Origin of the sequence: Microbulbifer magnicolonia (assembly GCF_035117725.1) — a bacterium.
Classification (GTDB): domain Bacteria; phylum Pseudomonadota; class Gammaproteobacteria; order Pseudomonadales; family Cellvibrionaceae; genus Microbulbifer; species Microbulbifer magnicolonia.
On record NZ_JAYEFD010000004.1, the window covers coordinates 1 to 57671 of the forward strand.

Genomic DNA, 57671 nt, shown 5'->3' on the forward strand with positions numbered 1-57671 from the left:
TCAAGCTATGCGTGGCGACCAGAAGCATCGCCGGTCCAGGCACGATAGTTGCTACGGATGCAATTGCAGTAAATGCCAGCCAAGCTTCAATGTTCATTAATTTCTCTAAATAGCCTAACAGTTTATTAAAGAGCCATCGGCTCACTATCTCTTTGGCTACTATTTCCTGGCTGCTACACGGAACGCCATGAAAAAATCCTTCCATATCAGCCAGTTACAAGAAGTCGATCAATATTTAGCCAAAAATAGCAAGCCCACGGCTCAAGTCGCCTGTATCTACTCATGGCTCTTGAGCATATTTCAACCTCTCGCAAAGTCAATGACTTAGCGGTACTGGCAAGTAGATATGAGCCGTGGCTCATTATTTCGGAACTTGACACTTTGCCCGAACACGAAATACTGTATATGCAAACAGTTATCAGGAGATCGTCATGGATGATGTTCGCCACTCACTGCCACGGCATTCCGACAAGTTTATGCCAACACTTCGGCGCCATATACGGGAATCGGGTCTCGCATATCGTACTGAGCAAACGTATGTGCTATGGATAAAGCGCTTTATCCATTTTCACAAGTTACGGCATCCTCGTGAGATCGGAATTGCTGAAGTCGAAGCGTTCCTCAACCACTTGTCTGTAGACTGCCACTGTTCGGTCAACACCCAGAAAATTGCCTTGAATGCACTGGTTTACTTATACAAGCGCTTCCTTGGTGTTGATACGTCCAATATTGGTTTCACCCCTGCCAGGCAATATCGTCGCCTTCCCGTGGTTTACAGCCGGACGGAAATACAGGCAATCGTCTCCAACCTGAAAGGCGTACATCGGTTACTAGTCGAACTGATGTACGGCTCTGGCCTCCGATGTGCGGAGCTCCTGTCGCTGAGGGTCAAGGATATTGACTTCGGCAGCAACAACGTTTTCGTGCGTGGCGGCAAAGGTAACAAGGATCGCACGACGATTCTTCCTCTGGCCCTCATTCCCGCGTTACAGGCACAGATCCGGCAAGTAGAACTCCTACACGCGCAGGATATTGAGAATGGGTACGGGGATGTTTATATGCCGGACGCACTCGAGCGGAAGTATCCAAGCGCCGCCCGCTCAACGGCCTGGCAGTACCTGTTTCCGGCATCACGGCTTGGGCCATGCCCGCGCAGCGGTGTTATTCGCAGGCATCACTTGCACCATTCCGCGCTCGGAAAGCAGATACGTCGTGCGGTGCACGCTGCCGGCGTAAATAAACCGGCCCGCGCGCACGCCTTCCGGCACAGTTTCGCTACTCACCTGCTGGAGGTCGGCTACGATCTTCGGACAATTCAGGAATTGCTGGGCCATGCGGATATCTCCACAACCGAGATTTACACCCATGTGGTCAATCGCGGCGGTAAAGGGGTATTAAGCCCGGTGGATCGGTTATTACCCGGTGGCAGCGTACAGGAGAGCGCTCCCGGGAACCGGTCAGCGGTCTGAAATCGGGAATGGACAAAAAAAGCCCCGCAATTGCGGGGCTCTTCTTGGGCAGGCTGGAAAGGCCGGCTTACATCATGCCGCCCATACCGCCCATGCCACCCATGCCACCCATATCCGGGGCGGCCTTGTCTTCCGGCAGCTCGGCTACCATGGCTTCGGTGGTGATCATCAGGCCGGCGATGGAGGCAGCCGCCTGCAGCGCAGAGCGGGTTACCTTGGCCGGGTCCAGGATACCCATTTCCAGCATGTCGCCGTACTGGCCGGTGGCGGCGTTGTAACCGAAGTTGCCTTCGCCCTGCTTCACCTTGTCGACGACTACGGAAGCCTCGTCGCCGGCGTTGGCAACGATCTGGCGCATCGGCATTTCCATCGCGCGCAGCGCGGCGGCGATGCCGTGGTTCTGGTCTTCGTTGTCACCTTTGACGGAGATCGCCTGGGTGGCGCGAACCAGTGCGGTGCCACCGCCCGGTACTACGCCCTCTTCCACTGCAGCGCGGGTGGCGTGCAGGGCGTCTTCCACGCGGGCCTTCTTCTCTTTCATCTCGACTTCGGTGGCAGCGCCGACCTTGATCACGGCAACACCGCCGGCCAGCTTGGCCACGCGCTCTTGCAGCTTCTCTTTGTCGTAGTCGGAAGAGGACTCTTCGATCTGGGCGCGGATCTGCTTGACGCGCGCTTCGATGTCTTTCACATCGCCGGCGCCATCCACGATCACGGTGTTTTCCTTGGACAGGGTTACGCGCTTGGCGCCGCCCAGGTGCTCCAGGGTGGCAGCCTCCAGTTCCAGGCCGACTTCTTCGGAAATTACGGTACCGCCGGTCAGGATGGCGATGTCCTGCAGCATGGCCTTGCGACGGTCGCCGAAGCCCGGCGCCTTGACGGCAGCCACTTTGACGATGCCGCGCATGCTGTTGACCACCAGGGTGGCCAGCGCTTCGCCTTCCACGTCTTCGGCGACGATCAGCAGCGGCTTGGAGGCCTTCGCTACCTGCTCCAGCAGCGGCAGCAGATCGCGGATGTTGGAGATCTTCTTGTCCACCAGCAGGATGTAGGGGCTCTCCAGCTCGGCAGTCATGTTTTCCTGGTTGGTGATGAAGTACGGGGACAGGTAGCCGCGGTCGAACTGCATACCTTCCACCACGTCCAGCTCGTTCTCGAGGCCGGAACCTTCCTCAACGGTGATCACACCTTCCTTGCCAACTTTCTCCATGGCCTCGGCGATGATGGTGCCGACGCTCTCGTCGCTGTTGGCGGAGATGGTGCCTACCTGGGCGATAGACTTGCTGTCTTCACAGGGGGTGGCCAGGCTGGCGATGTGTGCGACGGCTGCGGCTACCGCCTTGTCGATGCCGCGCTTCAGGTCCATCGGGTTGAAGCCGGCGGCGACGGACTTGAGGCCTTCGGTAACGATGGCCTGGGCCAGTACGGTCGCGGTGGTGGTGCCGTCACCGGCTACGTCGGAAGCTTTGGAAGCCACTTCCTTCACCATCTGCGCGCCCATGTTCTCGAACTTGTCTTTCAGTTCGATTTCCTTGGCTACGGAAACACCGTCTTTGGTCACGGTCGGGGCGCCGAAGGATTTGTCCAGTACCACGTTGCGGCCTTTCGGGCCCAGGGTGGTCTTAACGGCATCAGCCAGGATGTTTACACCGGCCAGCATCTTCTGGCGGGCGTCATCACCGAATTTTACGTCTTTAGCTGCCATGATTCATGTTCCTCAAATTCTTTGTGCGAGTGAAGTAATGCGGGACGCGCAGTCCGGGGCGTGCAGCCCGGGCTCAGCCTTCCAGCACGCCGTAGATGTCGCCTTCGCTCATGATGATCAGCTCTTCGCCGTCCACCTTGAGGGTGTTGCTGTCCGCGTAGCGGCCGAACACCACGGTGTCACCCACTTTGACAGACAGGGCGCGAACGTCGCCGTTGTCCAGCAGTTTGCCCTCACCCACGGCTACCACTTCGCCCTGGTTCGGCTTTTCTTTGGCAGCGCCCGGCAGCACGATACCGCCGGCTGACATGGCTTCTTCTTCCTTACGGCGCACTACGACGCGGTCGTGTAAAGGACGAATTTTCATGGATAAGCTCTCCATTGAGTCGTTTTTAAGGTTTTCCAAATGGATGGCCCCGGCCTCGCCGGCCGGTGACCGATTGCCCCACTCTGGCCGGCAGAACCGGGGCAAAATTCAGGGGTGCTCCCTATCTAAGGGCGCACAGGTGGATTTCAACAGCGGCAGATAAAAAATCTGTGAATTCGCGGGGAAATCGACGGGCCCGATTAAAAATTAACCATTTCGATCGCTGTCTTTCTTGTGGCTTTCGCCAGGTTGACCATTCTCTCGAGAATAGTCCCCTTCTATGACGTCGCGATCGCCGCTCGGGCGGTGCGGCGAGCCGTCGCGAGGGTCAAATCCCGGGCGGACCACGGTCACATGCCGCAGGATGCGCCCCAGCAGCAGCTGGCGCAGCCCGGGGATCAGGCAGGCGAAGCCGAGGGCGTCGGTAATGAACCCCGGTGTCAGCAGCAGGGCGCCACCCACGGCGAGGAAGATCCCCTCCACCATCTCCCGCGCCGGCAGCTCCCCGGCCTGCATCTTCTGCTGGGCCCGCATCACGGTGGAAAGCCCCTGCCGGCGCAGCAATGCCAGGCCGACCACGGCCGTCAGCAGCACCAGGCCGATGGTGGGCAGCGCGCCGATCTCGCGCCCCACGGTGATAAGCAGCCACATCTCGAGAATGGGCATGAGGATAAAAAGCAGGAGCAGAGGGCGCATGCGGCGTATTCCTTAGCAGACAATCACTTGGCGAAACGGGCGAATCTGGGTATTTTCGATATGCTGTAGTAAATGAGGGGTAGTGGCAAATACTTCAAGGCGCCGCATTCGACTCAGCGCCATCCAGGCTAGGGAGGCTTCAATGGCAAGCGAGCAGCAGGACACCATGGAGGTACCGACAATTGGCCGCGGCCGTCATCTGGTCGACGAGCTACTGGCGGAAGCGGATATCCGTATCAACGGCGACAGACCCTGGGATCTGCGCCTGCACCGCGAGGCGGCGCTGGACGAGATCATTGCGCGGCCCAGTCTGGGCCTCGGTGAGTCCTATATGCGCGGCGACTGGGATGTACCGGCCCTCGACCAGTTTTTCTGCCGTATTCTGCGCGCCGACCTGCCGCGCCACATCAAGCCCTGGCGCAACGCCTGGCGCATATTGCGCAGCTACCTCGTCAACCTGCAGAGCCGCGGCCGCGCCTTCGAGGTGGGCGAGCGCCACTACGACCTGGGCAATGAGTTCTATCGGGCCATGCTCGACAGCCGCCTGACCTACAGCTGTGGCTACTGGCGCGAGGCGGAGACGTTGGAAGATGCGCAGACCGCCAAGCTGGACCTGATCTGCCGCAAGCTGGGACTGCAGCCGGGCATGCGGCTGCTGGATATCGGCTGCGGCTGGGGCAGCCTGGTGAGTTATGCGGCGCAGAATTACGGCGTGGAATGCGTGGGGGTCACGGTGTCCCGCGAGCAGAGCGCCTATATCGCCGAGCACTATGGCCACCTGCCGATCACCGTGCACCTGCAGGATTACCGCTCCCTTTACCATAACCACACCCCGGACGAGCCTTTTGACCGCATCGCCAGCGTGGGCATGTTCGAGCATGTGGGCCGCAAGAACCACCGCACTTTTATGCAGGTAGCCAGGCGCTGCCTGAAGAAGAACGGGCTGCTGCTGCTGCACACCATCGGCAAGAACCAGCGCCGCTCCACCACCGATCCCTGGATCGACAAGTACATCTTCCCCAACGGCGACCTGCCCTCTGCCGGCCAGATCGGCGACGCCGCGGACAATCTGCTGACCTGCGAGGACCTGCACAATTTCGGCAGCGATTACGACAAGACGCTGATGGCCTGGCACGAGAATTTTGAGCGCAACTGGCCGCGCTTTGCCGACCAGTACGGCCAGCGCTTTTACCGTATGTGGCGCTACTACCTGCTGTCATGCGCCGGCGCCTTCCGCGCGCGCCATATCCAGCTGTGGCAGTGGATGTTCAGCGACAGGTTGCCGGGCGGCGTGCAAAGAGTTTCCTGAGCCCTGTTGAACCTATAAACAAACCACCTGTAGGAGCGGCGGGGCGGCCATCCGCCGATGGCCGCGAACGGGCTATAGGGGAATCCCCGAGCATCGATCGCGGCCATGGGCCGCTCCTACAGACGTGAAAAAAAAGGGCGAACTCGCAGTTCGCCCTTTCTCGTTCATCAGCCAGTGCGCAATCAGATGCGCGCGCCGCCATCGATATCGAACACGCGGCCGGAGACAAAGTCGTTCTCGAGGATAAACGCCACGGTGGATGCGATTTCTTCCTGCTCGCCCAAACGGCGCAGGGGCACCTGCTTGACCAGGCTCTCGAGAATCTCCGGGCGCATCTGCGCGACCATGTCGGTGTTGATAAAGCCCGGGGCGATAGCGGCCGCGCGCACGCCGTAGCGGGCCAGTTCCCGCGCCCAGGTAACCGTCATGGCGGCGACGCCGGCCTTGCTCGCGGAGTAGTTGGTCTGGCCCATATTGCCGGCGCGGGACAGGCTGGAGATATTGACGATAACGCCCCCGCGCCCGCCTTCCGCCATGATTCCCGCAGCGGCGCGGCCACACAGGAAAACCCCGGTCAGATTGACGTCGATCACCGACTGCCACTGGGACAGGGACATACGGTCGGTCACCTTGCCGTCTTTGACTTTCAGCAGCATGCCGTCGCGCATGATGCCGGCGTTGTTCACCAGCACCTGCAGGCCACCGAAGTCCCGGGCGATCTGCGCGAATCCGCTGTCCACTTCGTCTTCGCTGGCCACGTTGATCACATAGCTGCGCGCCTCGGCGCCGTGCTTCTCGCAGGCCGCGACACTCGCCCGCAGGTCGTCCTCGTTCAGGTCGATCAGCGCCAGGCGCGCGCCGCGCGCGGCCAGGTACTCGGCCATCGCGCGGCCGAGGCCGCGGCCGGCGCCGGTGATGGCTACGATGCTGTCGGCGATCTGCATGTTGAATTCCTCGTCTGAATCTTCTTTGTTCTTTGTTCTATTCCCTCTCCCCGCCGGGGAGAGCGGGCGCTAAGGATTTACCACTGGTAACCAACCCCGACCGTCACCTTGGTATCCTCTTTTTCCAGCTCCAGCGACGGCGTATTGTCGTAGAGCCAGTGGTAGGCCATCTCCATCAGCACCCCCTCCACCAGCGGCGTGCGCACGCCAAACTTGGCGTTCGCCTGATAGTCTTCGCTGCGATCGAGGGACTGCAGGGTCTCCTGATCAAAATAGATCTCGGGGCCGAGGGCGAACTTGTAGCGGTAGTTCAGCGCCAGGCGGCCCGCGTTGTAGCTTTCATCCTGATCCTCGCTCAGTGCCGCGTCGATAAAGTCCTCTTGCAGGCTGCTGACACCGCCTTCCAGTGAGAAGGCCGTCTTCTCTGTGTCGTAGAACAGGTAACCGAGGCCGAGACCCAGGGTAGTGCCCAGATCCAGGTTGCGCGCCTCTTCCCGCTGCGCCTCGCTGTTGGCCGCGGCAAACCACTTTTCGGCGAAGATCCAGCGCAGGTTGTAGGCCAGCAGATATTTCTCCAGGCCCTCCACCTCGGCGTTGCTCTGACTCTGGTAGAGCGCATTGACCAGGTGGTGGAAATCGCCGCTGCGGACATCCAGTTTGACGTTGACATCCAGGTCTTCGCGCTCGCGGTTACCGTTCTCGAAGACCCCACCGGCACTGACGTTGCCGTGGAACACCACCGGGTTGCCGACGAAGTTGTTGTAGGGCTCGGCGCGGTCGATGGCGGGGAAGTCCATCAGCCAGCCGGAGCCCTCGTCACAGTAGAGCTCCCACTGCTCGCGCCGGTGTCCCGCCAGGGCACAGGGCCCCTCGCGGCCGGCGATCTTCAGGTCGACGTCCACATCCATGGACACGATCTTTGATTTCTCGATCTTGATCTCGCCGAACGTCTCGGATTTCCACACGACGTGCTCCCGCTCGACCAGAACCAGCTCACCGTTCACCCGGTCGCCGTTGCTCAGGGTCAACACACCGGCAGCGGCCCGGAGGGAGACAGCGGCAAGGAAAAACAGCAAGATGGTCGTCAAATGTCTTACAGCAGGAACCACGGGTACAACCTTGGAGTTATCTTGATGAGCGGAAATTGGGGTTATCGGTGAGGAAGCACACAAACACTGGCGGCTATGATGCCACAACCAGGATCTGCAGTGTACTCGCGGCGGTGCCCCGGGGGCGGGTGATCACCTACGGCGACCTCGCGGAGATGGCCGGCTTCCCGCGCGCCGCGCGGCTTGCGGGGCAGACGCTGCGCAAGCTGCCGCACGACACCACGCTGCCCTGGCACCGGGTGATCAACGCCCAGGGACGCATTTCCCTGCCGGAGCCCGGGGCCGGGCGCCAGCGCGAGAGGCTGGAGAAGGAGGGCGTCACGCTGCTGAACGGGCGCGTGGATATGGGCAAATACCGCTGGCGGCCCTAATGCCGGCCACCAGCCGGGTGGGAGCCTGCCCTGCAGGCGACTTCCATAGGCTCGGGATTTCGCCTGCAGGGCAGGCTCCCACAGTAGATCCTTAGGGCCTGTTCACACTAAATTCGATAGCCGCGTTGCCGCCCCAAAACGGGCCTGGCAAGGCGCGAGGGCCGAAGGCGCCGCGAATGCGTGGAGCGGCTGGGGCCGTGGTTTAGCGTGCTAAATGAGCGACGAGCAACGCGGCATGGCCCGTTTTGGGGCGCAACCCAAAGGGACGGGGCCGTTTTCCCGCAATGCTGCGTTGCAGCTCGCTTATGTGGCGGGCCACACGGCGCTCCCTGCGCCTTGCCTTGCGAAAAAACGGCCTCCGCCGCGGCCATCGAATTTAGTGTGAACAGGCCCTAGGTAACTTTCGGTTCCGGCTCCCCCAAGCGCCTTTCGCGCCACCACAGGAAGATCGCCAGCAGCACCGCCGGCGTGCCGAGTATCGCCACATAGATAAAGAACTGCGCGTAGCCCTGGGCGTCGACCACTATGCCAGAAAAGCCGCTGATAAATTTGCCCGGCAGGGTCATCAGCGAGCTGAACAGCGCGTACTGGGTGGCCGTGTAGGCCTGGTTGGTCAGGCTCGAGAGATAGGCGATAAACACCGCATTGGAGATACCGCCGCTGATATTGTCCGCACTGATCACGATCGCGAGCCAAGTGCGATCCGGCCCTACCTGCGCCAGATGGGCAAACAGCAGGTTGGTCGCCGCAACCATCGCGGCGCCGAGGATCAGCGGGCGCATGATGCCGTAGCGCACCACCAAGAGCCCCCCGAGGAAGGAGCCGATGATGGTGCAGAAGAAACCGAACACCTTGCCGATTTCCGCGATATCGGTCTTGCTGAAACCCAGATCCAGGTAGAAGGGGTTGGCCATCACCCCCATGGCGATATCGCTCAGGCGGAAAATGCCGATAAACAGCAGCAGCACGAGCGCGAAGCGGCCGTTGCGCTGAAAGAACTCGATAAAAGGACAGGCCACCGCGCGCACAAACCACTCTTTCATCGGGGAGTGCTCGCCGCTCCCCAATACCCGGTCGACCCACTCGTGCTGGAACGGCTCGGCCCTGTCCTTGATGTAGGCGTGGTCCGGTTCGGCCACCAGCAATGTGGTGACAACGCCCACGCTCATCAGTCCGGCCATGGTGGCATAGGACACCGACCAGTTGGCCAGTTCGGCGATATACAGGGCCCCGGCACCGGCGACGAGCAGCGCCACCCGATAGCCGAACACATAGTTGGCGGCCATGGCGCCCTGCAAGTCTTTGTCCACTGCCTCGATGCGGTAGGCGTCGATCACCACATCCTGCGACGCGGAACAGAAGGCCACCCACACCGCCAGCACGGCCACCTGCGTCAGCGCCAGCTGTGGATTCAGGTAGGCCATGCCCAACAGGCCGAGGGACACCCCCAACTGGGAGACCAGCATCCAGCTGCGGCGCTTGCCGAGCCAGCGGGTCATAAACGGCAGGCGCAGGTAGTCGATGACCGGTGCCCAGAGCACCTTGATGGAGAAGGTGATACCCACCCAGGCGAAGAAGCCGATCGCCGTCCGGCTGACGCCGTAATCCCGCAGCCAGGCGGTGAGCGTGGAAAACACCAGCAGCAGTGGCAGTCCGGCGGAAAAGCCCAGGAAAAACATGGTGAGCACGCGGGGCTTCAGGTAAACCCGCAGCGCCTGCCCCCAAGTGAGTTTCTGCTCCTGCATGCTGCTTTATGACATCCCTTTGTTGGTCGGGGCCGGCTTTGTTATGGCGCGCATCCGCGGCGCCCGCGGATGCTGTGTGGCCCGTGGTCGCTGGCCAGAGATCAGTGGGTCAGTGAATCAGTGGCCCCAGACCACCTCGAGCTCCGCCTCGGCCAGTTTGTTCGCGTTCACGTTGAAGCCGACCTTGGCCGGCGAGGCGTTCTCGTCCAGCGGCAGCTGCTCCACCTTCAGGGCGATCACCCGGAACTGGTAGCGGTGGTCGCCGTGGCCCTGCGGCGGGCAGGCGCCGCCGTAACCGGGGCTGCCGTAGTCGTTGCGCGCCTGTACCGCCTCGGGGATCAGGCCGTTCTTGGGGTCGCCGGCGCCCTCGGGCAGACTGGTCACATCCGCGGGAATATTGAACAGCACCCAGTGCCACCAGCCACTGCCGGTGGGCGCATCCGGGTCGTGCACCATCACCGCGAAGCTCTTGGTGCCCTCCGGCGCGCCGCTCCAGCTGAGCTCGGGGGAAATATTCTCCCCGCCACAGCCGCTGTAGACGTGGGCCATCGGCATGCGCGCGCCGGGTTGCAGGGTTTTCGATGTGACAGTGAATTCCGCGGCATTGGACATAGCGGCAATAACCGATAGCGTAGTGGCAGCCACCAGTTTAGCAGTCCACCCGGCGGTGAATCTGCGCATATTTGCGCTCAACAGGGCAATGTTCACTGTATCTCCTCTTCGTCGACGAACAGGTCGGCAATCCGGTTCAGATCCATATTGCCACCGGTGAGCACTATCGCGACATTCTTGTTGCGAAAGCGCGCGCCGTGTTCCAGCACCGCCGCCAGCCCGACCGCTGCGGAGGGTTCCACCAGCTGCTTGGTGCGCGTCCACAACAGCTGCATGGCTTCGACGATGCCGCGCTCGCTGACGGTCAGGATATCGCGCACCGTGCGTTTGATGACGGCGTAGTTGCGCCGCCCGAGGGTGGTGCGCAGGCCGTCGGCGATGGTATCCGGTGCCTGCGGCGTGGTGATATGCACGCCGCCACGCAGGGAGCGCTGGGCGTCGTCGGCGCCCGCCGGTTCGGCGCCCATCACCACCACATCCGGCGCCAGCGCCGCCACCGCCAGGCCGATACCGGCCAGCAAGCCACCGCCGCCCACCGGGGCTATCACGATGTCCGGCGTGAAACCCTGCTCGCGGCACTGCTGCATGATCTCGAGCGCCACCGTGCCCTGCCCGGCGATAATCCGGCGGTCATCGAAAGGCGGTACTACATGGGCGCCGGTCTGCTGCACCACTTTCTGCAGCGTCGCTTCGCGGTCGGCCTGGGAGGGGCCGCAGATCACGATTTCCGCACCGTAACCGGCCACCGCGGCGCGCTTGGCCAGTGGCGCCGTTTCCGGCATCACGACGGTGCAGGCCAGCCCCAGCTCGGCCGCGGCCCAGGCGAGCGCGGCGCCGTGATTGCCGGACGAGTGGGTGGCGACCATCTGTGTCTCCGCTGGCAGCTGTGCCAGCGCATTGCTGGCGCCGCGGGCCTTGAAGGCGCCGACCTTCTGCAGGTGTTCGCATTTGTACCAGAGGTTGGCGCCGCAGAGTTCGTCGATCTGGCGGCTGCGAATTAACGGCGTGCGGTGAATACGACCGGCGATATTCTGCGCGGCGGTGAACACATCGGCACTGGTGGGCAGATCGGTTTGGTCGCTTGGCATAGAGCAGTGATTCTTCCGTTCAACTGTAGAAGGGGCCGCTGGCCGCGATTGCAGGAGCGGCCGGCGGCCGCGATCAAAGTATGCAGAGACAGGGGAAATCCGCGCGCGGTCAGCGGCCGCGCCTCTGCATCCTGCCGGTAGCGCGCCAACGAGCCCGAGCGGAGCCGGCGCTCCGCCGCCCCGGATTCAGATCCGCTTAGCGCAACAGGCGCAACAGCCTGAACTTCCGCGCATTAAAAGGAGCGTAACGCAAATCCAGATCAAAGATGTTCTTGCGCTTCATCACCGCCTTGAAATGGCTGAAGGTGCGGAAGCCGTGCTCGCCGTGATAGGCGCCCATGCCGCTGGAGCCGACGCCGCCGAATGGCAGGTCGTGGGCGGTCATGAACATCATGCAGTCATTGACGCAGGCATTGCCCGAGCTGCAGCGGGCGAGAATGCGGTCGGCGGTGGCGTCGTCCTGGGTGAAGACGTAAAGCGCCAGCGGCTTTTCGCGACCGTTGACGAATTCCTCGACCTTGCTGAAATCGTCCAGCTCCACAACCGGCAGCAGTGGTCCGAAAATCTCCTCCTGCATCAGCGCGGCGTCGGCGCTGACATTGCGCAGCAGGGTCGGCGCCACATAGCGCTGCTCGACGTCCACCTGTCCGCCGAAAACGACATCGCCGTCGGCGAGGAGATCGGCCAGGCGTTGCGCGTGATGGCTGTTGACGATGCGGCCGTAATCCTTGGACCGACTCGGATCTTCGCCAAACATCTCCGTTGCCGCCTTCGCGATCGCCGGCAGCAAGCGCTCCGCGGTGGCGCTGGTGCACAGCAGATAATCCGGCGCTATGCACGTCTGACCGGCGTTGGTGAACTTGCCCCAGGCGATCCGCCGCGCGGTCACGTCGATATTGGCGTCGTCGGCGACGATACAGGGGCTCTTGCCCCCCAGTTCCAGGGTCACGGGCGTCAGGTGTTTGGCCGCGGCGGTCATGACTATCCGGCCCACTCTGCCGCCACCGGTGTACAGGATATGATCCCAGCGCTGTTCCAGCAGCGCCGTGGTCTCCGGTACCGCGCCCTCGACACAGGCAAAAGCATCGTTGTCGAGATAGCGCGGCAGCAATTCCGCCACCAGAGCGGCGGTGGCCGGCGCCAGCTCCGAGGGTTTCAGCACGGCGCAGTTACCGGCGGCGATGGCCGGCACCAGGGGCGACAGCAGCAGCTGCAGGGGGTAGTTCCAGGCGCCGATGATCAGTACCACGCCCAGGGGTTCGGGCAACAGGTAGCTCTTCGCCGGCTGGGCGACGATGGGGGTCGACGCACGCCGCGGCCGGGCCCACTTCTTCAGGTGCTTGAGCGCGTGATCGATGTCCCCGAACAGCGCGGCGACCTCCGTCATAAAGCCTTCCTGCGGCGCCTTGTGCAGGTCTCGCTGCAACGCCTGCAGGAAGCGGGGCTCGTTTTCGGACAGCATGCGGCGCAACTGCCGCAGTTGCTGGCGCCGCCAGCTCAGGTCGGCGGTGGTGCCGCTGCGAAAGTAGGTGCGCAGGCCGGCCACCAGCGCCGCGGCGTTGAATTCATTTGCTGCGCCCAGATCCGGCGCAATTTGCGGTTCCAACGAAGAGACTTCCAACCCCGTTACCTCCCTCGAATGGTTTTCGCCACAATTTATTGTTGATATATAGCGGCGCTGTCAGGGCGCTTCCGCGCCCTGGTTCCGACGCAATATCTTGAGAAGCTATCGGCAAGTCAAGCAGGCAACTGGGACAATGTTCCAAATTCGGCGCCAGTTCACGAATGCTGTGCTGGCGCCGCGCGATTGCTTAAAAATCGAACAGCACCGCCAGCGCCAGTACCGTAATCCACAGCAGCAGCGCCCGGGACAGCAGCGCCTGCAGACCCTCCAGCTGGGCGCCGCAGGCCCTCTGGCCCTCGGAGACTTCGAAGCCCGCGTTGCACGCACTGGCGTCGATACCGCCGAGCGCGCCCTCCAGATAGGCTTCCAGCACTTCCGCCGTATTCCGCTCGCGGCACGTCAGGCACTGGCGCCAGGCGCGGTAACAGCCGGCGAAGTTGCCGACGATCGCGAAGCTGAAGCCCATAAGACGCACCGGCAGCCACTCCAGCAGCCACAACCAGCGCTCCGCAGTGGCATCGCCCTCGCCGTCGCGGCACTGTTCCGCGTAGAGCGCGCTCAGGCGAAACAGCAGTGCCCCCGGAATGCCCAACAGCGCAAACCAGAACAGCACCGCAAACAGCCGCTCAAACGCGCAATAGGCGGCGCCGCGAAACACCTGTTCGTGCAGTTGCTGGCCGCTGGCCGGCTCTTCGTGCAACTCGCGCAACAGCGGCGCAGCCGACTGCTGCGCGGCTGTCAGGTCGCCCCGGTACCAGTCGCGCAGGTAATTGGACAGAATCTCGTTAAAATTGCCCCGCCCGAGGCAGTACAGCAGCAGCGGCACGCCCAGCAGCAGAGTGCCGAGGCCCCCCAGCAGCACCTCGGCCAGCACCATCAGAATCGCCGCACCCAGCGCCGGTGGCAGAATCGTGGCGCCCAGCAACAGGCCCGGGTCCCTGCGCAGCCGCTCGATGCCGGAGAGGCGGTTTCTCCACCACTGAAACCAGTCGTCCCGGTGCACAGGGGCACCGGAACCCCATAGCTGCACAAGCCCCAGTGCCAGCAATACGATCAACAGTGCCATAGTTATTCTCGATATGGTCTGATTAGGTAGAGAAGAATAACGCCAGTGGCGCTGACGGAAAAGTCAGATACCCGCGGTGGCGGCCGCTGACCTGCACACGCCGCTGGTACAGGCCCCCTGCCGTTGCACAGGAGCTAGGCGGTCACCGCATCCAGCTCGCGGAAGTAACGCTGCCAGTCGAAGCCCGGACCGGGGTCCCGTTTGCGGCCCGGCGCGATATCCGAGTGACCGGTGATCCTGTCCCTGTCGATAGCGGGAAAGGCGGCCATGATCGCCGCGGTCACTTCGGCGAGCGAGCGGTACTGGGCATCGGTATAGGTGTCGGTATCCAGGCCTTCCAGCTCGATACCAATAGAGAAATCGTTGCAGTTGCAGCGCCCGTCAAACTCCGATTGGCCGGCGTGCCAGGCGCGCCGGTCCAGAGGCACATACTGGGTTACCCGGCCATCCCGATCGATCAGAATATGTGCAGAGACCTGCAGCGCGGCAATCTCGGAAAAATACGGGTGGGCATCTATGTCCAGCTGCCCGAGGAAGAAGGCATCAATGTAGGGGCCGCCGTACTGTCCCGGTGGCAGACTGATACTGTGTATCACCAGCAGGTCGACCGGGCAGTTTTCCGGCCGGCTATTGCAGTGAGGACTCGGCACCTGGCGCGCCCCGGACAACCAGCCGGATTCCAGTTGGTATTTCACTCGGTGATCTCCGCTCCGACAGACTGCGAGCCCGGAGGAAATTCCGCGCCCTGGCGAATGACCATTTTATGGAAGCGTCGATCGATCTGCCAATCGCCGCGGAGGCCCCGCACGCCGGGGGATATTGTTCGGCCGATCGGCGGACGCTATCTGCGCCAGCCGCGCAGATAGCGGAAATCCCCGGCGGGAATGCAAAAGGCCAGGTGCTGCGCCCGATTCAGCGCAGGCGCAGGGGAGAATCCCGGGCGCCGCACGCGCAATTAATCCGCTATGGCCTCCTCGGCGACCTTTACGGCGATTTTGGGCGCGCCAATCGTGCCCACCACGTAACTGAGCGCGCGCTCGAACAGCGGCCCGTTATCCAGCGGCACAATGACCTCGTCACGCAGTGCGTGCGCCAGCTCCAGCCGCGAGTAGACCGCGACCTTGACGCCGGCCCGATTGACGAACATGAACTGGTCGAGATCCTTGATGATCGCCGCCAGGCGGCAGCGCATCCCGGCGCCTTCCCGACCCTGCAGCATGAACCAGCTGTCTTTGAGGTGGTAGGTCTGCCGCCAGTGCGCGTCACTGCTTTCCAGTTGCGCCAGCCCTTCGGGGCGGGCTGCCGGCGCCGCTTCGGCAACCTGCTGCAGCTCTTCCACCGCCGGCAGGTCGGTCTCCTCATCCACTATTTCCGGGGTGTCGGCGTCGGGTTCTGCGGGCGCTTCAGCCTGCGCCGCCGGCGCAGGTTCGCTCTCGGCCGGCACCACCGCGAAGGCGGGCTCGGCTTCAGTGACACCCGGAATTGCGGGGATCTCCATGACGCTGTCGGCCTCGCGGAGCAGCTCCTGCACCAATCGCTCGCGGGTGCGGCGTTCGCGCTCCGATTCAACCCGCTGACCGAGTGCGTGGCGCTCCCGGTACAGGGTATCCAGGCCGTGCATCAGGCGCTGCCGGTCACCGACGCTCAGGGAGAGGGATCTCGCCCCCTCGTCCAGGCGCTTGCGCAGGCCGGGCAACAACTGTTGCATCTTGAAGCGACTCTCGGGCATAGGTGCAACGACACTCCACACCAGGTCGCGGGCGGTCAGCACGTTGCGGCGCCAGCCGGTACTGTCCGTGCCCTCCTTGAGGCACGTGCGGAACAGCACAATGTTCCAGACCCGGTTCAGCCACTCGTGCGCAACCTTGGGCAACTTGCGCTCGGCGGTCAATGCGTCAAACACCGCTGCGACCCGCGCCTTGGCCGCCTCTACCCGGGCACTGCCCAGAGCCTCATCCACCGTGCGCCGCTCCATGACCTCGGCGCGACGGCGCTCGCGGGCGACAAACTCTTCAAAGGACTGCAGCAGCCGCGTGAAGATACTTTCGTCGGTATCGAAATCCTTCAACACCCGTTCGACCACCCGGCAGATTTCGCGGTAGAGCGGTTCTTTCTCGTAGTTCTCTCCCGGCTGCCAGCCGATAGCCGCATCCGCCAGCGCATTGAACAGGCGGCGTGCCGGGTGTCCGCCCTTGCTGAAGAAGGCCTTGTCCGCGATTGCGATCTTCAGCAGGGGCAACTGCAGCCGGATCAGCTGCACTTTGACCTGCTCGGCCAGATTGCGGTCTTCCAGCATGAAGGAGAACAACAGGTCCACCATGCGGATGACTTCATTGTCCAGCTCGTGCAGCGACGCCCCCCGCTTCGCCTCCAGCAGGCGCTGCTGCAACAGGTTGTTGACATTCAGTACCTGGCCGAGCGCGCTCGTCTGCAGCGGTACTGACTGCAAGGCTCCCAGATGCTGGATCAGGTCGGGCGTGGCCAAGGGCACTATGCCGGGCGCCGCCGGCAGCAGGCCATAGCCGCCTGCACCGCCGCCGACATCGCCGCCACCGACATCGCCGCCACCGGCATGGCCGCCGACGGCGGGAACCTGGCCCGCCGCACCGCCACCGGATCCAAAATAGGATCCAGAGTAGGTTCCGGAGTAGGCCCCGGGTACCGCCGGGGAGGCCGACGGGGAAGCGCCGGCAAAGGCTGACGCCCCCGGCACAAAGCCTTGTGGGGCCGAGGGGGCGGGCGCACCGGGCTGCAAGGCGGCGCTATCTGCGGCACCGCCGGTGGCGCCGGGCGACATCCCCGGCGCACCCGGGCGGGATATCCGTCGGCGCTGCAGCAGCGGGTCCTTCAGGCCCGGCAGGACGCCTTTTTCGATCAGCAACTGGTTACAGTTCTGATACAGCGTGCCCAGTTTGGCCGCCAGGTGCTGCTCAAATTTTTTCAACACCGTGAGGCGCGCACGCAGATGGATGTTTAGTGGCTCGAGCGCATCCGCAAAGGCTCGGCAGAGGACTGCCGGCGACAGGGGCATGTTCTCGTCGTAGACCTTGACCGGCAGCAGGGTGTCCAGGCGCAGGGAAAGCTCGGCGATTGGGCTGGCACAGTCACGCTTGACGTCGGCGATGATGGATTTCAGTGCGACCTGCTGCTCCAGGTCGTCGTTCTGCAGAAGGGTCAACCCCCCTTCCGCCGGAGAATTCGTCTCTGGCAGCGCGTCCGCGCCCCGGCCGTCAATATCGACAAAACCCTGCTGGACGGCGGTAACAAAGCGATCGGTCAGGCGGTTGCGCTCGAGCCGCAGCATCCTCAGGGCCTGGAAGAGGCCGTCCTGCTCCTCCTGGTTGTGCACCTTTTCCGCCGTCGCAAACAGCGTGTCATCGACGCCGGCGAATACTTCTTTCATGCGCGCAAACAGCCAGCTACTCGCCGTGTCGCGCACACTGACGACTGCAGGGGGCAGCGAGGGGTTATCAGATCGCTTGGCCGCGCTGGATCTATTTTTGGAAAAAGCGATTACGCGCGGAAACTCATTGGTATCCATGTCAGCCTCTATGCGCCGCCCTGGCGCCGAGAAAATATATTTCTCCGGCGGTCAGCCCTGACCACATCGGAATCAGCTTACATCTGTACAAAATTGAGGAAAAAGAGAAATCAGGCGCCCGCCCCGAAACGGTAAGAGTAACTTCCGCCAGAATGAAAAATGCGACAAGGGTCGCACATTTACTGGCATTTCTGCGCCAAGAGAAATATCCGGCAATTGACACGGATGCGCAAGAGCGGCGCAGCCAGTTAGACGCCTTTTTATTCGAAATATTTTCAGGACTTGTCGGGGAGTCAGGAATGGCAGTCAAAAAGCCGTGACATTGGCGCCTGTTGACGCCGAATGTGCATTTGGTGACCGGCCGCGACTGCGCGCGGCCGGCACCCTCAGTGGCGGTTTTCCAGGGGGTGGTTAGCCCTGCTCGCTGCGCTTCCTGCGCACGTTGCCGATCACGGACTGCAAGGCGCGCTCGAACAGCATGCCGTCATCCAGCGGCATCAGCCGGGCCGCGCGCATTGCGTAGGCCAGGTCGAGGCGGGAAAATTCCGCCACTTTGGCACCATTGCGGTTAACAAAAATAAACTGATCGATATCTCTGATGACCGCCGCCAGGCGGCAGCGGAACTGTTCGTCTTCCGAGCGTTTGAGTTCAAACCAGCTGCCCTGCGCCAGACGGAAAGTCATCTGCCAGTGCGGGTCGCTCTCCGGCAGCGGTGCGAGTCCTTTTTGCTCGGGTTCCGCCGGAGCCAGCTCCGCCTGCGCCACCGCCTGCTCCAGTTCTTCCATCTGTGGCACGGCGATCTCTTCCGCAGATTCCTGCGCCGCCTGTACCATTTCCTCAACCGCCTCCGCAGCGGGTTCGACCGCCGCGGCTTCGCGCATTTCGCGCTCCACCTGCTCCTTGGCCAGGCGCTCCCGCTCCGCCGTCAGCTGCTGCGCCAACGCGAAGCGCTCCCGGTACACCTCTTTCAGGCCGGCAAATAGATTGCGGGCCTCGAAGGGATTCATGGAGATGGCCTCGATGCCCTCGCGCAGTCTCTCCTGCAGCGCGGGCAACAGGCCCAGCAGCTGCTGGCGGCTGTCCGGCATGGGCGCCTGTATGCTCCAGACCAGATCCCGCGCGGTGCGCACATCCCGGCTCCAGGACTCGCTGTCGGTCCCTTCCTTCACACAGGTCAGAAACAGTACATTGCTCCAAACCTTGTTGAGCCAATCCTGCACGACCTGCGGCAGGTCGCGCTCCGCCACCAGGGCATCCATCACAGCAGCCACCCGCGCGCGCGCCGCCTGCGTCTTGGCGCGGCCGTCCGCCTCGTCCACCACCCGGCGTTCGAGCATCTCCGCGCGCTTGCGTTCACGGGCGATAAACTCGCGGAAGGATTCCGACAGCAACGCAAAAATATTGACGTCCTGGTCGAACTCGCTGAGCACGCGGTCGACGACCTGGCTGACTTCCCGATACAGCGGGTCTGACGCGTAGTTGTCTCCGGCCTGCCAGCCAGTGGCGGCGTCCGCGAGTTCGTTGAGCAGTTTGCGCGCCGGGTGACCGCCTTTGCTGAAGAAAGACTTGTCGGCGATAGCCACTTTCAACAGCGGCAGCTGCAGCCGCCCCAGCTGCGACTTGAGCGGCGCGGCGAGATTGCGGTCCTCGAGTATGAAGGAGAACAGCATCTCCACCAGTTTGATAATGTCGCTGTCGACCTTGGCCAGCGAAGCGGACTGATTGGCCTGCACCAGGCGCTGCTGCAGCAGTTCGCCTACATTCAGCAACTGCACCTGCCCGGCGGACTGATACTGCGCACCGCTCTGCAGCTCGCCCAGGTGTGTCAACAGGTCGACCGACGGCATGGGCGCGAGGCCGGCCGTCGCCGGCAGCAGTCCGGGGGCAAATCCGCCACCGCTGACCATTCCTGCACCCGCTGTATGGCCTGCGCCCGTCATCCCCGCCTGACCGGCGCCCGTCGCTGCGCCGGCGCCGCCAGGACCGTTCGGGCGCTGGCCTGAGCGCTGCCTGGCAACGCGCCGCTGTTCGCGCAGCGACGGCAGGACGCCGTGCTCCACCAGCAGCTGATTACAGACATCGTAGAAATCTTGCAGCTGCAATATGACCACCTGCTCGAACTTCTTCAGCAGGGTGAGTCGCGCGCGGATATGGATATCCAGCGGGCGCACCGCGTCCACGAAGGCATCGCAGATGGCGTCGGGACCCAGAGGGTTGTTCTTGTCGTAGATCTTGACTGAGTAAAGGGTATCGAGGCGCAGACACAGCTCGGCGAGCGGCTCGGCGTAAGCCCGCTTGGCATTGGCCACCATGGTATCGGCGGCCACCAGCTGCTCCAGATCGTCGTTGTGCACCAGGGACAGGTTTTCGGAGGCGAAGGCGTGCTCCGCTTCCTGTTCCGGGGATTTGACCTGGAAGGCCTCGTTGAGGTTGTTGGCGAAGCGCTCGGCGATGTTGCGGCGTTCGACGCGCAGCAGGCGCAGCGCCTGGAAGAGGCCGTCCTGCTCCTCCTGGCCGTGGGCCCGCTCGGCCATGGAAAACAGCGAATCGTCGACCTTGGCGAACAGCTTCTTGGCCTGCTCCAGCAGCAGGTTGCGCGCCTTGTCCCGCAGGGCCGACACCGCCGCTGGCAGCGGCGCCGTCTTGCGGGCGGAAAAATCCAGACGCTTGACGCCTCTTTCCGCCAGAGACACTACCTTGTCGGACTCATTCATTTCTAAGAGTTCCTCTGGATGCCAGCCGGCACCCTGCGCAATTGATCGTGTTCGAGGGCGCCGTCGGCTGATCGAGGCGCCTTGTAACCGGTTGTTTTTATACGCGTCGGCACGCCGGGGCGCCGCGGGCAGATTGAACGGCAGAAGGCCATTCTACAGGCGAGCCGGGCTGGCTTGACAACTGGCGGCCGTTTCTTTGCGGCTTATTTGCGACACTGGTCACAGCTGCGCCCGAAATCAACGCTTATCCGGGCAGCTCGCCCCGAGTTTAATGACAGCGCTAGCAAATACAATCCAAAGCCGGCTGCTTTTGATAAACTGCGCCCGCTTCCGATCCGAGGTTTCCCGATGCAGCCACAAGACACCGCCATTCCCCACCTGATAGCCGACATGCGGCGCGCCGTGCGCGTGGCACTGGCCGAGGATATCGGCAGCGGTGATATCACCGCGCAGCTGATACCCGCGGATCGCGATGCCTGCGCCCGGGTAATCACCCGCGAGGACTGTACCGTCTGCGGGAGAGCCTGGGTGGAAGAGGTCTTCCGCCAGCTGGACCCGGAACTGCAACTGACCTGGCACTGCGAGGACGGCGATCGGGTCGCGGCGGACACAGTACTGTTCGAACTCAGGGGCAATGCCCGCGCCATTCTGACCGGCGAGCGCACCGCGTTGAATTTCCTGCAGACGCTGTCGGGCACCGCCACCACCGCGGCGCAGTTTGCCGCGCGCGCGGCCGGCACCCGGGTCAAGATACTGGACACGCGCAAGACCATTCCCGGCCTGCGCAGCGCGCAGAAATACGCGGTGCTCTGCGGCGGCTGCCACAATCACCGCATCGGCCTCTACGATGCCTTCCTGATCAAGGAAAACCATATCGCCGCGGCCGGCGGCATCGACCGGGCCATCGCCCAGGCGCGCGCCATCAAGCCGGAAGCCTTGGTGGAAGTGGAAGTGGAGAGCATCGATGAACTGAAGCTGGCCCTGGCCAGCGGCGCCGATGTCATCATGCTCGACGAATTCAGTGACGAGGACACACAGAGCGCGCTGGCGCTGGCGAAAGGCAAGGCCAAGATTGAGATTTCCGGCAGCGTCGACCGGGACAGACTACAGCAGCTGGCCGGCCTCGATGTGGACTACATCTCCTCGGGCAGCCTGACCAAACACCTGCGCGCCATCGACCTGTCCCTGCGGATCGATCTCTGACCCAGATGGCGCTCAGCCAAGGAACTCAGCTGCCAGTTTGCACGGAATTGTGCGGTGGGAGCCTGCCCAGCAGGGCCTAGCTGCGGGCGTACAAAGCACCGCTTTGTACGCAGCTTGGCGACCCGCCATGGATGGCGGGGCTGGGGCCGGAACAAAGGCGGCAATGTCGCGCCATGGATGGCGTGCCTGAAGCTTTTTACCGGCAATATTCGCCAGCCGTGCTGGCTCCCACAGGGTGACGCCCCTTAATTGAACGCCCTTCGACTGTGATCCCTCCCCCTGCAACCAGCAGACACAGCGCTTTTCGCGCACGCGGAAAGCTCGCCGCCAGCATCTCGCCTAAGGTTACTCATACCGGCAACGGACCACATCAGCCTCACCAATGGAGACAGGCGCAATGAACCGCTGTGAAACCTGTGGCAACGAATACGACAAGACGATGGAAATCACCATCAACAACCAGGCGCACACCTTCGACAGCTTTGAGTGCGCCATTCAGGCGCTGGCCCCCAAGTGCGAGCAGTGCAACTGCCGGATTCTCGGGCACGGCACCGAGGCCGAGGGCAAGTTCTACTGCTGCGCCCACTGCGCGGCGCGCGCGGGACACGACGAGTTCGTCGACCGGGTGTAACCCGCTTTCCGATAAAGCGAGACCGGATGGGCCAGCGCTATTCCGCGGCCAATCCGTTCAGCACCGGGCGCACCTCGCCCCGCTTTTCGGGCTGGCTGCCGACATTGAACAGACATCCGGCCCGGAATTTCAGCAGCGGAACCCAGCGGCCGACGCAGGCGAACAGGCCGCGCTGCTCGATATAGCGCGCATAGGCGACATAGTCCGGGTCCCAGGACAGGTGCCGCTCCTCGGTGCGCGCGCGCATGAAGTAAACGAAATTCACCAGCAGCAACAGCAGCGAGTGGCGCAGCGCCTCGTCTGCGCTCGAGCTGACCATAAAGGGCATCGAGATCATCCACCAGGACAGGTTCTTGCTGATATAGGCCGGGTGCTTGGTGAATCTGTAGGGGCCGTTGGTGAGGATGCCGCGATGGGTCAGGTTGGAAAACCGTATACCAAAAGGCACGCTCGCCCAGACGTAGATCGCAATCAACAGCAGAATCGCACTGCCCCACAGGCCGTAAGCCAGGGGGGTATCCCAGAGCCAGAATCCCCAGGCGGGCCCCTCATCGTATTTCAGATAGTTGCCGGAAAATGCGCTCCAGAAGGGCTGGTAGCTGAGCAGCGCCACGCCCCAGCCGAGGAAACTCGGTTCCGCGGTGCGGATATGGGAATCGAACAGGCGCAGCGTGCACACATAGCCGACCGTCACGAACAGCAGGTCGATGTAGTAGAGAAAATTGAAGGTGAAATCGAACACCGCCTGAAAACTGCCCGCCAGGCGCGCGAAATCAAAATTCAGCAGTGCGGTCAGGTTGTTGCCCAGATAGACAAACATCAGCGGCAGGAAAAACAGCTTCACCAGCCAGCCGAGTAGCAGCTGGCCAATACTGCGGCCGTCAATGTCACCGCGGCGCCCGAGCAGCCAGCTGCCCAGCTGCCAGTAGCCGTCGCGCGGCTTCAGCATGTAGCCGTCGAGCCAGTAAAAATAGGGAATTGCCAGCAGCAGCCACCAGGGCAATGCCGCTTTCACCAACCGGAAATAATTGTCGTAAAAGGAGCCGCGATACTCGGGAAACAGCCAGTAGACCCCGGCCACCAGACCGATACAGGCGTAAAAGCCCAGCAGCTTGACCGCCGTGCGGCGCGCACTTCCCCGCTTGCGCGGCCGGGAAAAATCCAGCCCCGCAGAGGCATTGCGGTAGGGTTTCAGGAACAGCCACTCGAGCAGAATAATCGGCAGTGCCAGCGCTGCGCAGACGACTACCAACCCCAGGGTGCGGGACGGCAGCTGCTGCCCGTACTCGCGCAGCCACACCACCGCCAGCAGGGAAATCGCCAGGGCGGTGAGATTGATGGCAACGCTGGTGGGGGCTTCGGGGCAGGCGGTAACCTCCGCCGCCTTCCGCTTATTATTCTTTTTCATTTCACGGCCAGGTAATCAGTAGGTTTTCCGGGACCCGATCCAGAAAAACCTCAGGGGCGGCCCTGCTACCGGTGGCCTTTTGCGGGACACGCTGTAAATACGTCCCTGTACGCTCTCTGCGGCCATCCATGGCCGCAGAAGGTTCCGCAAAAGGCCCCCTGCAGCAGGGCCTTCACTTCCCGTTTTCAGTTTCTTTCCCGGGTCCAGACCAAAGTTACTGATTACTGTGCATGGCTTCAATCAATTCGCCATTGCCGGTATCGCCGCTCAGTTCCCAGAAGAAGGACCCGCCCAGGTTCTGGTCGGCGATGTACTGCATCTTGCCGGCGATGGTGGACGGGGTGTCGTAGCTCCACCAGTTGTTGCCACAGTGTGCATAGGCAGTGCCGCCCACGGTGCCACTGGCCGGGCAGGCGCTCTTCAACACCTTGTAGTCCTCGATGCCGGCCTCATAGGTACCCGCCGCAGCGCCGGTGGCGGAACCACCGGGGGCCGACTGGCTAACCCCGGTCCAGCCGCGGCCGTAGAAACCGATCCCCAGGTTGATCTTGTCGGCGGCAACGCCCTTGTTCTTCAGTGCCTGGACGGCCTTGTCCGAATAGAAACCGGCGAGCGGGATGCCCGCATACTCGTGCAGTGCCGAGTGCGGTGCCGTGGGCCCATCCGCGTCGAAGGCGCCGAAGAAGTCATAGGTCATGACGTTGTAGAAATCGACATACTGGGAGGCGCCGGCGTAATCAGCCTGGTCCATCTTGCCACCGACATTGCCGTCCGCGGTGATCGCCGCGGTGACCAGCTCGCCGCCAAAGCGCGCGCGCATTGCGGCCATCATGTCGGCCAGGGCGGAGTAGCCGCTGGAATCGCAGCTCAGCCCGCAGGCGTTGGGATACTCCCAGTCCAGATCGATGCCGTCGAAAACACCGTCCCAGCGCGGATCGTGTACCAGGTTGTAGCAGGACTCCGCAAATGCCTGCGGATTCTGCACCGCCTGGCCAAAGCCGCCGGACCAGGTCCAGCCGCCGAAGGACCAGAGCACCTTGATGTGCGGGTACATCTGCTTCAGCTTGCGCAGCTGGTTGAAGGAACCGCGCAGAGCGCCGGTATCCCAGGTATCGGCCACACCGTCGACGCTCTCGGCGGCGCTGTAAAAGCGATCGTAATCCGCGTAGGAATCACCGATGGTGCACTGGCCGTTCTGCACGTTGCCGAACGCGTAGTAGATATGCGTCAGCTTCTCGGCCGAACCGCTGGTGACGATATTTTTCACATGGTAGTTGCGCTGGTAGACGCCCCACTGGACAAAATAACCACCCAGGCGCTCACCGCCGCTGGAAGAACCGCCGCTGCCGCCGGACGAGGAGCTGCTAGAGGAGGTACCGGAGGAACCGCCGGAGGAGCCGCCCGAAGAGGAACCGCCGGAAGAGCCGCCGTCACAGGCGCCTTCGTTGTTCCAGACCCCGTACTCGCCGGACTGGCTGGGATCTTCGCCCTGGGTCCACCACTTGGCGGAGTACTCGACGCTCTGATGCTGGACGCGATCTCCGCCGACATAGACGTCCGACGCGGACCAGACCGGCAGATCTCCGCAGTCGCCGCCACCGGAAGAGGAGCCGCCGGAGCCAGAGCCCCCGGAAGAGGAACTGCTGGACGAAGAGCCGCCCGAAGAGGAACCGCCGGAGGACGACCCACTGCCGCCGTCGCAGGCGCCCAGATCACTCCAGGCCTCGCTCCAGGCCCATCCCACACCCGGCTCGTAGGGGCCGCCGACGGTGCACCAGCCACCGACATCACAACTGTAGGCCACCGCATTGTTCTGGACGATATCGCCGCCGCTGTAGGAGGAGCCGTCCACGTACACCGGCACGCCGCCACAGTCATAGGCCGACACCTGCCCCGTAAAACAACCCACCAGCAGCAACGCGGCCAGCTTTATTGGCATCATTATTCTCATGTTTTTTCACCGTTATTTGTCGCTTGAATCCGAACAGGTCAACGGCGAATCCTTGCGCAAATACCCCCCGCGAGACCCGACGCCGCGACCTCACAACCGCTGTACTTCTCCGATACCGCTTCAGCGAGCCGTGTCGATACGAGAGTACAAATTGTTGCGCTGGCGGCCCTGGGACCGCTGCGGCGACTTCCCTCCGTGCATTGACGGAAATTCACGGCACCGAACTGCGTTTTACACGCGCAGACAACGCTGTCATTTCAAAATGATAACGCTGTCATTTGTACAAAACCGAAGATAACCCCGATTATCTTTTGGTGCCAGCCGATATCCGCGGGCAAATGCAAAGAGGCGCACATAAAAAGGGAAAGAACTGCGCCGATGCAGGACGGGCAGAAAAGCTGGCGGCGAATTGATTCATTTAATAAAAAATGTGCCGGCGGGCAGTCAGTGATGGTGGTGGTGCGGGGCTTCCGCAGACGGCACCGCGTCATGGGCGGCGTGTCCGCCGTGTCCGAGCGCGCCCCAGAGTGTCCAGCAACCGAACAGTAGTATCGCCCCGGCAAACAACAACCGCACCGCCGGCCGCTGTACGAAACCGCGCACCCGGGCGGCGGCGGCGCCAGTGGCGAACATCGCCGGCACAGTGCCGAGGCCGAAGGCCAGCATGGCCAGCGCGGCGCGCCCGCTGCTGCCCTGGGCCAGGGCAAAGGTCAGCGCGCTGTAAACCAGCCCGCAGGGCAGCCAGCCCCACAGAGATCCCAGCGCCAGCGCCTGCCCGGCGGTGCGCACCGGCAGGAGTTTCGCCGACAGCGGCTGCAGGTAGCGCCATAGGTAGGCACCGCCCTTCTCCAGCCACACCAGGCCGCGCCAGACGCCGCCGATATAGAGCGCCATGGCGATCAGCATCAGGCCGGCCGCGATGCGCAGCGGCGTCAGCGCCGGCAGCGCCGCCGCCCCCAGGGCTCCGGCGATCGCCCCCATCAGCGCATAGCTGCCGAGCCGCCCGGCGGAATAGGAAGTCAGCTGCAGCCAGGCGGTCTTCTGCCCCGGCACCGCCATACCCAGCGCGCCGGCGATGCCACCGCACATGCCGATACAGTGGCTGCTGCCGAAAAAGCCGATCGCCAGCGCCGCGGCGACAAAACCCCAGTCGCCCATCTAGCGCTCCCCTTCCCCATCGTCATCCGCATTGTCACTGAGGTCGGCCCGGCACCTGTCCTCGCGGGGCTCGTCATCGTCGAACAGGATGCGCCGCCCCTCGGTGTCCAGGTCGTCGTACTGGCCGTTGTTCACCGCCCAGAAGAACAGCTTGACGGCGGCGCCGACAAACAGAATGGCGATGGGTATCAGGAAATACAGGCTGTCCAAGGTCAACTCCGGCTTCTCGGTGTGCACGGCGCACCCTACGCAGGGGATGTAGCAGTAGGGTGCGCCGTGCGCACCATTACAGCGGTTCGGGAAAGGCGCAACGCGTTCAAGACCACGATCAGCGAGCTCGCCGACATGCCGATGGCCGCCGCCCAGGGCGGCACCAGCCCGCCGATCGCCAGCGGCAGTGCCAGCGCATTGTAACCCAGCGCCCAGGCGAGGTTCTGGCGCACTATGCGCCGGCACTTGCGCGCCAGGGCAATAGCACTCGGCAGCACGCCGAGGTCGCCGTTCAGCAGAATGGCATCGGCGCGGGACTGGGCCAGGTCGGCGGCGGACATCATCGCCACCGAGGCATCGGCCCCCGACAGCACGGGCACATCGTTGATACCGTCGCCGACCATCAGCACCCGCTCGCCTTGCCGCTGCAACTGCTGCAGGTGCACGAGCTTGTCTTCCGGCGAGCTGCCGGCACGGAAATGCGTGATACCGGCCGCGCCGGCAAGACGCGCCACCTCGGCGGACTGGTCACCGCTCAACAGCTCGACCTCGAGCCCGCGGCCGTGCAGCTCGGCCACCGCGGATTTGGCCGAGGGCCGCAACCGGTCGCCGAGCGCAATCCAGGCGATGGGCCCGGCGGTGTCCGCCAGCAGCAGCCACTGCCCTTCGCCCGCCGGCGAGGCCGGAGCTGCGCCCCAGGCAAAATCGGCGCGCCCGAGGCGATAGCGCTGCCCGTCGATGACACCCTCGAGGCCGCGCCCGGTGTGCACGCGCAACTCGCCGGCCTCGAGATTGCCACGCCAGGCGCGAAAGGCGCGCGCCAGCGGGTGGTTGGTCTGGCATTCCAGCGCCGCGGCCACGTCTTTTACCCGCTGTTCGCCCCAACCGTCGCGCAACCGCTCTATCTGCAGAATCCGCGGCTCGCCCCGGGTCAGGGTGCCGGTCTTGTCGAATATCACGCGGCTGATACGCGGCAGGGTTTCCAGCAGATTGCCGCCGGCCACCAGCAATCCCAATTGCTGCAGGCGCAGGGTCGCCGACGCCAGCGCCGCCGGTGTGGCCAGGGACAGCGCGCAGGGACAGGTCACCACCAGCACCGACAGCGCCACCCAGAAGGCGCGGCCCGAATCAATCTGCCACCAGGCGACGAAGGCCGCCAGCGCGGCCAGCAAGACCACGCCCACGAAGACGCCGGCGATGCGATCGGCCAGCGCCACCTGCTGCGGCTTTTCCAGCTGCGCCCGCTCCACCAGTCGCTCTATCGCGGACAGGCGGGTAGCCCGGCCGGCGGCGGTCACGCGTACCTGCAGGATAGAGTCGCCGTTGACGCTGCCGGCGAACACCTGGCTGCCGGCCGATTTCTGTTGCAGGGCCGCCTCGCCGCTGAGCAGGGATTCGTCCACGCCGCTCTCGCCGTCGATGACCTCGCCATCGGCGGCAATCGTATCGCCGGGGCGCAGCAATATGACATCCCCGCTCACCAGCGCCGCCACCGGCACATTCCTGATGGCATCGCCCTCGAGTTTCGCCGCAGTCAGCGGCAGCAATTGCGCCAGGCCGCCGCTGGCGAGCCCGGCCCGGTGGCGCGCGCGCATCTCGACGGTGCGGCCGAGCAGCAGGAAGAAGGTGAACATGGAGATGGATTCGAAATACACCTCGCCGGTGTCAAACACCGTGGCGTAAAAACTGGCGGCATAGGCGAGCCCGATGGCCAGGGATACAGGCACATCCATACTCAGGTGGCGGGCGCGCAGGCTGCGCAGGGCCGCGGCAAAGAACGGGCGCGCGGCGTAGAACACCACCGGCGTCGCCACCAGCAGTGACACCCAGCGCAGATAGCGCTCCAGCTCCGCCTCGATGCCGCTGCTGGCGCCGAAGTAGAGGGCGATGGCGAACATCATCACCTGCATGGTGCCCAGCCCGGCGACACCGAGCCGGCGCAATGCGGCGCGGTGCTCGCGCTGAATCATGCCCTCACTGTTGGCCGCGGTAGCCGGCGCCGGCCGGTAGCCGATGCGCGCCAGCGCGGCAAACAACTGGCTGGGTTGCACGGTCGCGGAATCGAAGCAGATCTGCGCGCGCTGGGTGCTGGCGTTCACCGAAACCTTGTCGACGCCATCCAGCCGCCCCAATTGTTTTTCGATCAACCAGACACAGGCGGCGCAGCTGATGCCGCCGATCAGCAGGCTGGCGACCCTGCGTTCCCCGCTCCAGTCGCGCACATACTGTTGTTGCACCTCCGGCAGGTCGTAGGCGGCCCAGCGATCCGCCTGGGGCAGCACCTCCTCGGGGCGCTCGCTGTTGCTGTCGCGGTAGCGGTAAAAGTTGTCCAGCCCACCGGCGACGATTGCCCCGGCTACCGCCTCGCAGCCGGGGCAGCACATGGGCCGCTCGGCGCCGTCAATCAGCACTGAGTGATTACCGCCCGCGGGCACGGGCAGGCCGCAGTGGAAACAGGAGGGACGCGTCATCGGCTGGCGGGGTTCAAGGGAGCGGCTTGGCCCAGATCAAAATTGATTTCGCCCTTGAGACGCCACTCGGCCTGCTGATGCTGTTGCGGGTTCAGTTCAGGCATCAGGCGCAGGTACCAGCGGTGTTGCAGATTTTCCGGGACCCTGCCCGTATAGCGACCAGCGGATACCTGTTCGAGCAGTATGTGGCGGTCCAGGTCCGCCTCTACCGGGTGACTCAGGGTCAACAACAACTGTTGCGGGTATTCGCCATTGCCGTTCCGGTTTAGACCGCTGAGTTCCAGGACCACGCTGCTGTCCTGGCGCTCAGGGCTGTTGTCCGCGGACTCAAACTGCACCATGCCTGCCAGACCCAGCACCAGAGCGCGCTGATCCTGGTCGGCGGTGAAGTGGTACATGCGGCTGTCTTTGTAATAGGTATCGCTGACGGTATCGTCGGCGTTGCGCACGGCGATGGATACCATCACGAAGCTGGCGACCAGCGTCAGGATCAGCGGTGACAGCACCAGCCAGGCCCAGAATTCGCGATACCAGGGTTTTGCGGTTTGTTCGTTCATCTCTCTACCAAAAATTGCGGGCGCCTTGCCAAATATGCTCGGTGACGGCCCTGCACAGACCTTTCGCCTCCAGCGCCGAGTCCCTAATTACTGTTTCGGCCCGATAAAAACCGTCTGGTGCCGGTCACTCAGCTCGGGCTTATCCACCGCCTGGACCACGATATAAATATCGTGCTTGGTCGCCTTCAACTGATCTCTTGGCACGCTGACGCGAATGGGCACCGGCAGTATCTCACCCGGCTGCAGATAAATTTCGCGGGGTTTGCGCACCGAGTAGTCGTAGCCGGCCACGCCCTCCACGCGGATATCGAAGGTGTGTGGCACCTGATCCATATTGTTGATCTTTACCGTGTACACGTTCTGAATCAGTCCCTGGGACTCCCGGTACATGCGCGCGCCGCGATCGCGCAGTACTTCCGCTTCGATCGGGCTGCGGGTCAGCAACTGCTGCGCAAACAGCCCCGTCATCGCCAGCAGCACGAAGGCGTAACCGAACAGGCGCGGACGCAGATAGTTGGTCTTGCCGGTTTCCAGTTCGTCCTCGGAGGTAAAGCGAATCAGGCCGCGGGGGTATTCCATCTTGTCCATCACGCTGTTGCAGGCGTCGACGCAGAGGCCGCAGTTGATGCACTCGTACTGCATACCGTCGCGGATATCGATATCCACCGGACAAACCTGCACGCACCAGTAGCAGTCGATGCAGTCCCCCATACCCTCGGCGCGGTAGTCGATGCCCTTCTTGCGCGGCCCGCGGGTTTCACCGCGCTTCGCATCGTAGTAGACCGCCAGGGTATCTTGGTCGTACATCACCGACTGGAAGCGCGCGTAGGGGCACATGTACTTGCACACCTGCTCGCGCATGAAACCCGCGTTGAAATAGGTCGCGAAGGTAAAGAAGGCCACCCAGAAAACGCCCTGCGGATGGGCGTCGAAGCTGGCCAGGTCCACCACCAGGTCGCGGATGCCGTAGAAGTAGCCGACGAAGGCCAGCGCCGTGGCGACGGAAATAAACAGCCAGATCGCGTGGGTGCCGCCCTTGCGCAGGATTTTCTCCGCGCTCCAGGGCGCGGCATCCAGTTTCATACGCTTGTTGCGGTCGCCCTCACAGATGCGCTCCGCCCAGATAAACATCATGGTCCACACGGTCTGCGGACAGGTGAAACCACACCAGACACGGCCGAGCCAGGTGGTCACGGCAAACAGGGCGAAGGCCGCGATGATCAGCAGCCAGGCGAGCAGGAAGCCGTCCTGGGGACCGAAGGTGGTCCACAGGATATGGAACTGGCGCGCCGGGAGGTCGAAGTGCACCGCCTGGCGCCCCTCGAGGTTGAGCCAGGGGATAAAGAAGAAGGCCAGCAGCAGCGGCAGGCCGGTATATTTGCGGATACGGGTATAGGTGCCGCGAATGTGGCGGATGTAGACCTTGTCTTCGGACTCATAGAGCATGCGGTAGCGCACTTCGCCACTGCCGTCCTGCTCTTCGCGGGTAGGAATCAAATCACTCACAAAAACCTCACTGATACACAGGCGCCGGTTGCGCACGGGTACATTCGTTTGGCCAAACTATGAGGCTTTTCTTCTTCGTCCCTGCAGCGCCCTGTCCCTGTTTGGCCCGGCAGCGCCGGGCCCCGCCATGCGGTGTTTACTGTTGTTCGTCTTCCTGACGGGACAGGCTGTAAACATAGGCCGCCACCAGGCGGATCTTGTCCTCCCGCAGTTTGTCCTTCTGCGCCGGCATCTGGTTCTGGCGGCCGCCGCGCACGGTGTGCTGGATCTGCTCGCGGCTGCTGCCGTAGAGCCAGATATTGTCGGTCAGGTTGGGCGCGCCCAGGGCCTGGTTGCCCTTGCCGTCCGCGCCGTGACAGGCCATACACACGGTGCCGAAAACCTTCTGCCCCGCCGCCGCCATCTCGGCGTTGTGCTCGAGACCGTTCAGCGCCAGCACATATTCGGTCACGTTCTTGACCCCCTCCTCGCCGATGATCGGCCCCTGCGGTGGCATCAAGCCCCCACGGCCATTGTGCAGCGTTTCGAGGATCTTCTCCGGCGTACCGCCGTAGAGCCAGTCATTGTCGGTCAGGTTGGGGAAACCGTAGTTGCCGCCGCCGTCGGCGCCGTGGCAGACGGCGCAGTTATTGGCAAAAATCCGCGCGCCCATTTTCAGCGCCTCGCGATTTTCCGCGATCTGCTCGATGGGCATGTTCACGAACTTGCCAAACGTCTCGTCAAACTTTTCCACGGCCTTGGATTGATCCTTCTCCAGTTCGCCCACCGAAGTCCAGCCGCCGAGCCCCTTGAAGTTGCCGAGCCCGGGGTAGATGGCCAGGTAGACGCCGGAAAATATCAGCGTGGCCACGAACAGCATGAACCACCACTTGGGCAGCGGGTTGTCGTACTCCTCGATGCCGTCGTAGACGTGACCGGTGGTCTTGTTCGCAGGCTCATCCTGGTCACTCACCGCCACCTTGCGATTGGCAAACAGTACCCAGATGATCAGTGCCAGGTTGGTCAGAGTGAGCACAGTAACCCACACACCCCAGAATGTACTCATTGTTCGTCCTGCCCCTTTCTTTTAGCCGCCGAAGGCCCGTCCGTCCGCTCGGCGACTCCGGTATCTTCTGTCGATGATTCGTCTTTTTTCCTGCCTGCCAGCCGGGCCGCGCGCTCGGATTTCTCCTCGTCGGCAAACGGCAGCATGGCGTCCTCTTCAAAGCGCTTCTTGCGCTTGGGCGAAAAGGCCCACCAGCAGACTCCGAGGAAAGCCAGCGCCCCGAGGACAACGGCAATTTCCCGCAATGTGTTGATATCCAAGTGCCGCTACTCCGTTAGCGTTTCTGCTGAACAAGTACGCCCAGCTGCTGCAGGTAAGCAACCAGCGCATCGACCTCTTTTACGCGGCCGCCAACGAAAGGCTCGCTCGCCTTGGCGATGTCCTCATCGGTGTAGGGCACGCCCGCCACGCGCAGGGCACGCATCTTGGCCGCGGTGTGCTCACCGGTTACGACATTGTCGAAAAGCCAGGGGAAAGACGGCATATTGGATTCCGGCACCACGTTGCGCGGGTTGTACAGGTGGGCGCGGTGCCACTCATCCGAGTAGCGGCCGCCCACGCGCGCCAGGTCCGGGCCGGTGCGCTTAGAGCCCCACAGGAAGGGATGCTCGTAGACGAATTCCTGGGACATGGAATAGTGGCCGTAGCGCTCCACTTCCGCGCGCAGCGGGCGCACCATCTGCGTGTGGCACACGTGGCAGCCCTCGCGAATGTAGATATCGCGCCCTTCCAGCACGACCGGATCCAGCGGTTTGAGTCCGGCGATCGGCTCGATATTGGCCTTGACGAAAAACTGCGGAACAATTTCCACCAGTGCGCCGAAGCTGATGGCCACACAGGTCAGGACGATCAAAATGCCGACGTTCTTTTCTACTATGTCATGATTTTTCACGGTTTGACCTCCTAAGCCGTCTGCGCCATCGGCACAGTGTTATCCCCGCGCGCGGCATTTTCCTTCTCGGTAATCGTGCGGAACACGTTGTACGCCATCAGCAGCATGCCGATCAGGAAGAAGCTGCCGCCGATCCAGCGCACGACATAGCCCGGGTGGCTGGCGATCACGCTCTCCACGAAGCTGTAAGTCAGGGTGCCGTCGGCATTGAAAGCGCGCCACATCAGGCCCTGGGTGATGCCGTTGACCCACATGGCGGCGATGTACAGCACGGTGCCCACAGTCGCCAGCCAGAAGTGCGCATTGACCAGCTTGACGCTGTACATTTCCTTGCGCTTCCACAGCACCGGCACCAGGTGGTACAGGGCACCGATGGAGATCATCGCCACCCAGCCCAGGGCACCGGAGTGCACGTGGCCCACGGTCCAGTCGGTGTTGTGCGACAGCGCGTTGACGGTCTTGATGGACATCATCGGGCCTTCGAAGGTGGACATGCCGTAGAAGGACAGGGAAACCACCAGGAAGCGCAGGGTCGGATCGGTGCGCAGTTTGTGCCAGGCACCGGACAGGGTCATGATGCCGTTGATCATGCCGCCCCAGGAGGGTGCCAGCAGGATCACGGACATGATCATCGCCAGGCTCTGGGTCCAGTCCGGCAGCGCGGAATAGTGCAGGTGGTGACCGCCGGCCCAGACGTAGATGGAGATCAGCGCCCAGAAGTGCACGATGGACAGCTGGTAGGAGTACACAGGGCGCCCGGCCTGCTTCGGCACGAAGTAGTACATGATGCCGAGGAAGGCCGCCGTCAGGAAGAAACCCACCGCGTTGTGGCCGTACCACCACTGGATCATCGCGTCGGTGGTGCCGGAGAACAGCGAATAGGCCATGAAGGGCGCATAGGGCACCGCCAGGTTGTTGACGATATGCAGCGCGGCGATGGTGATGATGTAGGCGCCGAAGAACCAGTTGGCGACGTAAATGTGCGACGTTCTGCGCTTGGCGATGGTGCCGAAGAACACCAGTGCGTAGGCGATCCAGATCAGCGCGATCAGGATATCGATCGGCCACTGCAGCTCCGCATATTCCTTGGTGGAGGTATATCCCATCGGCAGGGTAATCGCGGCGGCGACAATGACGACCTGCCAGCCCCAGAAGGTAAACGGCACCATCCAGCCGCCCCACAGCGGAGTCTGACAGGTGCGCTGCACCACATAGTAGGAGGTGGCGAAGAGCACGCTGCCACCGAAGGCGAAGATCACCGCGTTGGTGTGCAGCGGGCGCAGGCGGCCGAAGTGACTGAACGGCTGCCAGAAATTATTCAGTTCCGGCCAGGCCAGCTGCGCGGCGATCAGCACACCCATGCCCATGCCGAAAATACCCCAGACCACGGACATAATGGTGAACTGGCGCACGATGTTGTAGTCATAGTCCGGCACAGGGCCGGTCTTTGCCACCGTTGTCGTCATTGTGTTACTTCCGTTGCTTTTTAAAATTCATTTCCAGTGAACGCACGAAACCGCAATTAAAGTTGCGGCTCTATGCCTTCACGATAGCCGCCGCCAGCTGTCGGGCGACGATTTAAACGCATCATTCGCCCGCGGCGGCTGATCTATATCAATTTTCTGCCTTTGCCGGCGGCAATGCGCAGGCGCAGGGCGTTCAGCTTGATAAAGCCCTCGGCATCTTTCTGGTTATAGGCACCGGCATCCTCCTCGAAGGTGGCGATGCGCTCGTCGAACAGGCTGTCGGCAGAGCGGCGACCCACGGCGCTGACGCTGCCCTTGTACAGCTTCAGGCGGACTTCACCGTTCACCACCTGCTGGGACTCGTCGATCGCCGCCTGCAGCATGCGGCGCTCCGGCGACCACCAGTAGCCGTTGTAGATCAGCTTGGCGTAGCGCGGCATCAGCTCGTCCTTCAGGTGCGCCACTTCGCGATCCAGGGTGATGGACTCGATGGCGCGGTGCGCCTTCAGCAGGATGGTGCCGCCGGGCGTCTCGTAACAGCCGCGGGACTTCATACCCACGTAGCGGTTTTCGACGATGTCGAGGCGGCCGATACCGTTGGCGCCGCCGAGCTTGTTCAGCTGCTCCAGCAGGGTCGCCGGGCTCATACGATCGCCGTCGATCGCCACCGGGTCGCCGTTCTCGAAAGTCAGGGTGATGTAGGTGGGCTGGTCGGGCGCCGCCTCGGGGCTCACGCTCCAGCGCCACATATCCTCCTCGGCCTCCGCCCAGGGCTCCTCGAGCACACCGCCCTCGTAGGAGATATGCAGCAGGTTGGCGTCCATCGAATAGGGGGACTTCTTCTTGCCGGAGGAGAAGTCCACCGGGATCTTGTGCTGCTCGCAGTACTGCATCAGCTTCTCGCGGGAGGTCAGGTCCCACTCGCGCCAGGGGGCGATCACCTGGATGCCCGGCTTCAGCGCATAGGCACCCAGCTCGAACCGCACCTGGTCGTTGCCCTTGCCGGTGGCGCCGTGGGAAATGGCGTCGGCGCCGGTCTCGTTGGCGATCTCGATCAGGCGTTTGGCAATCAGCGGGCGGGCGATGGAAGTACCCAGCAGGTACTCGCCCTCATAGATGGTGTTGGCGCGGAACATGGGGAAGACGAAATCGCGCACGAACTCTTCGCGCAGATCGTCGATATAGATTTCCTTGACGCCCAGCGCCTCCGCCTTGGCGCGCGCCGGCGCCACCTCCTCGCCCTGGCCGATATCGGCGGTGAAGGTGACCACCTCACAGCCGTAGGTGTCCTGCAACCATCGCACAATCACCGAGGTATCCAGACCGCCGGAATATGCCAGTACCACCTTGTTGATGCTGCTCATTGCTGTCCTCTGCTGGGAGTAAAAGCCGCCCCAAAAACGCCATAGCGCGACGCGCTGCAACGCACAAAAATAGTGTCGGTCTGGGGGAGTTATTCTTGGAAGTGTGCCCAGGATTGGCAGCGGCGCTGCCTTTTTCGGGGCGCGATTGTAGCGCCTCGGGGCGCGAACGACTAGCGCCAGCGAATCCGCGCGCAGATATGACTATTTTATAAACAGTAGCCGCATCGCAATTTGCCCGAGCATCGGTTAGCATGCGCGCCGCACATCCACTCACCAGCGACTGCTAGAAGTACTATGACGGAGCAAATCACCCTTCGCGCCCCCGACGACTGGCACATTCACCTGCGCGACGGCGCCGCCCTCGAGCGCACCGTCGGCGACGCGGCGCGCCAGTTCCGCCGCGCCATCGTCATGCCGAACCTGGTGCCGCCGGTGGTGGATGCGGAAGACGCCCTCTTCTACCAGCTGCGCATCCGCGAACAGATTCCCGAGGGGAACCCCTTCGAGCCGCTGATGGTGATCTACCTCACCGACAAGACCGATGCCGAAGTGGTCCAACTGGCGCACAAGGCCGGCGTCATCGCCGCCAAGCTCTACCCCGCCGGCGCCACCACCAACTCCGACTCCGGCGTTACCGATATCGCCAATATCTACCCGGCGCTGGAAGCCATGCAGGCCTGCGGTATGAAACTGCTGCTGCACGGCGAGGTCACTCACTCGGATATCGATATCTTCGACCGCGAGCAGGTGTTTATCGAGCGGACCCTGTCGCGTCTGGTGGAGGACTTCCCGACCCTGAAAATCGTGCTGGAGCATATCACCACGGCCCACGCGGCCGAGTTCGTGCAGAATGCCCGCGACGGCGTCGGCGCCACCATCACCGCGCACCACCTGCTGTACAACCGCAATCACATGCTGGTCGGCGGCATCCGCCCGCACTACTACTGCCTGCCGATCCTGAAGCGCGGCTATCACCAGAGCGCGCTGGTCGAGGCGGCCACCAGTGGCAGCCCGAAATTCTTCCTCGGCACGGATTCCGCGCCCCACAGCCAGGGCAAGAAGGAAACCGCCTGCGGCTGCGCCGGCTGCTATACCGCCTTCGCCGCCATCGAGCTCTATACCGAAGCCTTCGACCGCGCCGGCAAGCTGGACAAACTCGAGGGCTTCGCCAGCGAATTCGGCCCGGACTTCTACGGCCTGCCGCGCAACGAGGGCACGATTACCCTGGTGAAGCAGCCCTGGGCCCTGCCCCAGAGCCTGGACATGGGCGGCGAACCGCTGATTCCGCTGGCCGCGGGCGAGACGCTGAACTGGAAACTGACTTAAAACAGAACAGTTCCGAAAGACAATTTAATCTGAGATGCGAAGGCCCCGATGCCGGGGGCCGTTTGTGAAAAGCGCCTGCGGCCGGTAAACCGACCGATGAGGCTGTTGAGCAAGCGGCCACCGGCATCGGGGCCGCCACAGGACTCCGCGTCTGCGCACAGTGGCGGCGCCGGTACCGAGGGCACTTTGTGAGACACGGGCTAGGCGCCCCCCCGTGGATCCATCCCTGGAGGCTTGTCGGCGAGGTCCCTCTCGCCGACAGTCTCACAAAGTGCCCCCGGTACCGGCACCTTCGCATTGCCGATACGACTGAAGAAGGATATCGAGTGACCCCCGCGGAAGAACCCACAGGACCGAAAAGCCTCCTCGCCCAGCGATTCCGCGGCTTTCTGCCGGTGGTGGTGGATCTGGAGAGCGGCGGTTTCAATGCGCGCACCGATGCCCTGCTGGAAATCTCCGCCGTTATCCTCGATATGGATGAGAGCGGCAACCTGTTTGCGCAGGAGACCCACAGCTTCCACCTGGAGCCCTTCGAGGGCGCCAACGTGGAGCAGTCGGCGCTGGACTTTATCGGCATCGATCTGGAATCTCCGGAGCGGGAAGCCTGGCCGGAGGAAATTGCACTGCCGGAACTCTTCCGCAAAGTCCGCAGCGCGGTGAAGAAACACAGCTGCACCCGCGCCATCGTCGTGGCCCACAACGCCCACTTCGACCTCGGCTTCATCAACGCAGCGGTCGACCGCTGCGGCATCAAGCGCAATCCCTTCCACCCTTTCTCGTGTTTCGATACCGCCAGCCTGGCCGGCCTCGCCTACGGGCAGACGGTGCTGGCCAAGGCCTGCCAGGTCGCCGGTATCGAGTTTGATAACAGCAGCGCCCACTCCGCCGAGTACGACGCCGAGAAAACCGCGGAACTGTTTTGCGGGATCGTGAACAAGTGGAGGGAGATGGGCGGCTGGCCGCTGGCGGTACCCGCGGAACCCGAGCGGGAAGACTGAACCTCCAGGGCCTACAGGGGAAGGAGCGGCCGTTGGCCGCGATCGGACTTTCGGCAAACCCCCGACATCAATCGCGGCCAACGGCCGCTCCTACAAAACTTCCCCACCTACAACCAAAGTCGCATTCCCTCCCCTGTCCGGCCCTTCTAGGCTGGCCCCCGCCCCCTGGAATAACAACAATGGTGAATGCGATGATGATCCCCGGCTCCCCCCGCGCCCTGTGCCGCCTGCTCGTTGCCGCTGCGCTGAGCGCGGCCGCGGCCGCACACGCCGGCGGCTGGCAACAGAACCTCGCCATCGGCGGCTTTGACAAGGTCCACATCTACACGCCCGACAGCCACTCCCCGATCGGGGACGGCAAGGCACTGCTGATCGTGCTGCACGGCTGCGTCCAGCCGATCGACACCTACCTCACCGCCAATCTGGAAGACGCCGCCGAGGAGTTCGGCATGGTGGTGGCCGTGCCGGAGGCAATGAACAAGGCCGGCTACGGCTGCTGGTCCTACTGGCAGGGGACCAAATCGCGCTCCGCCGGCGATTACAAAAACCTGATCGGCCTGGCCAACAGCATGTCCGGCGACAGCGCCCGCGGCATAGATCCGGACCAGGTCTATATTGCCGGCCTTTCTTCAGGCGCCAGCTTCGCCAATACCACCGCCTGCCTGGCGCCCGATGTGTTTGCCGGCATGGGTATCAGCGCCGGCCCCAGCATCGGCACCAGCGCCAGCGGCGCGATCGGCCCCTGCGAAACGGCCGACGTCGCCAGTCGCTGCAGCGCCTACGCCGGCGGCCACGCCAGCCATTTCGCCACCCAGATCGCCTCCATCGCCCACGGCGGCGCCGACAATACCGTCAACCGCTGTTACAACGAGCAGAATGCAAGTGGCATGGCCGGGGTCTACAGGGTCGAGCTACAGCCCGGCACCACTACCCTTACCGAAGGCGGCTACACGGCGGAAGAGTCCCTATGGGAGGACGGCCGCGTATCGATGCTGCGGCTGAACGGCGTGGACCACTCCTGGTCGGGCGGAGAAAACGCGAGTGGCAGCTACATCAGCGGCGCCGGCATCAATTACGCACGATACCTGGGGCAGTTTTTCCGCGACCACAACCGGCGCGTGGATCGCAGCCCAACCCCGGGGAGCGTCGGTGTCGACAACGCCATTGAAGGGGGGCAGGTTCCGCCTCGGTGAACAGGCACTCGCCGGCCCTCAATACTGCTGGTTCAACGACCATGCCAGCCGTACCGGTCCAGCAGAGCTCTGTTCGGATGGCAGCCGCCGGGATACCGATGCGCCCGCCTGAGAAATTGTATTGTGCGCCCATGGGGAATCGCGCCGGCACGACACTATGATTCGCGGGGATTGGAGAACTTCTTTTCGCGAGGAGATGAACTATGAACTCCCCCAAAGGCGGTCTGCGCCTCTCCAGCGTGCTTTTCGGCCTGATGTCCCTGGGGCAGCTGTGGCGACTGGTCGCGCAACCGGACGTACTGGTAGGCGGCGCGCCCCTGCCCACCTGGCCCAGCGCCCTCGCCTTTATCGTGCTGCTGGCACTCTGTATCTGGCTGTGGCGCCTGTCTAACCGGGTCGGCTGATACCTGGCGCGCGCAAACAGCCTCCCGCTGCCGAGCCGCCCCCTCCCCCGACGCTGACCGCGGCGCTATAATCGCCTCAGCAAAAGACCCGACATTTTGCCGGGTCTTTGCTTTTATCAGCACAGCCTTTCGGGAGTCCCCCTTGTTCGCGTCCGCCCTGCGCCAGTCCCGCGCCGACGGCAGCCTGTCCGGCAGCCTGCCGCGCAACATTATCGCCGGCATCACCGTGGGTATAGTGGCGCTGCCGCTGTCCATGGGGCTCGCCATCGCCAGCGGAGTACCGCCACAGCACGGGCTCTATACCGCCATCGTCGGCGGCATCGTGGTGGCGCTGCTGGGCGGCTCGCGGGTGAATATCTCCGGGCCCACCGCGGCCTTCGTGGTGGTGCTGTTGCCGGTGGTACAGCAGTTCGGCCTCGGCGGCCTGCTGCTGGCGGGGCTGATGGCCGGTCTGATTACGGTGGCCTTCGGGCTGCTCCGGTTCGGTCGCCTGATCCAGGTGATGCCCTACCCGGTGATCGTCGGCTTCACCTCCGGCATCGGCACGGTCATCGCCTTCCTGCAGCTGAAGGACTTCCTCGGCCTGCAACCCGAGCCCGGCGCCAGCCATTTCCTCGATCAGTTGGGCAGGCTGGCGGCGGCGCTGCCGACGCTGCGCTGGCAGGAGCTGTTCATAGGTGTCCTCACCCTCGGCACACTGATTCTGTGGAAGAAGGTCCCCGGCCGCATTCCCGCCTATCTGGTGGCGCTGCTGGTGGGCACCATCACCGGGGTGATCTTCAACCACAGCGGCGCCCTGCCGGGCGTGGACACCATCGCCGCGCGTTTCCACTTCGACCTGAACGGCGTTGAAGGCAATGGCATCCCGCCCATTGCCCCGCACTTCCTGCTGCCCTGGCAGCTGCCGGGACCGGATGGCCAGCCCATTGGCCTCAGCTGGGAGCTGCTGCGCGCCCTGCTGGGCCCGGCGTTTTCCATCGCTTTGTTAGGTGCCCTGGAATCCCTGCTGTGCGCGGTGGTGGCGGACAGCATGAGCGGCCACCAGCACGATCCGGACAGCGAGCTGGTCGGCCAGGGTATGGGCAATATCGCGGTGGCCTTTTTCGGCGGTATCCCGGTCACCGCGGCGATTGCGCGCACGGCGACCAATGTGCGATCCGGTGCGACCACGCCGGTCTCCGCGATAGTGCACGGTCTGTTCGTACTGCTGGCCATGCTGCTGTTGGCGCCCTGGCTATCGCTGGTGCCCATGGCGGCCATGGCCGCGGTGCTGATGATGGTGGCCTGGAATATGAGCGAGGCCCGCCACGCGCTGCACATAGTGCGCAGGGCGCCGCGCGCGGACGCGGCGGTGCTGCTCACCTGCTTCGCACTCACGGTGATTATCGATATGCAGGTGGCGGTGGCCGGGGGCCTGGCGCTGGCCTCGGTGCTGTTTATCCGCCGGGTGACCGAACTCACCCAGATCAAGACGGTTGAGCCCAGGGAAGAAACGGAATACCAGCAGCAGAAAGGCGTTGTGCTCTACGACCTGGACGGCCCGATGTTCTTCGGCGCTGCCCACAAGGCGCTGAAAATAGTCACATCAGTGGACCGGGATGTGCATACGGTGGTACTGGACCTGAAGGACGTGGGCCTGATGGACGCAACAGCGATGAGCAACCTGGAAGACATCGCCAATCACCTGGCGCGGCGCCATACGGTGCTCTACCTCATCCATGTCCGCCCGGAACTGGTCAACAAGATGCGCCGCTACGGCTTGCTGGGAAAAAGCACCCCGATACGTTTTGCGCGGGACTATCAGACCGTACTGCAGTCCGTACTGATCGACCGCGCTGCGACCGCCTGAGCGGCCCGTGGCCACATGGTGATTTTTTGTCCAGACTCGTGTAGAATGGCCGGTTCACGCAGAAAACCGGATAAATATTGTGGCCAAGAAAGCTTCCACTGCTTCGAAAAAGAAGCAGCCCACCGCCGTAGAAACCCGCCAGAGCATCGAGGAACAGGTGCAGGCCTTTCTCGCCAACGGTGGTGAAATCCAGCAGGTGCCCAAGGGAGTGAGCGGACAGACCAACACTTCCGGCCCGAAGCACATTACCCTGGGCAAGAAGCCGCGCGCTTGATTTCTTCCCGCATCTGAATGTAGGAGCGGCGGGGCGGCCATCCGCCGGTGGCCGCGATCGATTCCTGCCAGTAGCGCAGATCGATCGCGGCCAACGGCCGCTCCTACACAGTTAATCAGTCCCGGCAGATCAGGGCATCTCTTCCAGTTCCGCCCCTTCCTTTACCGGCGGCATCAGGTCTTCCTTGGTGATGTGCATCGCCATCAGTACATTCGCGGCCACGTACACGGACGAATAGGTACCGACCACGACACCGACGATCAGCGCCAGCGAGAAGTTGTGGATCAGCTCGCCGCCGAAGAACTGCAGCGCCCAGAGCACCAGCAGGGTCGTGAACGAGGTCATGAAGGTACGGCCGAGGGTCTGGCTGATGGAGATATTGATGATCTCTTCGGAGGTCGCCTTGCGCACCTTGCGGAAATTCTCGCGGATGCGGTCCGCCACCACGATGGTGTCGTTCAGTGAGTAACCGATCACCGCCAGTACCGCCGCCAATACGGTCAGGTCGAAGTCCAGCTGCAGCAGGGCGAAGAAGCCCAGCACGATGATCACATCGTGTGCCAGGGCCACCACCGCGCCGACTGAGAATTTGTACTGGAAACGCAGCGCCACATAGGCCATCACCACCGCCAGCGCGAACAGCATGCCGAGACCGCCGTCGTCGCGCAGCTCTTCGCCGATCTGCGGACCGACCATTTCCACACGGCGCAGCTCCACGTCGCCGTCGCTGCCCTGCTCCAGTACCGCCACTACCTTGTCACCGATTGACTGTGTGGCCTGCTCGTCACGCGCACTGACCTGGGTCTGTGCTTCGGTAACCGCCGGCGGCAGCTTGATCAGCAGCTCGTGGTCCGAGCCGAAATTCACCACGGTTGCGCCTTCATAGCCGGCGGCAGCCAACTGGCTGCGCACATCCTCGATGCGCGGCGCCGTCTCGTAACCGACTTCAATCTGGGTGCCGCCGGTGAAGTCCAGGCCGAACTTCAGGCCGTTCATCGCCAGCGCGACGATGGATGCGACCACCATGGCGATGGAAACCGCCGCCGCCAGTTTGCGCCAGCGCATGAAGTCGAACACGCGCTTGCCCATGTACTCGGTAATCTGTTCGTTTTCTACTTTGGTCTCGCTCATGGCCAACTCCCTCAAATCCAGAGTTTTTGTACACGGCGACCGCCGTAGAACAAGTTGATAATCGCCCGGGTGCCCATGATGGCGCTGAACATGGAGGTCAGGATGCCGATGGACAGAGTTACGGCAAAGCCCTGCACCGGGCCGGAGCCGATCGCGTACAGGATCACCGCCACGATCAGCGTGGTGATGTTGGCATCGACGATGGTGCTGTAGGCGTTGTCAAAGCCGGCAGTGATTGCCGACTGCGGCGGCATGCCGTTTCTGAGTTCCTCCCGTATTCGCGAGAAGATCAGCACGTTGGCGTCCACCGCCATACCCACGGTCAGTACGATACCTGCAATGCCCGGCAGGGTCAGGGTGGCGCCCAGTATCGACATCACCGCTACCAGCAGCACCATGTTCACCGCCAGCGCGATATTCGCGGCCAGGCCGAAGACGCGGTAGAACAGCAGCATGCAGACAAGCACCGCCAGCAGGCCGATCTGCACCGACTTGACGCCCACCTCGATATTGTCGGCACCCAGGGACGGGCCTATCACCCGCTCCTCGACGAAATACATCGGCGCCGCCAGGGCACCGGCGCGCAGCAGCAGCGCCAGTTCCTGGGCTTCCGCCGGGCTGTCGAGGCCGGTGATGCGGAACTGGCGACCCAGTGCACTCTGCACCGTCGCCAGGCTGATGATCTTCTTGTCGTCGGTGCGCACCTGCACCACCGTCTCGTTGCCCTCGGCATCCACCTGGGTCTCGGGCACGAAGCGGCTCTCGATAAACAGGGTGCCCATGCGGCGGCCGACGTTCTTCCAGGTGGCGCGGTGCATCAGTTCACCGCCGCGGGAATCCAGGGTGATGTTCACCTGCGGGAAGCCGCTCTCGTCGTAGCCGACGCGGGCGTCGGTCACGCGGTCGCCCTTGATGATCACCTTGCGCTCCAGCCAGGCGCCGCCATACATCTGGCGCTGCTGTTCGCTGCGGTACTCGAAATACTCCTTGTTGGTGACCAGCTCGTCCGGGCGGGCCTCCATGCGGTATTCCAGGTTGGCGGTCTTGCCGATGATGCGCTTGGCCTCGGCGGTATCCTGCACCCCCGGCAGCTCCACGACGATGCGGTTGCGCCCCTGGCGCTGCACGATCGGCTCGGCCACGCCCAGCTCGTTGACGCGGTTGCGCAGGGTGGTGAGGTTCTGGGTGACCGCATAATCCTCGAGCTGCTTGATCTCCTGCTCGGCCAGGGTCGCGCGGACTTCGAGATTGTCGCCGCCGCCGGATTCGGTCAGCTGCAGCTGCGGGAATTCCTTGCGCAGGGTGGAGACGGCCTGGTTGCGCAGTGCTTCGTCGCGGAAGCGGGCGACGATCTCGCGATCGTCCACCAGATCCACGCTGCGGTAGCGGGCCTTGGCTGCGCGCAGCTTGGCTTTGACGTCCTGCGCGTAGCCTTCCATGTTGGTCTTGACGATGGTGTTGGTGTCCACTTCCATCAGGAAGTGCACACCGCCGGCCAGGTCCAGGCCCAGCTTCATCGGGCTGGCCCCCAGATTGCTGAGCCACTCCGGCGTGGTCGAGGCCAGGTTCAGGGCCACCACATAGTCGCTGTGGCCCAGGGCCTCCTGAATCGCGCGCTTCGCCGGCAGCTGGTCCTCCATCGACTGGAGGCGCAGCAGCACGGCCTTTTCCCCCACCTCGCCGCCGATATAGGCGATGCCGGCGTCATCCAGGGCCTTCTGCGAGCGGTCGAGCACACTCTGCCCCACCTCCATGGCGCTGGACTGGCCGGAAATCTGCACGGCGGGATCCGGCTTGTAGAGGTTGGGCGCGGCGTAGATCAGGCCGAGGGCCACGACCGCGAGAATCAGGACGTACTTCCAGACGGGGTAGCGATTCATGCTGCTCTCATTGTTCTAGTGCGGCCTCGTGGGCCGGTAAATCTTGGCAATGTCGGAGGATATGCGGGCGCCGATGGCGGATTGCAAGGCGCAGCAGCCCCCAAGTGGGGGCCGATTATACGGGGATCGCAGGTGGGTACAAATCGAAGGGGTGGTAGCCTGGCCGGCAGGCGATAGCCGGTGGCCGCCCGGGAACTTATCGCCTGCAGGGCAGGCTCCCACAGGATCAACGCGCCAGCGGCGGCACCTCGCGCCCCAGGCGGTGGTAGAACTCGGCGACGAAGCCGTCCAGCTCACCGGCGGCGATCGCGTCGCGCAGCCCCTGCATCAGGCGCTGATAGTGGCGCAGGTTGTGGATGGTATTCAGCTGGGAACCGAGGATTTCGCCGCAGCGGTCCAGGTGGTGTAGATAGGCGCGGGAGAAATTCTCGCAGGTATAGCAGTCACACCCCGCCTCCAATGGTCCGGTGTCGTGGCGGTGCTTGGCGTTGCGGATTTTCACCACGCCCTCGGCGGTGAACAGGTGGCCGTTGCGCGCATTGCGGGTCGGCATCACGCAGTCGAACATGTCCACGCCGCGGCGCACCGCCTCGACGATATCCTCCGGCTTGCCCACCCCCATCAAATAGCGCGGCTTGTCCGCCGGCATCTTGTGGGCCAGGTGGTCGAGCACGTTGATCATGTCTTCCTTCGGCTCGCCGACCGACAGGCCGCCGATGGCATAGCCGTCAAAACCGATCTCGGTCAGGCCGCGCAGGGAGATGTCGCGCAGCTCCGGGTACATGCCCCCCTGCACAATGCCGAACAGCGCCGAGGGGCTGTCGCCGTGGGCCCGCTTCGACCGCTCCGCCCAGCGCAGGGACAGCTCCATGGACTTGCGCGCCTCGTCGGTGGTGGCCGGATAAGGGGTGCACTCGTCGAAGATCATCACGATATCCGCGCCCAGCGCCCGCTGCACGCGCATGGATTCTTCCGGATCCAGATACACCGGGCTGCCGTCGATCGGCGAGCGGAAGGAAACCCCCTCCTCGGTGATCTTGCGCAATTCCCCCAGGCTGAATACCTGGAAGCCGCCGGAGTCGGTCAGAATAGGGCCGTGCCACTGCATAAAGTCGTGCAGATCGCCGTGCTCCTTCACCACCTCAGTGCCAGGGCGCAGCATCAGGTGGAAGGTGTTGCCGAGAATGATCTGCGCCCCGATCGCCTCCACGTCCCGCGGCAGCATGCCCTTTACGGTGCCGTAGGTGCCCACCGGCATAAAGGCCGGCGTCTCGACCACGCCGCGCGGAAAGCGCAGACGCCCGCGGCGGGCCTTGCCGTCACTGTTGTCCAATTCAAACTGCATAAAGCACTGGCGGCTCAAGGGGCGCTCCTGAAAATTGTCCGGTTTCCGAAGATGGGTTGCTCGATCACCAGCCGAATACTTCCGGGTTGCGGCTGATCAGCATCGCATCGCCGTAGCTGAAGAAGCGGTACTTTTCCCGCACCGCCTCGCGATAGGCGTTCATAGTCTGCTCGTAACCGGCGAAGGCGCTCACCAGCATCAGCAGCGTCGACTCCGGCAGGTGGAAATTGGTGATCAGTCGATCCACCACGCGGAAGCTGTAGCCGGGATAGATAAAGATATCCGTCTCCCCCACCGTCGGCGCCAGCTCGCCACTTGCCGCAGCGCTCTCCAGCGCCCGCACGCTGGTGGTGCCGACGGCGATAACCCGGCCGCCGCGGGCGCGGCAGTCCGCCACCGCCCGGCACACGGACTCCGGTACGTTAAGTACCTCGCTGTGCATCTGGTGCTCGAAGATGTCGTCGACCCGCACCGGCTGGAAAGTGCCGGCGCCCACATGCAGGGTCACGAAAGCGGTCTCCACGCCCTTGCTGCGCAGCGCATCCAGCATCTCTTCATCGAAGTGCAGCCCCGCGGTGGGCGCGGCCACGGCGCCGGCCGCGCGGCTGTAGACGGTCTGGTAACGCTCGCGGTCCGACGCCTCGTCGGGCCTGTCTATATAGGGAGGCAACGGCATATGGCCGAGGCGTTCCAGCACCGGCAGTACCCCCTCCCGCGGAAACTGCAGCTCGAACAGCGCCTCGTGGCGCGCCACCATCTCCACAGAGGTACTGTCTTCCAGCAGTATCTCGCTGCCCGGCTTGGGCGACTTGCTGGAACGGATGTGCGCCAGGGCGCGGTGCTCGTCCAGCACCCGCTCGATCAGAATCTCGAGCTTGCCGCCGCTGGCCTTGCGCCCGAACAGCCGCGCCGGAATCACGCGGGTATCGTTGAACACCAGCAGGTCACCGGCCTCCACCAGGTCCGCCAGCTCCGCGAACTGCCGGTGCTCGATGCTGCCGCTGGGACCGTCCAGACACAGGAGACGGCTGCCGCGACGCTCCTTTGCGGGGGTGCGGGCAATCAGTTCATCGGGCAGGTCGAATTGGAAATCCTGGCGGCGCATGGCATCAGTTTAGGCGGTCAGCCGTTCAGCTAGTCTGTGGGGCCGCGAAGAGTAACGGAAAGCCGCCCCGCCGCCAAATCCGGTTGACCCGTCACCGCCCATCGCTATAATCGACCACCTCGCCGAGGCGCCAAAGCAACATTGCCTCGAGCCGCTGCCAGAGTGGTGAAATTGGTAGACACAGGGGATTCAAAATCCCCCGCCCTTAAAAGCGTGCCGGTTCGAGTCCGGCCTCTGGTACCAAGATTCCTTACAAATCAATAACTTAGCGGGCATTTCCAGCGGCACCCAACATAAATGCCAACTACCGGCACCCGCTAAATCATCCTTCTATATTTACCTATCCGCGGCACACGTCAGGTCGAGCAGCTTGCCCATGGTTTCGATTTGCCCATCAACCGCCCACAGTGCGGCCGCGATCTGCTCATCATTCAGACGGTCGCCGTCTGGCTCGTTAAATTCGCTCATCAGCAACTGCACAATGGCCCTCATGCGGATCAGGTTGCAGCTCATAGCATCCATGTACATCGCGGGCCCGGCGCTGGCCGTGTCCAGTACCGCCTCCGGTGTATCAGCTATCACGTAGTCATTTACTGCGGCAATTGTCGCGTTCTTGCTCATAGAAGTATCCCCAGATTGTAGGTTGTGCTCCTGGCCTTGCCAGAGTGTTCCAATATAGACCACTTCTAGCCGAAAGTGAAACAATTTAGAACACTTGTGGCATAATAAAGACTCACAACTTGTGGGATACAGGCATGACGGACTTAGTGAGTGGCGCCCAGATGCGAGCCGCCAGAGGGATTTTGAAGTGGTCGATTGCGGATCTGGAGAAGCAATCCGGAGTATCCTCTATGACAATCAAGAGGATGGAGAGAGGCGACGGCGTACCGAGCGCAAGAGATGAGAATATCCAGGCCGTATACAACGCCTTTATTAGCAGTGGCCGGATCCGGTTTGAGGGCGAGGACGTAGTTCAGATAGTTTTTGAGGAATAGCGGCGAAGTCTCCCCCGCCGCCCACAATCACACCTTGCTGCGCAGGAATGCCAGCGGCACAGCTTTACGCTCCACCACCCGATCCCAATTACTCGCAACCTCCAACTCCGCCAGGCTGGGAGAGTCGGCCACAACAGAGCCCTCCTTCCAGGCGAAGCCTGCAGGGTGCACAGCCATGTTCATGCGGCTGTGCAGCACCTGCTGGCCGCCACCGCTACCGGCGCTCGGGATGTTTTCAATCTCAGTGCCAGCGGCGATATTCGGCCCGGCCATACCGTAACCGATTGCACCGGGGCCAAACAGAACGCTCAGGTAAACGTCCACGGCCGGTGCCAGGCCATCGTCTACGATCACTGCCAGGCCGCGGAAGGTCTGAAAGTTGCGACCTTGAGAGTCGGTAATGGTGGCAATCAGATCGTTCTTGAGAGCCGCGCGGTAAACGTCGCTGTGCATGGCGATTGCACTCACAGCGCTCAGGTTGTCCCCGAGAGAAGCGGTCGCGTCGATGACGGCCGCCGCACTGAACAGCTCCGCGCCTCCGGTTAGGCCTGAAATGTCGAGGACCATATCCCCGGAATAATTGGCCTCGTTATCGGCCAGGATGCCTTTCAAAGAGCCGATAATTCGGCGCTGCAACTGGCGCTCCCAATAGGCCGTCACGCGGTTCTGAATGCGGGCAAGGGCATCGCTGCCGGCCAGCTCGCTTGCGAGGTTCATCGCGCTCCAGGATTGGTGCAGGAAGCTCTTGCGGACTGTCTGCTTGCCCGCGTTGATCTTTTTGGGCGTGGAGTGAGTATCGGGATCATCACTCGCCAAATTGGCCTCATCGTTGCCCAGGTCATTCCAGAAGGGAACGCCAAAGCTATCAGCGCCGGCCTGCAATTGGCGGTCAATAACCGAATTGCGTGCGGCTACGCCAGACATTGCGAGCGCGGTTTTTTCAAAGGTGTTTTGGACAATGTAAGGGGTGAATTCTGTGGGGACGATAACGTCCGCCAACTGAGTAACTGCCATGATAATTTCCTCGAATCAGGAGATAAATTTGATTCGAGCAGGGCCACTAGCCGAGCGCGGTGCCATACAATGGCGAATTCGGTTCTATGGTGCCCACGGGGCGGGGGGGTGCCGCACTCAGCCCACAGAGCCTTGTGCGACACCCGCATTATACCTCAGCGCAGGCCGGTGTTTAACCTTTCCGCTGTTTTTGTCGGGCTTCTTGGGAGACTGCCGCCACTGCTTGACCCGCCAGCGCCGCCGCCACTCGCCCGGGAGCCAATAACCAGGCTTTCAAAGCGGGCCACATGGGGCGACTTCTTCTCTTTCGGGAGCCAATCCTCAAGCACCAAGTCCCGAACATCCGCCTCGGTAAATTTAGCCTCGCGCATCGTGACATCGCCGCCCGCGGTTTCACCTACCATTGCCGGCGCCCCCTCACTGTCCCGAATCACGACCTCGCCGTCTTCCAGCTGGAATTGATACCCGCGAGCTTTGAATTCATTCAAAAAATACTCCGGCAGCATCGACACGCGCTCAAGCATCGCAGCGACAGGGCCGTCTAGCTGTATTTTCTGCAACTCGGCACTTGCAGAATCCCGTTCACCGCTGAGAGCCTCCACCTGCTCTGTCAGCTCGGTTACCTTTTTGCGAACCTTTTTCAGGTCCGCCAGCAATTCCGCGTTGTGGGTGCGCAGGGACTCTATTTCCTGCTGTTCTGGTGTTTTCTCGCTCATAGTTCAATCTCCTGTTTTTCTCGCTTGGTTCGATGATTTGAAAGTATGCGACGCGCGTTAATTCCTAGCGCACTTGGCGATCCGTTTTCGTCGTCGTGAATCACCAGGGGCCCACTCAATGCAACAGCCTCCCCGGATTCCATGTCCTGCAACGTAAAGCAAACTCGAGGGACGCGGCTGATAACAGAAAGCCTAAGTTCTCGCCCACTCTGCTCAGTGAGCATAAGCGCTGTGGTATATGGTTTGCCGTTAACGTCGGTCCTCTCTTCCGGCTTTCTGATTAACCGCCCGTACACCAAGAGCTGTGGATCGTTCATGGTTCTCTCCTTCGGTTTAATAAGCCATTTCGTCATTTCAGTAGGGAGTGCATGGCCCAATGGCGGCCCAACCTAGATTAATGCTCATGGCGGGTTTGGGTTTTGCGGTGAAATTGGCAACGCCCGCAATTGCGTTGGCCAGGTCATCGTGTGCGCCCGGCGCGTGGTCAATGCTGTCGCGTCCGCCTCGAGTAGTACGGCGCTCCAGCCCCAGCAATTCACGGTGTAACTGGTTGTCCGGTGGTAGTTCGATATTGCCGCTGTTCAGCAATGGCAACAGATCCTTGTACAGCTCGGACTTGTTCTTGTCGGACCTGATGTAACTAATGCGGCGCTTGTTGAATTGCTCCCGCGGCCACTCACCCGCGTATGCGTCCCCGCGCACCTCGCGGATGCGGTACGTCTTGAGCAGCTTGCAGAACTCATCAACAACGGACTCAGGGCTAAACGGAGGTCTCACCGCGCGGGTGCAATCAATGATTACCCGCTCGTCTTTATCCTGATGGGCAATGGCCAGGGTGAAGGCGTCGGCACTGCCCCCGGAAGGATCGACAAAGGCGGTATAGGTGGAGCGGCTGTCGGGCATGATCTCCAGTTGGCTCGGGCGGGTGCATCGGTCCAGGGTTTCCACGGTCACATAACCCTCAACATCGGTGCGGAACTGTGCCCCGTATTCAGCCGCAGCGGCCGTAGGATCGTTTTCGTAGGCCTCGGCAACCACTGACTCATCCAGGGTTGGATTCATCGTCAGCGTGGGCGCCTGAGCGACCAGGACGCGGGCGCTATCGGATCCGAAGTGGCGCCGGTAGGACTCCCACAGCACACCACGGCGCGCGTATGGGCTGGACAGTGCAATCAGCTTGCCATTCAGCGTGGCCAGAGAGGGCCGCAGGGCGTTGATAATCTCCCGGTCAGGGCTCGCACCATCGACCATCCAGAACGCTATCTCATCGAGGATCGCGCAGCACACCGTGTAACCGCGGATGCCTCTGTGTGTGGCCGTCATCACCTCGATAACGCAGCGGTTCACCAGCTCGATAGACTCCTGACCATCGCGGACAACCATCGCTTGCAGCATGGGGCAGGATTCAATCAGGCCGCGGATATAGCGCATCACTGAGCGGGCTTGCTTCCGGTCAGCCGCGACGATAATTACCGTGGCCACCTCACCCGGCGCCAGCTTGCTCCGGTAGTCGTTAAAGAAGGCCTCAAACACAGCCAGGAGGCCGGCAGCGTTGGACTTGCCACCCCTCCGGCCGATAGCCAGCCAGAGCTCACCAAACGGGCTCAGGACCGGCGTGCGGTTGGTCAGCTCATGGAATACAGCGGCTTGGGTTTCGTCCAGCGGCAGGCCGTAGAAGCCGCCCAGGAGCGCCCGCCAGTTTGCCCAGGAGTCTCCCCCGAATTGATCCGCGAACAGGTTGGGATCTGCCACAGCTTCTAATAGGTTCATTTGCTCCCCCTTATGTAGGTCTCAAGGGCCGGGACCACCTTTGCCTGGCGTTGCAGCCCCAGCTTGCTAAACAGGCCATTGAGCGCGTTGCAGGCCTGCACCCACTTACCGCTGTCGAACTCCGCACCTGTGGCCAGCTTTGCCTCCTCCTGCTGCAGGTGGAATTCGAGGAACAGCGCCCGGTCAATCAGCGCCTTCTGCTGGTAGCTGAGCTGGTCCAGACCGCCCAAGTCATCGCACAGCTGTTGGTGCCGGTTGGCCAGCGTCTGCGCTATGGCCGTGCGCTTATCCAGGCTGGCCAGCCAATCGGGTTGATAGCGGGCTGGTGGGCATTGCTTCTTGCTCATATCTGGCGTTTATCTCCCTAGTAATTTCCGCAAAATCTCTGTTTATGTTGGGTAGGTTGTTTGAACATCAGACCGACCGGAAACCCGCATCAGCTCTAGCCCGCACCAGCAAACGGCTCCCGGAAAACCTTTGGAGCCTATGTGAGGGCCCAAACCGGCCAAAATCTGCAGGGTAGCGGGCGAAAATAGGCACTTTTAATCGCATCCCATCTCCTCCACTTTCCCCACTCTCTCCCGTCCAAATTTCAACCAAAGCGAAGACTGCATTTCCTCCACTGAAAGCCAATCGGGATCAATTACCGTTATCTGCCGGCCATCCAATTCCACATGCCAGACTTTCGCGCTGGGCTCGGATACCGGACCAGTAAAAACCGACTGATAGAAATGCTCCGTGGGCGTCAATGGCCGATTCATGCCGCACCCCCCAAACAGTGCTGGCAGCCCTCACCCGCACACCTTGGGCAGACAGGGTTTGCCAAGACCGCCACAAGATCACCACTCTCATAATTTGGCGGCCTTGCACCACCAATCTCTCTACAACCCTTGGTGTTACTAGCTTCCAACAAGACCGACACACCCTGATTATTGGTGGCGGTGTTGCAGATATTGGCGGCCTTGGCCGTGGCGGTGTTGTCGGTGGCGGACTTGTTACTATCAGCGGCTTGAATCCCGCGTGGTGCCTCATCTCCAACAAGACCGCCAGATTTTGAGGTGAGACTGGCGGCCTTACTGCTGTCGGTGTTGTCGGGAATTCTCCATTGCCAAAACCCGCGGCCGCCCTTCCCGTCGCTGATCCGCTCGGCGATAACGCCTAGCTCAGCCTTCGCCCGCTCCACTGTTCGCCAGCTGGTGCCGGCGCCATTGGCTTCCGCTTTGATCTGGTTCACGGGGACGGGGCCGGACCACAGCAGTTCCTCAAGCCATGTCGCAGCCTCATCGCGCGGCGAGCTTTCATCCTCCGCATCGCCGAGCAACTCTCGTGCGGTTCCCTCTAATGGCTGCCCCCAGGTAACACGGCTCGCGCTAAGACCATCAATGTCCACTTGCTCGAGGCTGTACGCGAAGCCGCCACCATCCGGGCCGATATTCGATTTTGCCCGCGCCATGATGCGCCGGCCGTCTTCGCCCTTAGCTGTAACAATCACAACGCGCGCCAACGCTGAGAACGCTATGGACCCAGTTACACGCTCGGTAGGATCGCGGCCGGCAGTGCCCTTGCTGAAGTGAGAAATGCCGAGTACCGCGCAATCAAGGCGAGAGGCGAGGTTTACGATTGGCTGAAGCGCCCGGCGCACTTCCGTATTTTTGTGGCTGTCGCCGGCAACCGCAGACACGACCGGATCGCAAATCATCAGGGAAATGTCCCCAATCTCTTCCGCGGCCCGCTCCAGCGTCAACAAATCGACAGCCGGATCAAAGGCTCGCTGCTCGCCACAAGAGAGCACATCACCGACGATAAACACGCGGCTCAAATCTGCTCCAGCTGCTCGCAGACGCGGCACCAGGGTATCCGCTGGATCATCTTCGCCCGACCAGATCAGAACATTGCCCGGAGTCGCCATAGTGGCGTCCGGCCACTGCCCGCCTCGGGTATTAACGGCAGCAATGGCCAGCGCAATTGTGGTTTTTCCGGTGCCAGGGGAACCGGCCAGGATGTGGAGCTTTCCCCTGGCGAGGTATCCAGGCCACTCCCACCGGATCGGGCGGCACACTACAGAATCGGCCGGAGTCAGCTGTATCAACGGCGGTGCATATGCTTCCGTCATGCGCGATCCTCCACGTACAGCCGGCCGAACTGCTCATCGCCTGGCCGGTAAACCCACATCGCCCGGTCGAAGAATCCAGGGTCATACTTCCGCAGCCGGTTTATAGCCTGCTCGACCATGTTCAAATCAGCGGACAGCGGGTGTCGGGGATCGTCCAGGAAAACGAATACCAGGTGCTCATCCAGCTTCAACTGCTCGCGCAGCTCGAGATTGGCGCGCGGGCGGCTGGGTTCCGGCTTCCAGGTGGGGTCATGGGGGAACAGGTCGCGGACGTGCAGCCCGAGCGCCTGGCAGAGGTCGCGGTAGTCAGCCCCGCAACCCCAGCAGCGCAGCCCGACCTTGCCGGAATCGTACTCGGTTGCCTCTAGCGAGCGTCCGTCATGGATGGGGCACCGTCCGCGGACCTTGTTCTTGCCAATGAATCGAACATCGGCAATTGTCGCCACAACCTTGTCAAAGGGCGCTGCGGACGGGCTATAATGCTTGGGCTGATGAAAGTGACTTGGAAACCCGCCTGCGGCCGCCACCGCTCGCGGGTTTTCTTTTGGCCGCATCATGCGGCGCCCCCCTGCTTAGCTTCCCAGGCTTGAATATCTGAGAGACGCCAGCGGGTGGATCCGTTGATTTTTACAGGCTTGGGGATCTGCTCGTTCGCTGTCCAGCGCCAGATTGTCGCGCGTGACACTTCGTAGCGAGCTGCGAGCGTTCTATCCGAGAAATATTGAGGCTGCATCTGCATGGGTTGTGCCTATTCATGTTTGATTAAGACACAACCCATTATTCACATATAGCAGACACCTTAAATTTGGAGCGCGTACGCCAATTATGATTAGCGTACGCCGATTATGATTATTTCCTCTTAGGCGGACCCGCTTTTGTGGCGTAAGCGGGCGCGACCGGCCTTAACCAAGCTTTTATGCCCTCGGGGCTGCCGGGCAAATAGCCGTACAGTTCATGCCCGTGTGTGGCTGTTAACAGCTTCTTGTATACTAGCTCGCACATTTCTCCAATTCTGATTAGCTGCTCTGTGTCCAGCTCCCAAAGGGCGACAGCCTCTCTCTGTGCACACTCCTTTAACGTCTTAGACGCCGCTGATTTCCACCAATTTCGCTCGTCCTGCTTCCTGGTTCTTTTTGCTTCTCTCTGTTGAACTAGGAGGGCCGGCACAATCGCCTCTTTTATCATCTCGTTCTCGAGCTGGCCGGCGGCCTGGCCCAGCTGATAGAACGCTAGGGCTATTTCAGACGTGTCGCCAGAAACCGTGGCGGACGCCGCCCGGTCTACGGCATATTTGAACTGTTTCCAATCAGGGGGCAGTTCCGAGTCCTCCCACAGATTGTTTAGCTGCGCCAGCCATAGCTGCCCGCGCTGGTACTTCAAAAACTCATCCAGATCTGGATTGTTCATCTGTTCAACTGCCGCAGATACTTGCTCAGCGGTGTACTCCTTTAACGGAACCTGCGAAGCAACGAACGTTTCCCAGCTTTCATACCTGTATCTCTTATCCATCAGCGACGGCCTCCGATATTGACCACCTTGGCACCCTGCGGCACTTCACCGCGGGAGCAGTAATTTTCCCATTCCGCCATCAGTTGGCGGCGCTTATCGAGCAGCGAATCCCGCGCATATGCGGCCCGGGTGCGGTCTGTGCCAACGTGGGCCAGGGCCAGCTCTGACACCTCATCGTCATAGGCGGTGTGAATGCGGCACCAGTCCTTGAAAGTCGAGCGGAAGCCGTGAACTGTTATATCCCCGCCAATGCTCTTGGCCATCTTGCTAACGGATACGTCGCTGATCTGCGGGGAGCGAGGGCCGTGGAATATCGTCTCCCCGAGCTGGGGCATGGACTTGATGAGCTTGATAGCGGCATCGGTGAGCGGGACAACGTGGGTTTTGCCCTCTTTCATCTCGCCGCCGTCGATCGTCCAGGTTTTGGCGTCCAGGTCGATTTGATCCCAACGCGCTGCGCGGGCCTCTCCCGGCCGGGCCGCGGTCAGAATGGTAAACTCCAGGGCACGGGCGGAAACGCCGTCACGCTCTCGCAGAGAGGCGAAGAAGCCGGGCATATCGTCAACAGGGAGTGCGGCCCGATTGCGAGCCTTGCGCACGTTAGAGGGTTTCGGCAATACCTTCTCTAGGTAGCCTTTCCAGCGCGCCGGGTTGGCGTCTTTGCGCAGCCCCTCCACTGTGGCCAGGTCAAGAATGCCCTCCACATGGAGCCGCACCCGGTTGGCCGTGTCGGTCTTCTTCTCCCAAATGGGCTTGAGGATCTCTTTGACGTGAGCCAGCTGCACATCAGCCGGAAGCATGGAGCCAATGACGGGAAAAACGTAGGCCTCAAGTTGGTTCTGTAGTTTGCCAATCCGCTTGGCTACATCCTTGCCCTTAAAGTCCTTGCCCTTCTTGTCCACATAGTCCGCGGCAACCTTGCGGATAGTGACAGACTCCACCCGCTCGGCCTGGCGCCGTGAGCGCGCCGACTTTCGCTCGGCTACCGGGTCCGCTCCCTCGAGGATCTTGCGCTTCATGTCCATAGCGGCTGAGCGGGCCATTGCCAGGGACACCAGCGGATAGCTCCCCAGACCAATGTCCCGGCGCTTGCCGTGAATCACCACCCGGAGAACCCAGGAGGCCGACTGCTCGTTTTTAACCTGAAGCGCCAGGCCTTCCGAGCCGGTACCGCCCACCGAGTGAAACCCTACCTTTTTTGATCGCGCCTTGACCTGTCTGTCTGTGAGCGCGGGAGCCCTCTTTGGCATCTCAGCCTCCTGTCAAAATTCGTCCCCGAATTCGTCCCCGAACTATTTCCCAACCACATACCCAACATAAAGCAAGATATTACATAGAATCGGATAAGACAAGATAAAACACGGAAAAATAAAAAAAGGCTTGTTTTAAGGGCTTTTACGAAACAAAACGAGAAAAGATGAGACACGGCCGCGGCGTCGGCCTCTGGTACCAGATCCAAACCCGCGCCAGCTCTAGCTTTCGCGGGTTTTTTTGTTTTTTGGCGCTGGCTATTTGTGCTGCCAAGATCCGCCAAAGTGTCAACATTGTGTCAACGCCGCTTTCTCCACGTTGTATTGCACTGCATCCCCAGGAAATGCGCGCAGCTGCTGACGCTCCCCGCTTTTGGGCAATGCACAGATCCATCGCTGCCATTCCAAGTTATTCACCACATGAAATTGGGCACCTGGTGGAAGGCCGCGTGGCCTGGGACTGGTCGCGGATAGGCCGTTTCACTGATCAAAAAGGCGCCGGAAATCGGCAGGCGTGGGGAGGAGTGAATTTTGCCCCTGCGGGTGTTGGATTTATAAACACAAAAGCCGGGATTG

Annotated in this window: 53 protein-coding genes and 1 tRNA gene; 14 read left to right on the plus strand and 40 right to left on the minus strand. The window is 62.3% G+C overall.

The window, feature by feature from the left end; translation table 11 throughout:
• Nucleotides 1-431 precede the first annotated feature (431 nt).
• A complete protein-coding gene (locus RRF64_RS16265; RefSeq protein WP_323846979.1) occupies nt 432-1469 on the plus strand; it encodes an integron integrase in 1038 nt (345 codons plus the stop codon).
• Between the two features lie 67 nt (nt 1470-1536).
• Here RRF64_RS16265 and groL read toward each other — a convergent pair whose 3' ends face one another.
• The 3 genes from groL to RRF64_RS16280 all read right to left on the minus strand — a co-directional run bounded on the left by groL (nt 1537) and on the right by RRF64_RS16280 (nt 4237).
• Nucleotides 1537-3174, minus strand: a complete 1638-nt coding sequence (groL, locus tag RRF64_RS16270) for a chaperonin GroEL (protein ID WP_323846980.1) — start codon at nt 3172-3174, stop codon at nt 1537-1539.
• 73 nt (nt 3175-3247) lie between these two features.
• Nucleotides 3248-3541, minus strand: a complete 294-nt coding sequence (locus tag RRF64_RS16275; protein ID WP_091389047.1) for a co-chaperone GroES — start codon at nt 3539-3541, stop codon at nt 3248-3250.
• 207 nt (nt 3542-3748) lie between these two features.
• Complete coding sequence (locus tag RRF64_RS16280) at nt 3749-4237, minus strand: FxsA family protein (RefSeq protein WP_323846981.1); 489 nt, start codon at nt 4235-4237, stop codon at nt 3749-3751.
• 142 nt (nt 4238-4379) lie between these two features.
• On the opposite strand from RRF64_RS16280, the gene cfa reads away from it, so the two are divergent.
• On the plus strand, nt 4380-5546 hold the full coding sequence (cfa, locus tag RRF64_RS16285; RefSeq protein WP_323846982.1) for a cyclopropane fatty acyl phospholipid synthase: 1167 nt from the start codon (nt 4380-4382) through the stop codon (nt 5544-5546).
• A gap of 182 nt (nt 5547-5728) precedes the next feature.
• Here cfa and RRF64_RS16290 read toward each other — a convergent pair whose 3' ends face one another.
• Complete coding sequence (locus tag RRF64_RS16290) at nt 5729-6490, minus strand: SDR family oxidoreductase (protein ID WP_323846983.1); 762 nt, start codon at nt 6488-6490, stop codon at nt 5729-5731.
• A 77-nt stretch (nt 6491-6567) separates the two neighbouring features.
• A complete protein-coding gene (locus RRF64_RS16295) occupies nt 6568-7578 on the minus strand; it encodes a DUF481 domain-containing protein (RefSeq protein ID WP_323846984.1) in 1011 nt (336 codons plus the stop codon).
• A gap of 68 nt (nt 7579-7646) precedes the next feature.
• Here RRF64_RS16295 and RRF64_RS16300 point away from each other — a divergent pair, with 68 nt between their 5' ends.
• The gene (locus RRF64_RS16300) at nt 7647-7970 is read left to right on the plus strand and encodes an MGMT family protein (protein ID WP_323846985.1); all 324 of its coding nucleotides are present in this window, start codon (nt 7647-7649) and stop codon (nt 7968-7970) included.
• Nucleotides 7971-8362: 392 nt separating this feature from the next.
• Here RRF64_RS16300 and RRF64_RS16305 read toward each other — a convergent pair whose 3' ends face one another.
• The 7 genes from RRF64_RS16305 to RRF64_RS16335 all read right to left on the minus strand — a co-directional run bounded on the left by RRF64_RS16305 (nt 8363) and on the right by RRF64_RS16335 (nt 17646).
• On the minus strand, nt 8363-9715 hold the full coding sequence (locus RRF64_RS16305) for an AmpG family muropeptide MFS transporter (protein ID WP_323846986.1): 1353 nt from the start codon (nt 9713-9715) through the stop codon (nt 8363-8365).
• 117 nt (nt 9716-9832) lie between these two features.
• Nucleotides 9833-10327 carry a YbhB/YbcL family Raf kinase inhibitor-like protein gene (locus RRF64_RS16310; protein WP_323846987.1) on the minus strand — a complete coding sequence of 165 codons (495 nt, stop codon included), beginning with the start codon at nt 10325-10327 and terminating at the stop codon, nt 9833-9835.
• Nucleotides 10328-10419: 92 nt separating this feature from the next.
• Complete coding sequence (locus tag RRF64_RS16315; RefSeq protein ID WP_323846988.1) at nt 10420-11415, minus strand: threonine ammonia-lyase; 996 nt, start codon at nt 11413-11415, stop codon at nt 10420-10422.
• Nucleotides 11416-11611: 196 nt separating this feature from the next.
• Complete coding sequence (locus RRF64_RS16320; RefSeq protein WP_323846989.1) at nt 11612-13021, minus strand: aldehyde dehydrogenase family protein; 1410 nt, start codon at nt 13019-13021, stop codon at nt 11612-11614.
• Nucleotides 13022-13226: 205 nt separating this feature from the next.
• A complete protein-coding gene (ampE, locus tag RRF64_RS16325) occupies nt 13227-14105 on the minus strand; it encodes a regulatory signaling modulator protein AmpE (protein ID WP_323846990.1) in 879 nt (292 codons plus the stop codon).
• A 134-nt stretch (nt 14106-14239) separates the two neighbouring features.
• Nucleotides 14240-14800, minus strand: a complete 561-nt coding sequence (gene ampD, locus RRF64_RS16330; RefSeq protein ID WP_323846991.1) for a 1,6-anhydro-N-acetylmuramyl-L-alanine amidase AmpD — start codon at nt 14798-14800, stop codon at nt 14240-14242.
• Between the two features lie 260 nt (nt 14801-15060).
• Nucleotides 15061-17646 carry a DUF1631 domain-containing protein gene (locus tag RRF64_RS16335; protein ID WP_323846992.1) on the minus strand — a complete coding sequence of 862 codons (2586 nt, stop codon included), beginning with the start codon at nt 17644-17646 and terminating at the stop codon, nt 15061-15063.
• 152 nt (nt 17647-17798) lie between these two features.
• Here RRF64_RS16335 and RRF64_RS16340 point away from each other — a divergent pair, with 152 nt between their 5' ends.
• A complete protein-coding gene (locus tag RRF64_RS16340) occupies nt 17799-17966 on the plus strand; it encodes a hypothetical protein (protein WP_323846993.1) in 168 nt (55 codons plus the stop codon).
• A gap of 91 nt (nt 17967-18057) precedes the next feature.
• Here the strand turns inward: RRF64_RS16340 and RRF64_RS16345 are convergent, their stop codons facing one another.
• Nucleotides 18058-20361, minus strand: a complete 2304-nt coding sequence (locus RRF64_RS16345; RefSeq protein WP_323846994.1) for a DUF1631 domain-containing protein — start codon at nt 20359-20361, stop codon at nt 18058-18060.
• Between the two features lie 348 nt (nt 20362-20709).
• Here RRF64_RS16345 and nadC point away from each other — a divergent pair, with 348 nt between their 5' ends.
• Nucleotides 20710-21564: a carboxylating nicotinate-nucleotide diphosphorylase gene (nadC, locus tag RRF64_RS16350; RefSeq protein ID WP_323846995.1), complete on the plus strand. Its 855-nt coding sequence runs from the start codon at nt 20710-20712 to the stop codon at nt 21562-21564.
• A gap of 397 nt (nt 21565-21961) precedes the next feature.
• Entirely contained in the window at nt 21962-22195 is a 234-nt protein-coding gene (locus RRF64_RS16355) for a hypothetical protein (RefSeq protein ID WP_323846996.1), read from the plus strand.
• Between the two features lie 37 nt (nt 22196-22232).
• Here RRF64_RS16355 and RRF64_RS16360 read toward each other — a convergent pair whose 3' ends face one another.
• The 12 genes from RRF64_RS16360 to RRF64_RS16415 all read right to left on the minus strand — a co-directional run bounded on the left by RRF64_RS16360 (nt 22233) and on the right by RRF64_RS16415 (nt 36223).
• Entirely contained in the window at nt 22233-23603 is a 1371-nt protein-coding gene (locus RRF64_RS16360; RefSeq protein WP_323846997.1) for an isoprenylcysteine carboxylmethyltransferase family protein, read from the minus strand.
• Between the two features lie 214 nt (nt 23604-23817).
• On the minus strand, nt 23818-25554 hold the full coding sequence (locus tag RRF64_RS16365; protein ID WP_422732639.1) for a glycosyl hydrolase family 18 protein: 1737 nt from the start codon (nt 25552-25554) through the stop codon (nt 23818-23820).
• Between the two features lie 444 nt (nt 25555-25998).
• Nucleotides 25999-26712, minus strand: coding sequence for a sulfite exporter TauE/SafE family protein (locus RRF64_RS16370; protein WP_323846998.1), 714 nt, complete (start codon nt 26710-26712; stop codon nt 25999-26001).
• Entirely contained in the window at nt 26713-26922 is a 210-nt protein-coding gene (ccoS, locus tag RRF64_RS16375) for a cbb3-type cytochrome oxidase assembly protein CcoS (RefSeq protein WP_323846999.1), read from the minus strand.
• Between the two features lie 35 nt (nt 26923-26957).
• Nucleotides 26958-29393 (minus strand): heavy metal translocating P-type ATPase, encoded by a 2436-nt coding sequence (locus RRF64_RS16380; RefSeq protein ID WP_323847000.1) that lies wholly within the window; start codon nt 29391-29393, stop codon nt 26958-26960.
• The gene (locus RRF64_RS16385; RefSeq protein WP_323847001.1) at nt 29390-29950 is read right to left on the minus strand and encodes a FixH family protein; all 561 of its coding nucleotides are present in this window, start codon (nt 29948-29950) and stop codon (nt 29390-29392) included. The genes RRF64_RS16380 and RRF64_RS16385 overlap by 4 nt, the downstream gene beginning before the upstream one ends.
• Before the next feature lie 87 nt (nt 29951-30037).
• Nucleotides 30038-31456: a cytochrome c oxidase accessory protein CcoG gene (ccoG, locus tag RRF64_RS16390; RefSeq protein ID WP_323847002.1), complete on the minus strand. Its 1419-nt coding sequence runs from the start codon at nt 31454-31456 to the stop codon at nt 30038-30040.
• Between the two features lie 136 nt (nt 31457-31592).
• Nucleotides 31593-32501, minus strand: a complete 909-nt coding sequence (ccoP, locus tag RRF64_RS16395; RefSeq protein WP_323847003.1) for a cytochrome-c oxidase, cbb3-type subunit III — start codon at nt 32499-32501, stop codon at nt 31593-31595.
• A complete protein-coding gene (locus RRF64_RS16400; RefSeq protein WP_323847004.1) occupies nt 32498-32761 on the minus strand; it encodes a cbb3-type cytochrome oxidase subunit 3 in 264 nt (87 codons plus the stop codon). The genes ccoP and RRF64_RS16400 overlap by 4 nt, the downstream gene beginning before the upstream one ends.
• 14 nt (nt 32762-32775) lie before the next feature.
• The gene (gene ccoO, locus RRF64_RS16405; protein ID WP_323847005.1) at nt 32776-33393 is read right to left on the minus strand and encodes a cytochrome-c oxidase, cbb3-type subunit II; all 618 of its coding nucleotides are present in this window, start codon (nt 33391-33393) and stop codon (nt 32776-32778) included.
• 11 nt (nt 33394-33404) lie between these two features.
• On the minus strand, nt 33405-34859 hold the full coding sequence (gene ccoN / locus RRF64_RS16410) for a cytochrome-c oxidase, cbb3-type subunit I (protein WP_323847006.1): 1455 nt from the start codon (nt 34857-34859) through the stop codon (nt 33405-33407).
• A gap of 143 nt (nt 34860-35002) precedes the next feature.
• Nucleotides 35003-36223, minus strand: a complete 1221-nt coding sequence (locus RRF64_RS16415; RefSeq protein ID WP_323847007.1) for an argininosuccinate synthase — start codon at nt 36221-36223, stop codon at nt 35003-35005.
• A 294-nt stretch (nt 36224-36517) separates the two neighbouring features.
• Here RRF64_RS16415 and pyrC point away from each other — a divergent pair, with 294 nt between their 5' ends.
• The 6 genes from pyrC to RRF64_RS16445 all read left to right on the plus strand — a co-directional run bounded on the left by pyrC (nt 36518) and on the right by RRF64_RS16445 (nt 42267).
• Nucleotides 36518-37549, plus strand: a complete 1032-nt coding sequence (pyrC, locus tag RRF64_RS16420) for a dihydroorotase (protein ID WP_323847008.1) — start codon at nt 36518-36520, stop codon at nt 37547-37549.
• Nucleotides 37550-37875: 326 nt separating this feature from the next.
• A complete protein-coding gene (gene rnt, locus RRF64_RS16425) occupies nt 37876-38547 on the plus strand; it encodes a ribonuclease T (RefSeq protein ID WP_323847009.1) in 672 nt (223 codons plus the stop codon).
• Nucleotides 38548-38726: 179 nt separating this feature from the next.
• Complete coding sequence (locus RRF64_RS16430; RefSeq protein WP_323847010.1) at nt 38727-39740, plus strand: extracellular catalytic domain type 1 short-chain-length polyhydroxyalkanoate depolymerase; 1014 nt, start codon at nt 38727-38729, stop codon at nt 39738-39740.
• A gap of 203 nt (nt 39741-39943) precedes the next feature.
• The gene (locus RRF64_RS16435; RefSeq protein ID WP_323847011.1) at nt 39944-40144 is read left to right on the plus strand and encodes a hypothetical protein; all 201 of its coding nucleotides are present in this window, start codon (nt 39944-39946) and stop codon (nt 40142-40144) included.
• Nucleotides 40145-40286: 142 nt separating this feature from the next.
• Nucleotides 40287-41993, plus strand: coding sequence for a C4-dicarboxylic acid transporter DauA (dauA, locus tag RRF64_RS16440; protein ID WP_323847012.1), 1707 nt, complete (start codon nt 40287-40289; stop codon nt 41991-41993).
• A gap of 79 nt (nt 41994-42072) precedes the next feature.
• A complete protein-coding gene (locus RRF64_RS16445) occupies nt 42073-42267 on the plus strand; it encodes a hypothetical protein (protein ID WP_323847013.1) in 195 nt (64 codons plus the stop codon).
• Between the two features lie 129 nt (nt 42268-42396).
• Here the strand turns inward: RRF64_RS16445 and secF are convergent, their stop codons facing one another.
• From secF to queA, 4 genes are all read right to left on the minus strand, one after another.
• The gene (gene secF / locus RRF64_RS16450; RefSeq protein WP_422732640.1) at nt 42397-43398 is read right to left on the minus strand and encodes a protein translocase subunit SecF; all 1002 of its coding nucleotides are present in this window, start codon (nt 43396-43398) and stop codon (nt 42397-42399) included.
• Between the two features lie 11 nt (nt 43399-43409).
• A complete protein-coding gene (secD, locus tag RRF64_RS16455) occupies nt 43410-45278 on the minus strand; it encodes a protein translocase subunit SecD (RefSeq protein ID WP_323847014.1) in 1869 nt (622 codons plus the stop codon).
• Between the two features lie 226 nt (nt 45279-45504).
• Nucleotides 45505-46623: a tRNA guanosine(34) transglycosylase Tgt gene (gene tgt / locus RRF64_RS16460; RefSeq protein ID WP_479691303.1), complete on the minus strand. Its 1119-nt coding sequence runs from the start codon at nt 46621-46623 to the stop codon at nt 45505-45507.
• Nucleotides 46624-46687: 64 nt separating this feature from the next.
• Nucleotides 46688-47728 carry a tRNA preQ1(34) S-adenosylmethionine ribosyltransferase-isomerase QueA gene (gene queA / locus RRF64_RS16465; protein ID WP_323847016.1) on the minus strand — a complete coding sequence of 347 codons (1041 nt, stop codon included), beginning with the start codon at nt 47726-47728 and terminating at the stop codon, nt 46688-46690.
• A gap of 156 nt (nt 47729-47884) precedes the next feature.
• Here queA and RRF64_RS16470 point away from each other — a divergent pair.
• A tRNA-Leu gene (locus RRF64_RS16470) sits at nt 47885-47971 on the plus strand.
• 93 nt (nt 47972-48064) lie between these two features.
• Here the strand turns inward: RRF64_RS16470 and RRF64_RS16475 are convergent.
• A complete protein-coding gene (locus RRF64_RS16475; protein ID WP_323847017.1) occupies nt 48065-48349 on the minus strand; it encodes a hypothetical protein in 285 nt (94 codons plus the stop codon).
• A gap of 134 nt (nt 48350-48483) precedes the next feature.
• On the opposite strand from RRF64_RS16475, the gene RRF64_RS16480 reads away from it, so the two are divergent.
• Nucleotides 48484-48723: a helix-turn-helix domain-containing protein gene (locus tag RRF64_RS16480; protein WP_323847018.1), complete on the plus strand. Its 240-nt coding sequence runs from the start codon at nt 48484-48486 to the stop codon at nt 48721-48723.
• Between the two features lie 27 nt (nt 48724-48750).
• Here the strand turns inward: RRF64_RS16480 and RRF64_RS16485 are convergent, their stop codons facing one another.
• The 10 genes from RRF64_RS16485 to RRF64_RS16530 all read right to left on the minus strand — a co-directional run bounded on the left by RRF64_RS16485 (nt 48751) and on the right by RRF64_RS16530 (nt 57095).
• Nucleotides 48751-49737: a hypothetical protein gene (locus tag RRF64_RS16485; RefSeq protein ID WP_323847019.1), complete on the minus strand. Its 987-nt coding sequence runs from the start codon at nt 49735-49737 to the stop codon at nt 48751-48753.
• A 155-nt stretch (nt 49738-49892) separates the two neighbouring features.
• Nucleotides 49893-50453 carry a hypothetical protein gene (locus RRF64_RS16490; protein ID WP_323847020.1) on the minus strand — a complete coding sequence of 187 codons (561 nt, stop codon included), beginning with the start codon at nt 50451-50453 and terminating at the stop codon, nt 49893-49895.
• The gene (locus RRF64_RS16495) at nt 50450-50770 is read right to left on the minus strand and encodes a hypothetical protein (protein WP_323847021.1); all 321 of its coding nucleotides are present in this window, start codon (nt 50768-50770) and stop codon (nt 50450-50452) included. Before RRF64_RS16495 ends, RRF64_RS16490 begins: the two co-directional genes overlap by 4 nt.
• A 37-nt stretch (nt 50771-50807) precedes the next feature.
• On the minus strand, nt 50808-52223 hold the full coding sequence (locus tag RRF64_RS16500) for a hypothetical protein (protein WP_323847022.1): 1416 nt from the start codon (nt 52221-52223) through the stop codon (nt 50808-50810).
• The gene (locus RRF64_RS16505) at nt 52220-52570 is read right to left on the minus strand and encodes a hypothetical protein (protein ID WP_323847023.1); all 351 of its coding nucleotides are present in this window, start codon (nt 52568-52570) and stop codon (nt 52220-52222) included. Before RRF64_RS16505 ends, RRF64_RS16500 begins: the two co-directional genes overlap by 4 nt.
• Nucleotides 52571-52980: 410 nt before the next feature.
• A complete protein-coding gene (locus RRF64_RS16510; protein ID WP_323847024.1) occupies nt 52981-54336 on the minus strand; it encodes an AAA family ATPase in 1356 nt (451 codons plus the stop codon).
• On the minus strand, nt 54333-54893 hold the full coding sequence (locus RRF64_RS16515; protein ID WP_323847025.1) for a hypothetical protein: 561 nt from the start codon (nt 54891-54893) through the stop codon (nt 54333-54335). The genes RRF64_RS16510 and RRF64_RS16515 overlap by 4 nt, the downstream gene beginning before the upstream one ends.
• Nucleotides 54890-55075 (minus strand): helix-turn-helix transcriptional regulator, encoded by a 186-nt coding sequence (locus tag RRF64_RS16520; RefSeq protein ID WP_323847026.1) that lies wholly within the window; start codon nt 55073-55075, stop codon nt 54890-54892. The genes RRF64_RS16515 and RRF64_RS16520 overlap by 4 nt, the downstream gene beginning before the upstream one ends.
• 110 nt (nt 55076-55185) lie before the next feature.
• Nucleotides 55186-55845, minus strand: a complete 660-nt coding sequence (locus RRF64_RS16525) for a hypothetical protein (protein WP_323847027.1) — start codon at nt 55843-55845, stop codon at nt 55186-55188.
• On the minus strand, nt 55845-57095 hold the full coding sequence (locus RRF64_RS16530; protein ID WP_323847028.1) for a tyrosine-type recombinase/integrase: 1251 nt from the start codon (nt 57093-57095) through the stop codon (nt 55845-55847). Before RRF64_RS16530 ends, RRF64_RS16525 begins: the two co-directional genes overlap by 1 nt.
• Between the last annotated feature and the right edge of the window lie 576 nt (nt 57096-57671).

Bases quoted from the DNA above. Each gene is read 5' to 3' on its own strand.
- RRF64_RS16265 (WP_323846979.1), top strand. From the start codon at position 432: ATGGATGATGTTCGCCACTCACTGCCACGGCATTCCGACAAGTTTATG.
- groL (WP_323846980.1), bottom strand. From the start codon at position 3,174: ATGGCAGCTAAAGACGTAAAATTCGGTGATGACGCCCGCCAGAAGATG.
- RRF64_RS16275 (WP_091389047.1), bottom strand. From the start codon at position 3,541: ATGAAAATTCGTCCTTTACACGACCGCGTCGTAGTGCGCCGTAAGGAA.
- RRF64_RS16280 (WP_323846981.1), bottom strand. From the start codon at position 4,237: ATGCGCCCTCTGCTCCTGCTTTTTATCCTCATGCCCATTCTCGAGATG.
- cfa (WP_323846982.1), top strand. From the start codon at position 4,380: ATGGCAAGCGAGCAGCAGGACACCATGGAGGTACCGACAATTGGCCGC.
- RRF64_RS16290 (WP_323846983.1), bottom strand. From the start codon at position 6,490: ATGCAGATCGCCGACAGCATCGTAGCCATCACCGGCGCCGGCCGCGGC.
- RRF64_RS16305 (WP_323846986.1), bottom strand. From the start codon at position 9,715: ATGCAGGAGCAGAAACTCACTTGGGGGCAGGCGCTGCGGGTTTACCTG.
- RRF64_RS16310 (WP_323846987.1), bottom strand. From the start codon at position 10,327: ATGTCCAATGCCGCGGAATTCACTGTCACATCGAAAACCCTGCAACCC.
- RRF64_RS16315 (WP_323846988.1), bottom strand. From the start codon at position 11,415: ATGCCAAGCGACCAAACCGATCTGCCCACCAGTGCCGATGTGTTCACC.
- ampE (WP_323846990.1), bottom strand. From the start codon at position 14,105: ATGGCACTGTTGATCGTATTGCTGGCACTGGGGCTTGTGCAGCTATGG.
- RRF64_RS16335 (WP_323846992.1), bottom strand. From the start codon at position 17,646: ATGGATACCAATGAGTTTCCGCGCGTAATCGCTTTTTCCAAAAATAGA.
- RRF64_RS16340 (WP_323846993.1), top strand. From the start codon at position 17,799: ATGAAAAATGCGACAAGGGTCGCACATTTACTGGCATTTCTGCGCCAA.
- RRF64_RS16345 (WP_323846994.1), bottom strand. From the start codon at position 20,361: ATGAATGAGTCCGACAAGGTAGTGTCTCTGGCGGAAAGAGGCGTCAAG.
- nadC (WP_323846995.1), top strand. From the start codon at position 20,710: ATGCAGCCACAAGACACCGCCATTCCCCACCTGATAGCCGACATGCGG.
- RRF64_RS16355 (WP_323846996.1), top strand. From the start codon at position 21,962: ATGAACCGCTGTGAAACCTGTGGCAACGAATACGACAAGACGATGGAA.
- RRF64_RS16360 (WP_323846997.1), bottom strand. From the start codon at position 23,603: ATGAAAAAGAATAATAAGCGGAAGGCGGCGGAGGTTACCGCCTGCCCC.
- RRF64_RS16365 (WP_422732639.1), bottom strand. From the start codon at position 25,554: ATGAGAATAATGATGCCAATAAAGCTGGCCGCGTTGCTGCTGGTGGGT.
- RRF64_RS16370 (WP_323846998.1), bottom strand. From the start codon at position 26,712: ATGGGCGACTGGGGTTTTGTCGCCGCGGCGCTGGCGATCGGCTTTTTC.
- RRF64_RS16380 (WP_323847000.1), bottom strand. From the start codon at position 29,393: ATGACGCGTCCCTCCTGTTTCCACTGCGGCCTGCCCGTGCCCGCGGGC.
- RRF64_RS16385 (WP_323847001.1), bottom strand. From the start codon at position 29,950: ATGAACGAACAAACCGCAAAACCCTGGTATCGCGAATTCTGGGCCTGG.
- ccoP (WP_323847003.1), bottom strand. From the start codon at position 32,501: ATGAGTACATTCTGGGGTGTGTGGGTTACTGTGCTCACTCTGACCAAC.
- ccoN (WP_323847006.1), bottom strand. From the start codon at position 34,859: ATGACGACAACGGTGGCAAAGACCGGCCCTGTGCCGGACTATGACTAC.
- RRF64_RS16415 (WP_323847007.1), bottom strand. From the start codon at position 36,223: ATGAGCAGCATCAACAAGGTGGTACTGGCATATTCCGGCGGTCTGGAT.
- pyrC (WP_323847008.1), top strand. From the start codon at position 36,518: ATGACGGAGCAAATCACCCTTCGCGCCCCCGACGACTGGCACATTCAC.
- RRF64_RS16430 (WP_323847010.1), top strand. From the start codon at position 38,727: ATGGTGAATGCGATGATGATCCCCGGCTCCCCCCGCGCCCTGTGCCGC.
- RRF64_RS16435 (WP_323847011.1), top strand. From the start codon at position 39,944: ATGAACTCCCCCAAAGGCGGTCTGCGCCTCTCCAGCGTGCTTTTCGGC.
- secF (WP_422732640.1), bottom strand. From the start codon at position 43,398: ATGAGCGAGACCAAAGTAGAAAACGAACAGATTACCGAGTACATGGGC.
- secD (WP_323847014.1), bottom strand. From the start codon at position 45,278: ATGAATCGCTACCCCGTCTGGAAGTACGTCCTGATTCTCGCGGTCGTG.
- tgt (WP_479691303.1), bottom strand. From the start codon at position 46,623: ATGCAGTTTGAATTGGACAACAGTGACGGCAAGGCCCGCCGCGGGCGT.
- queA (WP_323847016.1), bottom strand. From the start codon at position 47,728: ATGCGCCGCCAGGATTTCCAATTCGACCTGCCCGATGAACTGATTGCC.
- RRF64_RS16475 (WP_323847017.1), bottom strand. From the start codon at position 48,349: ATGAGCAAGAACGCGACAATTGCCGCAGTAAATGACTACGTGATAGCT.
- RRF64_RS16480 (WP_323847018.1), top strand. From the start codon at position 48,484: ATGACGGACTTAGTGAGTGGCGCCCAGATGCGAGCCGCCAGAGGGATT.
- RRF64_RS16485 (WP_323847019.1), bottom strand. From the start codon at position 49,737: ATGGCAGTTACTCAGTTGGCGGACGTTATCGTCCCCACAGAATTCACC.
- RRF64_RS16490 (WP_323847020.1), bottom strand. From the start codon at position 50,453: ATGAGCGAGAAAACACCAGAACAGCAGGAAATAGAGTCCCTGCGCACC.
- RRF64_RS16495 (WP_323847021.1), bottom strand. From the start codon at position 50,770: ATGAACGATCCACAGCTCTTGGTGTACGGGCGGTTAATCAGAAAGCCG.
- RRF64_RS16500 (WP_323847022.1), bottom strand. From the start codon at position 52,223: ATGAACCTATTAGAAGCTGTGGCAGATCCCAACCTGTTCGCGGATCAA.
- RRF64_RS16505 (WP_323847023.1), bottom strand. From the start codon at position 52,570: ATGAGCAAGAAGCAATGCCCACCAGCCCGCTATCAACCCGATTGGCTG.
- RRF64_RS16510 (WP_323847024.1), bottom strand. From the start codon at position 54,336: ATGACGGAAGCATATGCACCGCCGTTGATACAGCTGACTCCGGCCGAT.
- RRF64_RS16515 (WP_323847025.1), bottom strand. From the start codon at position 54,893: ATGATGCGGCCAAAAGAAAACCCGCGAGCGGTGGCGGCCGCAGGCGGG.
- RRF64_RS16520 (WP_323847026.1), bottom strand. From the start codon at position 55,075: ATGCAGATGCAGCCTCAATATTTCTCGGATAGAACGCTCGCAGCTCGC.
- RRF64_RS16525 (WP_323847027.1), bottom strand. From the start codon at position 55,845: ATGGATAAGAGATACAGGTATGAAAGCTGGGAAACGTTCGTTGCTTCG.
- RRF64_RS16530 (WP_323847028.1), bottom strand. From the start codon at position 57,095: ATGCCAAAGAGGGCTCCCGCGCTCACAGACAGACAGGTCAAGGCGCGA.